The organism is Cellulosimicrobium sp. BMG9.22 (genome assembly GCF_059159975.1).
In genome coordinates, this window is sequence record NZ_JBZGBY010000009.1 from 57,342 (window position 1) to 115,012 (window position 57,671).

General features: G+C 72.1%; 49 protein-coding genes, 1 tRNA gene and 1 pseudogene (2 of these 51 cut by a window edge). 23 read left to right on the forward strand and 28 right to left on the reverse strand.

From position 1 onward, the window contains the following. The 4 genes from uxaC to AC4H2H_RS08730 all read left to right on the forward strand — a co-directional run. Nucleotides 1-430: the 3' portion of a glucuronate isomerase gene (uxaC, locus tag AC4H2H_RS08715; RefSeq protein ID WP_494370408.1), read on the forward strand. It extends 1,103 nt beyond the left edge of the window; only the last 430 of its 1,533 coding nucleotides appear in the window; its start codon lies off the left edge, out of view; it ends in the stop codon at nt 428-430. 185 nt (nt 431-615) lie between these two features. Further along, nucleotides 616-1,284: an ANTAR domain-containing protein gene (locus tag AC4H2H_RS08720; protein WP_494370409.1), complete on the forward strand. Its 669-nt coding sequence runs from the start codon at nt 616-618 to the stop codon at nt 1,282-1,284. A gap of 105 nt (nt 1,285-1,389) precedes the next feature. After that, nucleotides 1,390-2,100 carry an ANTAR domain-containing protein gene (locus AC4H2H_RS08725; RefSeq protein WP_494370410.1) on the forward strand — a complete coding sequence of 237 codons (711 nt, stop codon included), beginning with the start codon at nt 1,390-1,392 and terminating at the stop codon, nt 2,098-2,100. Further along, on the forward strand, nt 2,097-2,792 hold the full coding sequence (locus AC4H2H_RS08730) for a GAF and ANTAR domain-containing protein (protein ID WP_494370411.1): 696 nt from the start codon (nt 2,097-2,099) through the stop codon (nt 2,790-2,792). Before AC4H2H_RS08725 ends, AC4H2H_RS08730 begins: the two co-directional genes overlap by 4 nt. Nucleotides 2,793-2,862: 70 nt before the next feature. On the opposite strand, the gene AC4H2H_RS08735 is transcribed toward AC4H2H_RS08730, so the two are convergent. Together AC4H2H_RS08735 and AC4H2H_RS08740 are read right to left on the reverse strand one after the other, a co-directional pair. After that, complete coding sequence (locus tag AC4H2H_RS08735; RefSeq protein WP_494370412.1) at nt 2,863-3,588, reverse strand: MafI2 family immunity protein; 726 nt, start codon at nt 3,586-3,588, stop codon at nt 2,863-2,865. A 267-nt stretch (nt 3,589-3,855) separates the two neighbouring features. Next, on the reverse strand, nt 3,856-4,506 hold the full coding sequence (locus AC4H2H_RS08740) for an NUDIX hydrolase (RefSeq protein WP_494370413.1): 651 nt from the start codon (nt 4,504-4,506) through the stop codon (nt 3,856-3,858). Nucleotides 4,507-4,546: 40 nt separating this feature from the next. Between AC4H2H_RS08740 and AC4H2H_RS08745 the strand changes: the two genes are divergently transcribed. Next, nucleotides 4,547-5,218 carry a uridine kinase family protein gene (locus tag AC4H2H_RS08745; protein ID WP_494370414.1) on the forward strand — a complete coding sequence of 224 codons (672 nt, stop codon included), beginning with the start codon at nt 4,547-4,549 and terminating at the stop codon, nt 5,216-5,218. Between the two features lie 17 nt (nt 5,219-5,235). Here AC4H2H_RS08745 and AC4H2H_RS08750 read toward each other — a convergent pair whose 3' ends face one another. The 3 genes from AC4H2H_RS08750 to AC4H2H_RS08760 all read right to left on the reverse strand — a co-directional run bounded on the left by AC4H2H_RS08750 (nt 5,236) and on the right by AC4H2H_RS08760 (nt 9,682). Next, complete coding sequence (locus AC4H2H_RS08750) at nt 5,236-5,820, reverse strand: hypothetical protein (protein ID WP_494370415.1); 585 nt, start codon at nt 5,818-5,820, stop codon at nt 5,236-5,238. Between the two features lie 141 nt (nt 5,821-5,961). Continuing rightward, nucleotides 5,962-6,780 (reverse strand): putative protein N(5)-glutamine methyltransferase, encoded by an 819-nt coding sequence (locus AC4H2H_RS08755; RefSeq protein ID WP_494370416.1) that lies wholly within the window; start codon nt 6,778-6,780, stop codon nt 5,962-5,964. Between the two features lie 334 nt (nt 6,781-7,114). Further along, the gene (locus tag AC4H2H_RS08760) at nt 7,115-9,682 is read right to left on the reverse strand and encodes an ATP-dependent Clp protease ATP-binding subunit (RefSeq protein ID WP_494370417.1); all 2,568 of its coding nucleotides are present in this window, start codon (nt 9,680-9,682) and stop codon (nt 7,115-7,117) included. Between the two features lie 259 nt (nt 9,683-9,941). Between AC4H2H_RS08760 and AC4H2H_RS08765 the strand changes: the two genes are divergently transcribed. The 3 genes from AC4H2H_RS08765 to AC4H2H_RS08775 all read left to right on the forward strand — a co-directional run bounded on the left by AC4H2H_RS08765 (nt 9,942) and on the right by AC4H2H_RS08775 (nt 13,579). After that, nucleotides 9,942-10,631 carry a hypothetical protein gene (locus tag AC4H2H_RS08765; protein ID WP_494370418.1) on the forward strand — a complete coding sequence of 230 codons (690 nt, stop codon included), beginning with the start codon at nt 9,942-9,944 and terminating at the stop codon, nt 10,629-10,631. A 104-nt stretch (nt 10,632-10,735) separates the two neighbouring features. Next, nucleotides 10,736-11,755, forward strand: coding sequence for a universal stress protein (locus AC4H2H_RS08770; RefSeq protein WP_494370419.1), 1,020 nt, complete (start codon nt 10,736-10,738; stop codon nt 11,753-11,755). Nucleotides 11,756-11,812: 57 nt separating this feature from the next. Further along, a complete protein-coding gene (locus tag AC4H2H_RS08775; RefSeq protein ID WP_494370420.1) occupies nt 11,813-13,579 on the forward strand; it encodes an ABC transporter ATP-binding protein in 1,767 nt (588 codons plus the stop codon). 27 nt (nt 13,580-13,606) lie between these two features. Here AC4H2H_RS08775 and AC4H2H_RS08780 read toward each other — a convergent pair whose 3' ends face one another. From AC4H2H_RS08780 to AC4H2H_RS08815, 8 genes are all read right to left on the reverse strand, one after another. Beyond that, nucleotides 13,607-13,864, reverse strand: a complete 258-nt coding sequence (locus AC4H2H_RS08780; protein WP_494370421.1) for a type II toxin-antitoxin system RelE family toxin — start codon at nt 13,862-13,864, stop codon at nt 13,607-13,609. Continuing rightward, nucleotides 13,861-14,124 carry a type II toxin-antitoxin system Phd/YefM family antitoxin gene (locus AC4H2H_RS08785; protein ID WP_494370422.1) on the reverse strand — a complete coding sequence of 88 codons (264 nt, stop codon included), beginning with the start codon at nt 14,122-14,124 and terminating at the stop codon, nt 13,861-13,863. The genes AC4H2H_RS08780 and AC4H2H_RS08785 overlap by 4 nt, the downstream gene beginning before the upstream one ends. Nucleotides 14,125-14,313: 189 nt before the next feature. Continuing rightward, nucleotides 14,314-15,381 (reverse strand): hypothetical protein, encoded by a 1,068-nt coding sequence (locus AC4H2H_RS08790; RefSeq protein WP_494370423.1) that lies wholly within the window; start codon nt 15,379-15,381, stop codon nt 14,314-14,316. Next, nucleotides 15,378-16,016: an ABC transporter ATP-binding protein gene (locus tag AC4H2H_RS08795; protein ID WP_494370424.1), complete on the reverse strand. Its 639-nt coding sequence runs from the start codon at nt 16,014-16,016 to the stop codon at nt 15,378-15,380. Before AC4H2H_RS08795 ends, AC4H2H_RS08790 begins: the two co-directional genes overlap by 4 nt. Continuing rightward, nucleotides 16,007-17,137: a peptidoglycan-binding domain-containing protein gene (locus AC4H2H_RS08800; RefSeq protein WP_494370425.1), complete on the reverse strand. Its 1,131-nt coding sequence runs from the start codon at nt 17,135-17,137 to the stop codon at nt 16,007-16,009. The genes AC4H2H_RS08795 and AC4H2H_RS08800 overlap by 10 nt, the downstream gene beginning before the upstream one ends. Nucleotides 17,138-17,156: 19 nt before the next feature. Further along, entirely contained in the window at nt 17,157-17,588 is a 432-nt protein-coding gene (locus AC4H2H_RS08805; RefSeq protein ID WP_494370426.1) for a hypothetical protein, read from the reverse strand. Between the two features lie 131 nt (nt 17,589-17,719). Next, nucleotides 17,720-17,995, reverse strand: a complete 276-nt coding sequence (locus tag AC4H2H_RS08810) for a hypothetical protein (protein ID WP_494370427.1) — start codon at nt 17,993-17,995, stop codon at nt 17,720-17,722. 308 nt (nt 17,996-18,303) lie between these two features. Continuing rightward, nucleotides 18,304-20,322, reverse strand: a complete 2,019-nt coding sequence (locus AC4H2H_RS08815) for an ABC1 kinase family protein (RefSeq protein WP_494370428.1) — start codon at nt 20,320-20,322, stop codon at nt 18,304-18,306. A gap of 151 nt (nt 20,323-20,473) precedes the next feature. On the opposite strand from AC4H2H_RS08815, the gene AC4H2H_RS08820 reads away from it, so the two are divergent. Beyond that, complete coding sequence (locus tag AC4H2H_RS08820; RefSeq protein ID WP_494370429.1) at nt 20,474-20,806, forward strand: cupin domain-containing protein; 333 nt, start codon at nt 20,474-20,476, stop codon at nt 20,804-20,806. A 127-nt stretch (nt 20,807-20,933) separates the two neighbouring features. Here AC4H2H_RS08820 and AC4H2H_RS08825 read toward each other — a convergent pair whose 3' ends face one another. Beyond that, complete coding sequence (locus tag AC4H2H_RS08825) at nt 20,934-21,464, reverse strand: hypothetical protein (protein ID WP_494370430.1); 531 nt, start codon at nt 21,462-21,464, stop codon at nt 20,934-20,936. Between the two features lie 132 nt (nt 21,465-21,596). Here AC4H2H_RS08825 and AC4H2H_RS08830 point away from each other — a divergent pair. The 3 genes and pseudogenes from AC4H2H_RS08830 to AC4H2H_RS08840 form a co-directional block, all read left to right on the forward strand. Then, a pseudogene (locus AC4H2H_RS08830) lies at nt 21,597-21,707 on the forward strand (LacI family DNA-binding transcriptional regulator); the annotation flags it as partial. A gap of 431 nt (nt 21,708-22,138) precedes the next feature. Beyond that, nucleotides 22,139-24,412: a heavy metal translocating P-type ATPase gene (locus tag AC4H2H_RS08835; protein ID WP_494370431.1), complete on the forward strand. Its 2,274-nt coding sequence runs from the start codon at nt 22,139-22,141 to the stop codon at nt 24,410-24,412. A gap of 113 nt (nt 24,413-24,525) precedes the next feature. Then, nucleotides 24,526-25,125 (forward strand): alpha/beta hydrolase family protein, encoded by a 600-nt coding sequence (locus AC4H2H_RS08840; protein ID WP_494370432.1) that lies wholly within the window; start codon nt 24,526-24,528, stop codon nt 25,123-25,125. Between the two features lie 29 nt (nt 25,126-25,154). Here AC4H2H_RS08840 and AC4H2H_RS08845 read toward each other — a convergent pair whose 3' ends face one another. After that, nucleotides 25,155-25,691 (reverse strand): 23S rRNA (adenine(2058)-N(6))-methyltransferase Erm(C), encoded by a 537-nt coding sequence (locus tag AC4H2H_RS08845; protein ID WP_494370468.1) that lies wholly within the window; start codon nt 25,689-25,691, stop codon nt 25,155-25,157. A 173-nt stretch (nt 25,692-25,864) separates the two neighbouring features. Here AC4H2H_RS08845 and AC4H2H_RS08850 point away from each other — a divergent pair, with 173 nt between their 5' ends. Continuing rightward, nucleotides 25,865-26,644, forward strand: coding sequence for a hypothetical protein (locus tag AC4H2H_RS08850; protein ID WP_494370433.1), 780 nt, complete (start codon nt 25,865-25,867; stop codon nt 26,642-26,644). 23 nt (nt 26,645-26,667) lie between these two features. Here the strand turns inward: AC4H2H_RS08850 and AC4H2H_RS08855 are convergent, their stop codons facing one another. Together AC4H2H_RS08855 and AC4H2H_RS08860 are read right to left on the reverse strand one after the other, a co-directional pair. Next, the gene (locus AC4H2H_RS08855; RefSeq protein WP_494370434.1) at nt 26,668-27,894 is read right to left on the reverse strand and encodes a Fic family protein; all 1,227 of its coding nucleotides are present in this window, start codon (nt 27,892-27,894) and stop codon (nt 26,668-26,670) included. A gap of 475 nt (nt 27,895-28,369) precedes the next feature. Then, nucleotides 28,370-29,911: an integrase core domain-containing protein gene (locus tag AC4H2H_RS08860; protein WP_494370435.1), complete on the reverse strand. Its 1,542-nt coding sequence runs from the start codon at nt 29,909-29,911 to the stop codon at nt 28,370-28,372. Between the two features lie 632 nt (nt 29,912-30,543). Between AC4H2H_RS08860 and AC4H2H_RS08865 the strand changes: the two genes are divergently transcribed. Then, nucleotides 30,544-37,074, forward strand: coding sequence for a DUF7507 domain-containing protein (locus AC4H2H_RS08865; protein WP_494370436.1), 6,531 nt, complete (start codon nt 30,544-30,546; stop codon nt 37,072-37,074). 158 nt (nt 37,075-37,232) lie between these two features. Beyond that, complete coding sequence (locus AC4H2H_RS08870) at nt 37,233-41,699, forward strand: DUF7507 domain-containing protein (RefSeq protein WP_494370437.1); 4,467 nt, start codon at nt 37,233-37,235, stop codon at nt 41,697-41,699. Nucleotides 41,700-41,787: 88 nt separating this feature from the next. On the opposite strand, the gene AC4H2H_RS08875 is transcribed toward AC4H2H_RS08870, so the two are convergent. The 8 genes from AC4H2H_RS08875 to AC4H2H_RS08910 form a co-directional block, all read right to left on the reverse strand. Then, nucleotides 41,788-42,747 carry an HAD family hydrolase gene (locus AC4H2H_RS08875; protein ID WP_494370438.1) on the reverse strand — a complete coding sequence of 320 codons (960 nt, stop codon included), beginning with the start codon at nt 42,745-42,747 and terminating at the stop codon, nt 41,788-41,790. Continuing rightward, nucleotides 42,744-44,033 (reverse strand): DUF1254 domain-containing protein, encoded by a 1,290-nt coding sequence (locus tag AC4H2H_RS08880; protein ID WP_494370439.1) that lies wholly within the window; start codon nt 44,031-44,033, stop codon nt 42,744-42,746. Before AC4H2H_RS08880 ends, AC4H2H_RS08875 begins: the two co-directional genes overlap by 4 nt. 94 nt (nt 44,034-44,127) lie before the next feature. Beyond that, complete coding sequence (locus AC4H2H_RS08885) at nt 44,128-45,513, reverse strand: DUF1254 domain-containing protein (RefSeq protein WP_494370440.1); 1,386 nt, start codon at nt 45,511-45,513, stop codon at nt 44,128-44,130. 216 nt (nt 45,514-45,729) lie between these two features. After that, the gene (locus AC4H2H_RS08890; RefSeq protein ID WP_494370441.1) at nt 45,730-46,611 is read right to left on the reverse strand and encodes a DUF11 domain-containing protein; all 882 of its coding nucleotides are present in this window, start codon (nt 46,609-46,611) and stop codon (nt 45,730-45,732) included. 290 nt (nt 46,612-46,901) lie between these two features. Further along, complete coding sequence (locus tag AC4H2H_RS08895) at nt 46,902-47,132, reverse strand: helix-turn-helix transcriptional regulator (protein WP_494370442.1); 231 nt, start codon at nt 47,130-47,132, stop codon at nt 46,902-46,904. A 157-nt stretch (nt 47,133-47,289) separates the two neighbouring features. Then, nucleotides 47,290-47,365: transfer RNA gene (locus AC4H2H_RS08900), tRNA-Thr, on the reverse strand. Between the two features lie 113 nt (nt 47,366-47,478). Beyond that, nucleotides 47,479-49,017, reverse strand: a complete 1,539-nt coding sequence (locus AC4H2H_RS08905; RefSeq protein WP_494370443.1) for an alpha/beta hydrolase — start codon at nt 49,015-49,017, stop codon at nt 47,479-47,481. Nucleotides 49,018-49,128: 111 nt separating this feature from the next. Next, on the reverse strand, nt 49,129-49,752 hold the full coding sequence (locus tag AC4H2H_RS08910) for a hypothetical protein (RefSeq protein WP_494370444.1): 624 nt from the start codon (nt 49,750-49,752) through the stop codon (nt 49,129-49,131). 216 nt (nt 49,753-49,968) lie between these two features. On the opposite strand from AC4H2H_RS08910, the gene AC4H2H_RS08915 reads away from it, so the two are divergent. Both AC4H2H_RS08915 and AC4H2H_RS08920 read left to right on the forward strand, forming a co-directional pair. After that, nucleotides 49,969-50,343, forward strand: a complete 375-nt coding sequence (locus AC4H2H_RS08915; protein WP_494370445.1) for an SHOCT domain-containing protein — start codon at nt 49,969-49,971, stop codon at nt 50,341-50,343. A gap of 66 nt (nt 50,344-50,409) precedes the next feature. Beyond that, nucleotides 50,410-51,399, forward strand: coding sequence for a TIGR03557 family F420-dependent LLM class oxidoreductase (locus tag AC4H2H_RS08920; protein ID WP_494370446.1), 990 nt, complete (start codon nt 50,410-50,412; stop codon nt 51,397-51,399). A 22-nt stretch (nt 51,400-51,421) separates the two neighbouring features. Here the strand turns inward: AC4H2H_RS08920 and AC4H2H_RS08925 are convergent, their stop codons facing one another. After that, a complete protein-coding gene (locus tag AC4H2H_RS08925; RefSeq protein WP_494370447.1) occupies nt 51,422-52,558 on the reverse strand; it encodes a DNA polymerase III subunit delta' in 1,137 nt (378 codons plus the stop codon). Continuing rightward, the gene (gene tmk, locus AC4H2H_RS08930) at nt 52,555-53,358 is read right to left on the reverse strand and encodes a dTMP kinase (protein ID WP_494370448.1); all 804 of its coding nucleotides are present in this window, start codon (nt 53,356-53,358) and stop codon (nt 52,555-52,557) included. The genes AC4H2H_RS08925 and tmk overlap by 4 nt, the downstream gene beginning before the upstream one ends. Between tmk and AC4H2H_RS08935 the strand changes: the two genes are divergently transcribed. Together AC4H2H_RS08935 and AC4H2H_RS08940 are read left to right on the forward strand one after the other, a co-directional pair. Continuing rightward, nucleotides 53,357-54,055, forward strand: coding sequence for an HAD-IA family hydrolase (locus AC4H2H_RS08935; RefSeq protein ID WP_494370449.1), 699 nt, complete (start codon nt 53,357-53,359; stop codon nt 54,053-54,055). The genes tmk and AC4H2H_RS08935 overlap by 2 nt on opposite strands. A gap of 103 nt (nt 54,056-54,158) precedes the next feature. Continuing rightward, complete coding sequence (locus AC4H2H_RS08940; RefSeq protein WP_494370450.1) at nt 54,159-54,392, forward strand: hypothetical protein; 234 nt, start codon at nt 54,159-54,161, stop codon at nt 54,390-54,392. Between the two features lie 12 nt (nt 54,393-54,404). Here AC4H2H_RS08940 and AC4H2H_RS08945 read toward each other — a convergent pair whose 3' ends face one another. Further along, nucleotides 54,405-54,926: a MarR family winged helix-turn-helix transcriptional regulator gene (locus tag AC4H2H_RS08945; RefSeq protein WP_494370451.1), complete on the reverse strand. Its 522-nt coding sequence runs from the start codon at nt 54,924-54,926 to the stop codon at nt 54,405-54,407. 424 nt (nt 54,927-55,350) lie between these two features. On the opposite strand from AC4H2H_RS08945, the gene AC4H2H_RS08950 reads away from it, so the two are divergent. The 4 genes from AC4H2H_RS08950 to AC4H2H_RS08965 all read left to right on the forward strand — a co-directional run. Continuing rightward, nucleotides 55,351-55,638 (forward strand): hypothetical protein, encoded by a 288-nt coding sequence (locus tag AC4H2H_RS08950; protein WP_494370452.1) that lies wholly within the window; start codon nt 55,351-55,353, stop codon nt 55,636-55,638. A 134-nt stretch (nt 55,639-55,772) separates the two neighbouring features. Then, nucleotides 55,773-56,399 (forward strand): hypothetical protein, encoded by a 627-nt coding sequence (locus AC4H2H_RS08955; RefSeq protein ID WP_494370453.1) that lies wholly within the window; start codon nt 55,773-55,775, stop codon nt 56,397-56,399. A gap of 22 nt (nt 56,400-56,421) precedes the next feature. Next, on the forward strand, nt 56,422-56,808 hold the full coding sequence (locus AC4H2H_RS08960; protein ID WP_494370454.1) for a hypothetical protein: 387 nt from the start codon (nt 56,422-56,424) through the stop codon (nt 56,806-56,808). Nucleotides 56,809-56,810: 2 nt separating this feature from the next. Beyond that, on the forward strand, nt 56,811-57,671 hold the 5' portion of the coding sequence (locus AC4H2H_RS08965; RefSeq protein ID WP_494370455.1) for a peptidoglycan-binding domain-containing protein. Its footprint extends 168 nt past the window's final position; 861 of the gene's 1,029 nt are visible here — the first part of the coding sequence; its start codon is at nt 56,811-56,813; the stop codon falls past the right edge of the window.

The following is a 57,671-nucleotide window of genomic DNA, read 5'->3' on the forward strand; positions in this document are numbered from 1 at the left end:
CCCCGAGCAGACCGAGTACGTCCGTTCCCTGCGACCGGTGCTCGAGGCGTTCGGCCACCACCCGGGCTTCAGGATGATCGCGTTCACCGTCGACGAGACGTCGTTCTCGCGCGAGCTCGCGCCCCTCGCCGGCGTCTACCCGGCGCTGCGCCTCGGCGCGCCGTGGTGGTTCCTCGACACGCCCGACGGGATGCGCCGCTTCCGCGAGGCCGCGACCGACACCGCGGGCTTCTACAACACGAGCGGGTTCGTCGACGACACGCGCGCGTTCTGCTCGATCCCCGCGCGCCACGACCTCGCGCGCCGCATCGACGCGGGCCACCTCGCCCGCCTCGTCGCGGAGCACCGCCTCGACCTCGACGAGGCTCTCGAGACCGCCGTCGACCTGGCCTACCACCTGCCGAAGGCCTCCTACCCCGCCGCCCGCTGAGCACGAGGCATCTGCAGCCTGAGTCCGCGCCGCAGCACGCATCCTCGCCGTGATGGCCGACCTCGCTCCAGGCGTAGGGTGAAGGTTCGGGGCGATCACGTGGTTCCGGCAGCGAGTGGCCCGGTGGATCAGCCGCCGTGGCAGGCTCACGACTGGCGGTCCGCCGTCGGACGGGACGCGGACCGATGGCTCTCTCGAGCTACCTTCAGGAGTACGCCGAACGTGCCGCGGGGGTGCTGGGCGAGGACGTCGAGGCGTCGATCACGGTGCGCGAGCACGGGCTGACACTGCGCGCCGGGAGCAGCGACGCCGGCTCCGCGCGGTGCGACCAGGCCGAGGCGCGCGCGGACGCCGGGCCCTGTATCGACGCGATGATCTCGCAGGGACTCCTCAACGTAGCCGTGGTCGCGCAGGAGACCCGTTGGTCGAGCTGGCGCGAGCAGACGACGCACGAGGGCTTCGTCAAGGCTCTCGCCGTGCCCGCCCAGGTCGCCCCCGGCGTCGCGGTCGCGCTGAACCTCTACTCCCGCGCGCCGGGCCGGTGGCCGGAGGACCTGCCCGGGACGGCCGACGCCTATGCGCGCCTGATCGCCGCGGGGGTGCGGCTGCACCTGCAGTTCGCGGAGGTCGACGACGCCGCGGCGGGCCTGTACCGGTCGATGTCGGACGCCGTCGCTGTCGAGCAGGCCGTGGGCGCGATCATGGAGACGAACGGCTGCACGTCGGACGATGCCCGGGGGGTGCTGCGGTCGACGGCGGAGCGGCGGGGCGTCGACGAGCGGGTCGTGGCGGAGTCGATCCTGCGCACCCTGGTCTGGGGCGGGCGCGGGGACATCGTCGACCGTGGCCACTGAGCCGTGTCGTCCGAGGCGGGTCGCGTCGGGTCGGGCCGGACCGCCGAGCGAGTGCACGCGCTGGTGGAAGAATGTCACCAGGAGCCGATCGGACGGAGAAGCGTGGTGGACGCGTCACACCTGCTCAGGCTGCTCGCGCGCGCCCTGGCGGAGGTCGACGCCGAGCTGCCGATGCCGTCACGGATGTGCCGGGCGGCCGTGGAGGTCCTCGGCGCGCAGAGCGGGGCGGTCGTCGTCTCGGCGACACCGGACGAACGGCTGACCGTCAGCACCTCGGACGGCATGTCCGGGCACATCGAGGACCTGGAGCAGATGCTCGGCGAGGGGCCGGGGCGGCTCGCGCTGGACGAGGACCGGATCGTCGTCGCCGAGCTGGACGGGGGAAGTCCGATGGATGCCGCGTTCCCCCTGTTCTCCTCCCTCGTCAGCGAGCTCAGCGGTCCGGCGACGTTCTACGCCGCCCCGATGCGGGTCGGCGGCCGCACCGTCGGCGTGCTCACCCTCTACGTGAGTGACGGACCTCTGGACCGCGACCTCGCCGACCTGCAGTTTCTGGCGGACGCCGTCGGCGTGGCGGTGGTGGGGGACGTCGACTCGCTCGACTGGTCCATCCGGGCGCAGGTCCACCAGGCGGCGGGGATGGTGACCGCGCAGCTGCGGATCCCGCCCGCGGACGCGCTCGCCGTCCTCCGGGCGCACGCGTTCGCCACGTCGAGCACCCTCGACGCCGTGGCGAACGACGTCATCGCCCGCCGACTCACCTTCACCCAGGACGGCCTCGACGCGGTCGAGTCCGAGAGAACCGAGGAGCCATGACGCCGCACTCCCCTTCCGACGCTCTCGCCGCCGCGGCCGCCTCGCTCCTGGACGAGCACGACCTCGCCGGCCTGCTCCTCCAGCTCGTGCAGGATGCCGCGACCTTCACCGGCTGCGACGCGGGCGGGCTGCTCGTGCAGGCCGAGGGCGGCCTGGAGGTCCTCACCGCGACGTCCCACGCGGCGACCCACCTCGAGCTCTACCAGTCCCTGCGTGCGGAGGGCCCCTGCCTCGACGTGCTGGACACCCGGGCACCGGTCCACGCCGCCGGTGCCGACGAGCTGGCGAAGCGCTGGCCCACCGTCGGACCGGCCGTCGTCGAGGCCGGCTTCCAGGCCGTCCACGCGATCCCGATGTTCTGGCGGGGCGACGTCGTCGGCGGGCTGAACCTCTTCGCGCGGTCACCGCTGACCCTGGACGGCTCCGGGCAGCGCATCGCACGGGCGTTCGCGGACATGGCCACGCTCTCGATCGCCCAGCCCGAGTCCCCGAGCAAGGACGACGTCCTGCGCGGCATGTCGCACGCTCTGGGCGGGAGGGTCGTCGTCGAGCAGGCCAAGGGCGCGCTCGCTCAGGAGCTCGGCATCGACATGGCCGCCGCCTACGACGAGCTGCTCGACCGCTCGAAGCGGCACAGCAGGTCCCTGACCGCGACGGCGCGCGACGTCCTGTGGCAGGCGCAGCGCCCGTAGGCCGGCAGAGCGTTCCTCGAGAGCTACCGGGACGTGGCTCCGAGGAGGTCCGTGAGAGTGAGGCGAAACGTCATCGAGGTTCTCCCGTCACGAAGACCGGACCATAGGCCTCGTCGCTCCACGAGAAGTACGGGAGCCGGTCGGCGACCCTCGCGTGCAGCTCGTCACCCGCGTAGGGCCGGAGCGCGATCCACTGTTCGGGGTACCCGAGGAGCCGCTCCACGAGCCGGATGTCGATGGCGTCGCGCACGTTGGGGAGCTCGGTGCGCAGGGCCTCCTCCAACGCTTCAGCCACCTCACGCAGCCCTCGGGCACGAGAGTCCTCGTCACGTTCGTCGAGCGCCGAGTCCAGGGCCAAGCCGAGAACCTCCGAGACGTATCCGTAGGGGCCGATCTCGTCGACCAGGTCGTCCACCGGCTCGAAGACCGCCCGCCGCCGCGCCTCGAGCTCCACGACCAACCCCTGTCCCTGCGCGAGGGTGCGCACCAGGACGTCACGGAGGGCGTGCGCCTCGCTCGGGCCCCCGTCGTCCGTTGGACCGTCGAGCTTGCTCAGCAGCTGTACCAGCTGGACGACCTGGAGAATGCTCGTCGGTCTCGCGACCGGCTCCGTGACCGCCGACGTCTCGGTGAGGGCGACGTTCTGGTGGCCCTCGTCCGACGGTTCGCCCTCGAACAGGAAGCGCGCCACGATCCTGGGATGATCGGCGCGCACCGCGACATCCCGCAAGTTCGGCGTCACGACGTCCCACAGCGCACGCTGGAGAGACAGCAGGACGCTCGTTCGGAACTCCATCGACTCGGACCTCCGTTGCGCCGCACGCCAAGAACAGGTTCGCCGGCCATGAGAGCGCGGGCCCGCCGCAGCGTCCCCCTCGAGGCCAGATCGACCCGAGAGTCCCAGATCGACCTTCAGGAAGTCGATCTCGTGACGCTCGGGTCGATCTCGGGGGTGTCGGGCGTGGTCTTCCCGCAGCACGACGACGTCGGTCGGCTCGAGGCGCAGCGTCTCGCCGCGCTCGAGGTCGGGGCGCGCCGTCGGCTCCCCCGACCCGGTGGCGGGTCACCGACGGCGGTGGCGCACCTCCGCGAGCACGGTCGCCAGCCGTGCGGGGAAGTCCGACGGCGTGCCCGGCGGCAGGTCGTCGACGCCGAACCACGCGACGTCCTCGCTCTCGGCGCTGACGGTGGTCCGCGCGTCCGGGTCGGCGAACGCGACGAAGCCGACGTCCCAGTGCGTGCGACACGAGCCGAACGCCGCGGCGAGGTCGTGCCGGTGCACGTCGACCGGCGGCGCGGGCGGGACGTCCGGCTCGACGCGCGGGTCAGGGTCCGGGTCGAACGGACGCAGATCGACGAGCCCGCTCTCCTCGCGTGCCTCACGGTACGCGGCCCCGGCAAGGGTCGTGTCGCCCGGCTCCGTGTGACCGCCCACCTGGACCCAGAACTGGCCCTTGCGGTGGAAGCACAGCAGCACGCGGGCCAGGTCCCGGCTCAGCACGAAGCAGCTCGCCGTGAGGTGCTGCGGTCCGCCGTCGCGCCGCACGACGTCAGGCCGCGCACCCGCCGCGCCGGTCGTGCCCACGGTGCCGTCGCGCACGAACGCCACGTACTCCGCGGCGAGCGCCGCCTGAGCGGGGTCCGCAGGGTGGAAGGCTTCGAGACGGCGGAGCGCGTCGTGGGCGAGCGGGGCGGCGGGGTCGGGCGAGGTCACCCGCGCAGGCTACGTCAGTGCGCTGCGACAATGGGTTCCCGTGACCTCCAGTCCTCCCGACCCGATCGACCACGGCGCCGAGCCGGCACTCTTCGACCTGCCGCCCGGATCGCGCGGGGTACCGACCCGCGTCGTGCTGCTGACCGGCGCGTCCGGCTCGGGCAAGACGTCGCTCACGCGCCGGCTCGGGCTGCCGGTCGTGGCGTTGGACGACTTCTACCGCGACCACGACCATCCCGGCCTGCCGCAGCGGTACGGGATCGTCGACTGGGACGACCCCCGGTCGTGGGACGCGGACGGTGCCGTCGCGGCGCTCGTGCAGCTCGCCCGCACGGGGCACGCCGACGTCCCCGTGTACGACATCCCGACGTCGCGCCGCACGGGGACCACGCACCTCGACGTGACGGGCTCGCGGATCGTCCTCGCGGAGGGCATCTTCGCCGCGGAGATCGTCGCGGCGTGCCGCGCTGAGGACGTCCTGGCCGACGCGGTCTGCCTGCGCCGGCCCCGCCTCGTCTCCTTCTGGTTCCGCCTGCTGCGCGACCTCGCGGAGATGCGCAAGCCGCCGCTCACGCTCGTGCGCCGCGGCTGGGCGCTGCTGCGTGCGGAGCCTGCACTGGTGCGGCACTGGGTCTCGCTCGGGTGCCGCGTCCTCTCCCCCGTCCAGGCCGAGAAGGAGATCCGCGCGCTCCTGCGGCCGTCGGCCCGCTAGATCGGTGGCGCTGGCCGTCAGCCCTGGGGTGCGGCGATCTCGACCGTCGCGACGGACGGTCCGCCGCACTCGGGCCCGAAGTCGCCCGTCGTGGTCTCCCACTCCGGGTCCCGCTCCTCCTTGAGGACGAGGTCGCCCGTGGCACGCTCCACGACGCGCACCCGGATGGTCTCCACCGGACCGTTCAGGGCGCTCCCCGTCCACTCCCCAGGCGTCGGACCGGGCGTCGGCTCGGGAGTCGGCTCAGGGGTCTGCTCAGGAGACGGCTCCGCCGTGGGCTCACCCGGGCTGCCCGGGCCCGGGTCGACGTCGAGCTCCGGCCCCGGGAGCGTCGACGGGACCGGCTCGGGAACCACGGTGATCGTGCCGTCACGCGCGAGCCCGCACACGTCGGACTCGACACAGTCCACGGCGACGCCGTACGCCTCCCGGTCCGGCCAGGAGTCGGCGAGCCGGACCTCCAGGTGCGCGGAGTACCCGATCGCCGGGCACGCGACGATCGGGCCCTCACCCGGCAGCTCGCCGCACGCCACGAGCACCGCGACGAGCCCGCACGACCCGAGGAAGCCGCCCAGCCGCCGTCGTTCCTGTGTGCCGCTCACCCTCGGACCCTCCCGCGTGCTCGTGGAACCGCTCTTCCGGTACGTGTCGTGGCCACGGGGCTTCTTGCGCAGAAGCCCGCGGGGGGCGGCCGCCGCGACGGCTCGACGCCGTCGTCCACGGCAGGACCTGTCGAGGCCAGGCTACGAAGCGGTCCCGACGACGATCGTCGCGCCGATCTCCTCGTCCCGGACGACGCGTGCCGTGAGTCCCGCGCGCTCGAGGATCGCGACGGCGCCGGGCGCCTGCCGCTCGCCCGACTCGGTGAGCAGGTGGCCACCCGGCGAGAGCCACCTCGCTGCTTCGGCCGCGACGCGGCGCAGGACGTCGAGACCGTCGTCGCCGCCGTCGAGCGCGACGCGCGCCTCGTGGTCGCGCGCCTCGGGCGGAAGCATCCCGATCTCGCCGGTCGGCACGTAGGGCACGTTCGCGAGCAGCAGGTCGACCCGACCGCGCAGGCCCGACGGCAACGGGTCGAACAGGTCACCCGCGTACGCGACACCGCCCACGGACTCGACGTTGCGCGCGGAGCACGCGACGGCGGCGGTGTCCACGTCGGTCACGTGGAGCTCCACCGCAGCCGCCAGGTCCGTCGCGACCGCGAGCCCGAGCGCGCCGGAACCGCAGCACAGGTCGACGACCACGACGCGTGAGACCCCGGTCGACTCGACGGACGTCCCAGCGGCACCGCGCCGCGCGAGCGCGACCGCTTCGTCGACGAGCAGCGCGGTGCGCTGCCGCGGCACGAAGACTCCCTGGTCGACGGCGACGCGCAGGCCGTGGAAGTCGGCGTGGCCCAGGACGTGCTCGAGCGGTTCGCCCGCGACGCGGCGCGTCACCAGCACCTCGAGCGCGTCCGCGTCCTCGGCACGCTCGGCCAGCAGTGCGGCCTCGTCCTCGGCGAACACGCAGCCGGCAGCGCGGAGTCGGGTCACCAGGTAGTCGAGCGCGCGCTGTTCCACGCTCGGACCGTACCCTGACCGATCGCGAGGACCTACCCCGTTCCGGCGCGCCCACCTCCCGCACCCGGGGCGACCAGACCGCCGTCGGGCAGGGCAACCACGGTTCTGGCTCGGCAAATGAACGCTCCACCGCTCTCACCTGGGGAGACGCGCCAAGTCCTGGCGTGCGCTCTCCGCCCCACCACGGCGGGGCCACCGGCACCCGGGAAGCTACCTCGCGCAAACCACGGTTCTCCCTCGGCGGGAACGACGACGGGCCCCGACCCTCCTGGAGGAGGATCGGGGCCCGGGTGTCAGGCCGTGCCGGTCTGGCCGGCTGCCGGGTCGTCGCGGACTACTCCGCGCCGGCCTGCAGCTCGCCCGTCGGGGGCAGGTCGCGGACCGAGACGCCGGTCGGGGCGTCGAGGGCGGCGGCCGCACCCACGCTCACCGGGCCGCGGTCGTGGTCGCCCTTGGAGACACCCTGGAAGGTGAACTCACCGAGCAGGCCCTCGCCCTCGGCGTCGACCAGGACGATCTCGCCGGCCTTGATCTCGCCGAACAGGATCTTCTCCGAGAGCACGTCCTCGATGTCGCGCTGGATCGCGCGGCGCAGCGGGCGAGCGCCGAGGACCGGGTCGTAGCCCTTCTCGGCGAGCAGGCGCTTCGCTGCCGGGGTGAGCTCGATGCCCATGTCCTTGTCCCGCATGCGGGTGTCGAGACGGGCGATCATGAGGTCGACGATCTGGATGATCTCGTCCTGCGAGAGCTGCGGGAAGACCACCACGTCGTCGACGCGGTTGAGGAACTCAGGCCGGAAGTGCTGCTTGAGCTCGTCGTTGACCTTCGCCTTCATGCGCTCGTACGACGTCACCAGGTCGCCGCCGGCGTTGAAGCCGGTCTGGAGGCCCTTGGCGATGTCCCGCGTGCCGAGGTTGGTGGTCATGATGATGACGGTGTTCTTGAAGTCCACGACGCGGCCCTGCGAGTCGGTCAGGCGACCGTCCTCGAGGATCTGCAGGAGCGAGTTGAAGATGTCCGCGTGGGCCTTCTCCACCTCGTCGAACAGGACGACCGAGAACGGCTTGCGCCGCACCTTCTCCGTGAGCTGGCCACCCTCGTCGTACCCGACGTAGCCGGGGGGCGAGCCGAACAGCCGCGAGACGGTGTGCTTCTCGGAGAACTCCGACATGTCGAGCTGGATGAGCGCGTCCTCGTCCCCGAAGAGGAACTCGGCGAGCGCCTTGGCCAGCTCGGTCTTCCCGACGCCGGTCGGGCCGGCGAAGATGAACGACCCACCCGGACGCTTGGGGTCCTTGAGGCCCGCACGCGTACGGCGGATGGCCTGCGACAGCGCCTTGATCGCGGCCTCCTGGCCGACGACGCGCTTGTGCAGCTCGTCCTCCATGTGCAGCAGGCGGCTGGACTCCTCCTCGGTGAGCTTGAACACCGGGATGCCCGTGGCCATGGCGAGGACCTCGGCGATCAGCTCCTCGTCGACCTCTGCGACCGTGTCGAGGTCGCCGGACTTCCAGGCCTTCTCCTTGTCGGCGCGCTTGGCCGTGAGCTGCTTCTCGGTGTCGCGCAGCCCGGCGGCCTTCTCGAAGTCCTGCGCGTCGATCGCGGACTCCTTCTCGCGGCGTGCCTCGGCGATCTCCTCGTCGAGCTCCTTGAGCTCCGGCGGGGCCGTCATGCGGCGGATGCGCAGACGCGCGCCCGCCTCGTCGATGAGGTCGATCGCCTTGTCGGGCAGGAACCGGTCGTTGATGTACCGGTCGGCGAGCGTGGCCGCGGAGACGAGCGCGGAGTCCGTGATGGACACGCGGTGGTGCGCCTCGTAGCGGTCGCGCAGGCCCTTGAGGATCTCGATCGCGTGCGCCAGGGACGGCTCGGCGACCTGGATCGGCTGGAAGCGGCGCTCCAGGGCCGGGTCCTTCTCGACGTGCTTGCGGTACTCGTCGAGCGTCGTCGCGCCGATGGTCTGGAGCTCGCCGCGGGCGAGCATCGGCTTGAGGATGCTCGCCGCGTCGATCGCGCCCTCGGCGGCACCCGCACCGACGAGGGTGTGGATCTCGTCGATGAACAGGATGATGTCGCCGCGCGTGCGGATCTCCTTGAGCACCTTCTTCAGGCGCTCCTCGAAGTCACCGCGGTAGCGGGAGCCGGCCACGAGCGCGCCCAGGTCGAGCGTGTAGAGCTGCTTGTCCTTGAGCGTCTCGGGCACGTCGCCGCGCACGATGTCCTGGGCGAGGCCCTCGACGACCGCCGTCTTGCCGACGCCCGGCTCGCCGATCAGCACCGGGTTGTTCTTGGTGCGGCGGCTCAGCACCTGCATGACGCGCTCGATCTCGAGGTTGCGCCCGATCACGGGGTCGAGCTTGCCCTCGCGCGCGGCCTGCGTGAGGTTGCGGCCGAACTGGTCGAGCACGGCCGAGCCGGACGGCTGGCCCTCGGTGGGGCCACCGGCGGCGACGGGCTCCTTGCCCTGGTAGCCGGACAGGAGCTGGATGACCTGCTGGCGCACCTTGTTGAGGTCGGCGCCCATCTTGGTGAGCACCTGGGCGGCGACGCCCTCGCCCTCGCGGATGAGGCCGAGCAGGATGTGCTCGGTGCCGATGTAGTTGTGGCCGAGCTGCAGCGCCTCGCGCAGCGACAGCTCGAGCACCTTCTTGGCGCGCGGCGTGAACGGGATGTGCCCGCTCGGGGCCTGCTGGCCCTCGCCGATGATCTCGGTCACCTGGGTGCGGACGCCGTCGAGGGAGATCCCGAGGGACTCCAGCGCCTTGGCCGCGACACCCTCGCCCTCGTGGATGAGGCCGAGGAGGATGTGCTCGGTGCCGATGTAGTTGTGGTTGAGCATCCGTGCCTCTTCTTGGGCAAGGACGACGACCCGACGGGCTCGGTCTGTGAATCTCTCGAACATGTGCTGCTCCTCACGAGCGGCGTACACCTGCGCACCGTCGGATCGACGGGTACAGCCTGACCGCATTGACTCTATGCGCTCCCAACGAGGCACACCCCCTCCGTATGCCGTTGTTCGCCAGGGGCGTGAAAGAGGTGTCGGACCGTGACCTGCGAGGATCACCCGGGCCGACACGCACCGCGGCCGTTGACCCCGGCCCGCGCCGCGGGCAGGCTCGGGATACGGCCCCGCACGGACGGCCAGAAGGGTGGGGAGAGCGATGCAGAACCCGGACCAGCAGCCCGAGGACCCCGCCGCGTCCGCCGAGGTGCCGCCCGAGGCTGCCGAGCCCGGCGGCGGACCGCACGACCGGACGCACGACGCGCGGTCGATGGGCACCCCCGTGACCTGGGAGCAGGTCGTCGACCGTTTCCGCGGGAACGTCGGCGAGGTCGACGACCCGCTGACCTGGGGCCTGGACCTCGACGAGGAGACCCTCACGGGAGCGGGCCGCGGCGCCCACGACCCCGCGGAGGAGCGGTTCCTGCGCTCGTACGCGTCCTTCGACGGCGAGACGCTCGACGTCGAGACCCTGCGCGTCCTCGCCGCGCACGACGAGGAGGCGGCGGACATCGTCCGCACCGCGCTGAGCGGCGCCCTGGCCGCGCCCCTGCACTCGGACACCCCGGGCGACGACGACTTCCTCGACTCCTACCAGGAGTACCGCGCCGCGATGCGCGCGATCGTCGAGGAGGTCGACGACGCACCGCTCGAGCGCGCGACGTTCGTGGTCGACGGCGAGCCACGACCGTGCCTGCACGTCGCCGTCCGCGACCGGTCCGCGGTCTACGTCCCCGTGGGCGGCCGGGCTCTCGTGGTCTCCGGCCCGTCGGACCTGCTCGGGCGGGTCGACGTCGTGACCCGCCCGCTGCGCAACATCCTCCACGAGCAGGAGTTCCCGCGGTTCTGACGCGGGACCCCGGTCTGCGCACCTCGGGACGCTCGTCCCAGGCGCCGCAGCCCTCGCGGCTCTAGGGTCGGAGCAGGTGGCCCGACCGAGCGGGAGGTGGCGGGATGCGTGGCGTGGTCGTCGGGGTGGACGGCTCGGAGGAGTCGGCAGGCGCGCTCGACTGGGCGCTGCGCGAGGCTGCGGACCGCGGCGTGCCGCTCGTCGCGGCCCTCGCCTGGGAGCCAGGGCGCCAGGACGCGCACGACGGCGGCCCGGAGGCGGCCGTCGAGCGCAAGCGCGCGCTGGTCGAGGAATGGGTGGACGCGGCCCGCGGCCGCACGGGGCTGGGCACCGACGCCGTCGGCGTGACGGCCCGGGTGGAGCCCGGCGCCCCCGCGACCGCTCTGCTCGCGCTGGCCGAGCCCGGGGCGGTTCACGTCGCAGCGCACGAGGAGGAGCGCGGGGAGCAGCACGAGGACGAGCACGGGGCGGAGCCTCGCGGCGGCGGGAGCGCGGGTCCCGTCGCCGCCGGTGCCGACGACGGCGCCGACCTGCTCGTCGTCGGGCGCTGCGGCCGCGGACGACTGGGCCGCATGGTCCTCGGGTCGGTGCCGACCGCCGTCGTGCAGCACGCGACGATCCCCGTGACCGTGGTGCGCGGCACGCCCGACGTGCGGCACGACCACGGGCGGCCCGTCGTGGTCGGGGTCGACGGGTCGTCGACGTCGGTGCATGCGTTGCGGCACGGCGCGGATGTCGCCCGACGGACGGGCGCGACGCTCGAGGCGCTGTTCTGCTGGCAGATCGTCTCGCTCGCGCCGCTGCCCGACTCGTGGGGCTGGGCGCCGCCGATCGACGACTACGAGAAGTTCGCGGCCCAGAAGCTCGACGCCGCGCTCGAGGCGGCCGGGGTCGACCTGCCGGGCGACCGCGTCGTGCGCAGCGTGCGCCACGTGGCCGCCGCGAAGGGCCTGATCGAGGCGTCGTCGCACGCGGAGCGGCTCGTGCTCGGCAACCGCGGGGTCGGCGGGTTCGAGCGGCTGCTGCTCGGCTCCGTGAGCAGGCATGCGATCGAGTACGCGCACTGCCCGGTGACCGTGGTGCGCCCGCCGGACGCCACGCACCCCTCGGGCACGAGCGACTGAGGGTCCGACCCTCGAAACGATTCGACGCGGCCCCTGGCCCGGGTGGACGATAGCCCCGTGCAGATCGAGGACACCTACGACGGCGTTCGCCCCGTCCGGACCATCACCCGCCTCTTCGCGCCGCAGCGCGGCCGGCTCGTCGCGGCCGCGCTCGCGTTCGCGGTCAAGCACTCGCCCATCTGGGTCGTGCCCGCGCTCACGGCGACGGTGATCGACGTCGTCGTGGAGCACCGGCCCCTGCGCGAGCTGTGGATCACGGGCGCGGTCATGCTCGCCGTCGTCGCGCAGAACCTGCCCCTCCACACGTTGTACGTGCGCTGGCTGTCCACCGCCGTGCGCACGGTCGAGACCGGGCTGCGCATGGCGCTCTCGCGCCGGCTGCAGGAGCTGTCGATCGGCTACCACCGGCGCGTGAGCGCGGGCGTGCTCCAGGCCAAGATCGTGCGCGACGTGGAGAACGTCGTCGAGGCGTCCCGCACGACGTTCGACTCCGGCATGGCCGCGGTCACGACCCTGGCCGGCGCGATCGTCATCACGGCGGTCCGCGTCCCCGAGTTCCTCGTGATCTTCGCGCTCACCGTGCCCGCTGCGGCGTGGCTCGTCGTCGCGATGCGCCGCCGCATGACGAGCCGCAACGCGGCGTTCCGCGCGGAGGTCGAGAACATGTCGGCGCGCGTCGCGGAGATGACGCATCTCATCCCCGTCACGCGCGCGCACGCGCTCGAGGAGCGCGAGCTCGACCGCATGGGCTCGGTGCTGCACCGGGTCCGCGAGGCGGGGATCCGGCTCGACGTCGTCAACGGCCGGTTCGGCGCGCTGTCCTGGATCGTGTTCCAGCTCCTGTCCGTGGCCGGGCTCGTCGGCGCGGCGTGGGTCGCGTGGACGCAGACGTTCGCGGTGACGGCGGGCGACGTCGTCATGCTGTCGAGCTACTTCGTCACCCTCACCGCGGCGGTGACCGGGCTCCTCAGCCTCGCCCCGATCATCACGAAGGGCCTGGAGTCCGTGCGGTCCATGGGCGAGGTGCTCGGCGACCCCGACGTCGAGCGCAACGCGGGCAAGCGCGTCCTCGACCACGTCGAGGGCCGCGTCGCGTTCGAGGACGTCACGTTCGCGTACGACGACGTCCCCGCTCCGGGCGAGGAGCCCACCCTCGCGGTCGACCACCTCTCCCTGGCGGCGCAGCCCGGCGAGACCGTGGCCCTCGTCGGGGCGTCGGGGTCCGGCAAGTCGACCGTGCTCAACATGGTCATCGGCTTCCTCGCGCCGACGTCAGGGCGGGTCCTCGTCGACGGCGTCGACACCGCGACCGTCGACCTGCGCTCCTACCGCCGGTTCCTCGCCGTCGTGCCGCAGGAGTCGATCCTCTTCGAGGGCTCTGTGCGCGACAACGTCACGTACGGGAGCCCCGAGCTCACCGACGCGGCCGTCGAGCAGGCGCTGCGCGACGCGAACGCGTGGGACTTCGTCACCGAGATGGGCGGCCTCGACGCCGTCATCGGCCAGCGCGGCGGGCGACTCTCGGGAGGGCAGCGCCAGCGCCTCGCCATCGCCCGCGCGCTCGTGCGCGACCCGCGCGTGCTCGTCCTCGACGAGGCGACGTCGGCACTCGACACGACGTCCGAACGGCTCGTCCAGGAGGCGCTCGGGCGGCTCATGCGCGGCCGGACGACGTTCGTCGTCGCGCACCGGCTCTCGACCGTGCGCGGCGCGGACCGCATCGTCGTCATGGACCACGGCCGCGTCGTCGAGGTCGGCACGCACGACGAGCTCGTCGCGGCCGGCGGCGCCTACGCGACGATGCACGCGACGCCGGTTGCCTGAGCGCACGTAGCACCTGCGGCCCTCGGCTCAGCGGTAGATCTCGCGGCGGTGACCGACGGCGACGACGAGGACGAGCAGGACGCCGTCGTGGACCTCGTAGACGATGCGGAAGTCCCCCGTGCGCACCCGCCACAGGTCGCCCTCACCGACGAGCTTCTTCGCCCCGGCCGGACGCGGGGTCTCTGCGAGGAGCTCGACCGCGGCCTGGACACGCCGGCGAGCCTGCGGGTCGAGCTTGCGCAACTGACGTACGGCTGCGGGCGCGACCTCGATGCGGTAGCTCACGCGAGCCCGAGGTCGACCTTGACCTGGTCCCACGGGACCGCGCCGCCGGCCTCGTTCAGCTCCGCGCGTGCGGTCTGCGCCGCGCGCAGATCAGCGAGATCCTCCGCCGCCTCGAGCAGCCGCTCCAGGTCGTCGGCGTCGATCACGGCGGCTACGCGCCGACCCCGACGTGTCAGGAATACCGGGTCGTGACCGACACGGGCCTCGTCGACCACGTCCGCCAAGCGCGCCCGCGCCTCTGTCACCGTCAGCTCGCTCATGCAACGATCGTAGCGGGAAGCGCGCCTTTGTACGTCCCCGCGGGAAATACCAGAAACGACCTACATCAAGCCGTTTCGCCCTGAGACCTGTTCGGGCTTGCTCGTCACCCCACATGCGCGACGTCGCACCGCTGCTCGAGTGCTCGGCGCCGATCTCCGAGGCCATGCGCGCGGCTGGTCCTCGCAGGCTCACGTCCGGAGCGTGTCGACGATCGCTCCGGAGACTGCGGCGAGCTGGACCGCGGGAGCCAGTGCGACGAGTGCGACGGTCGTGAGCGCGACGGGCTGCAGCACGAACCATGCGTCCCCGCCGGCCCACTCCACGACGTCGAGCACGTGCACGGTGAGGACGCCGACCGACGTCGCGCACGCAACGGGCAGCAGGACCGTGAACGCGTTCTGGACGAACAGCATGAGCGTGACGTCGCCCCAGCGCGCCCCGGCCGCGCGATAGATGCCTGTCTCTGTCCGAGTGCCCAGGGCGACGAGGAAGATCACGACGAGCGCCGCGCCGGTGACGACCGCCCACGACCAGCTGCCCCACCCCCCGACGAGGGCTGCGGCCGGATCGGCGGTCAGCGCGTCCGCCCGCGCATAGGGCACTACCTGCGGCCGGACGTCAGGGAAAGCGGCGGCGACGAGTGCACCCGCCGACGGGGCCGCTCCGGGCACCATCCGCAGCCAGCACTCCGAGGCCGGCTCGAGGGGCGGGACGACACGTACCATGCTCGCCTGAACCGTGCGTTGTGCGACGACGTCCGGGACGGCGTGCTCGACCCGGTGGCGAGTCCCCGCGACCTCGACGACCGCGCCGACGTCGAGACCCGTTGTCGCGGCGAGGTCCGACCCGACGAAGAATCCCCCCGCCGCAGATGCTGTCGGCCACCACACACGCAGCGCTCCCCAGGTGAGATCGGTGACAGGCACAGGCACGTCAGACGGGAGCCAGCGCGCGTCGAGCGCGGTGTTCTCGCCGTAGCCCGCGCCCGAGCTCACGACGACAGGGGCGTCGTCGAGCCGCTCGCACGCCAACGGGTCTACGGTCTCGTCCTCGGCGACGGTGACCACGAAGACGTTGATCCCTGCTGCCTCCTGGCTCTCTGCCGTCCGCTGGGCCGCCCTCAGGTCGAGCACCCCCGTGACGAGCACCGCAGCCACGAGCAGACCGACGACGAGACCGAGGACACCGTGGGCGACACCCAGGCGACGCCATCCCTCCTCGACCAGCTCGCCGGTCCGCCATCCGTCTCCCCTCACGATGCCTCCCCCCACGGAACCAGGCGACCGTCGACCAAGAGCAGGCAGACGTCCGCAGCGGCGGCGACGCGCCGGTCGTGCGTCGTCACGACCAGCGCGGAGTCCGGGAAGCCGCGCATCAGGACGTCGACCACGTGGTCGGTCGTGGCGCGGTCGAGATTGGCCGTCGGCTCGTCCGCGAGGACGACGAGCGGCTCGGCCAGTGCGGCACGAGCGAGCGCCACTCGTTGAGACTCGCCCCCCGAGAGCGCTCGCTGCTTCCGATCGGCGAGGTGTCCGACGCCGAACTGGCTCAGCACGTCGCGCGCGTGCCGCTCCGCGTCCCCGCGCGCCATCCCGCGCGCGAGGGCCGTGATCGCAACGTTCTCCACCGCAGTGCGCCGCCCGAGGAGGTGCATCGACTGGAAGACCCAGGAGACCCGGGGACGTTCGCCGACATCGTCGCCGCGGATCTCAACCCTGCCCGCGGCCGGCGTCAGCAGCCCGCCGAGCAGTCCCAGCAACGTGCTCTTGCCCGTGCCGGAGGGCGCCATGATCGCCACGCTCGCACCTCGTCGGACACTGAGGTCGAGACCGTCGAGCAGGACCGGGCCGCTCCCGTAGGCGAATCGCAGGCCCGTCGCCGTCAGGGACACTCGGTCGCCTCTCCTGCTGGGGGAGCGTCGACGAGCACCCGGCGTCCCTCGAGCCGGATCGTGCTCGGGCCGTCGTCGACCTCGACCGCACCGGACGCTGTCGTCCCCAGGATCGTGACGCGCTCGACCGCGACGTCCCCGGAGGACGTCTCCACCCACAAGCACGCAAGACCGTCCGTGGGCGCGGGAACGAGGGCCGCCGGCGGTACCACGAGCGCGGACACCGGCTCCGCCAACCGAAGCCGTCCCTCGATCCGCTGTGCTCCGCCGGCTCCGGAGCGCATCCCCTCCTCGACGTCCGTCGACTCCGGCGCCGCAGCGTTGGCGCTCGAGGCGGTGGCCCGAGCGGGGTCGACCATGACCATCCTCTCCAGCATGTCCGGGTCGCGTGTCGACCAGGTAGCGCCGTCGAAGTCCACGGGGACCGCCGTTCCCGCGACGACCAGCTCATACGAACCCGGTTCCGGCACGGGCGACGTCGTGACCGTGAAGGAGGCCACTCGACCGGCGCTGCGGAGCAGAGGCTCACCCACGGCCGGGACCGGCGCGCCGCTGCGCACGTCGACTGCGGCGACCCTCACGGGCTCGGGAAGCCACACGAACCACGTCGGCTCGACAGTCCCCGTCACCGCGCGGCCCACGGACCGCTGCCATCTCGAGACCGCGTCGCGTGTTTCGCGGTCGAAGACGCCGTCCCCCGTCCCCGCCAGGAATCCTCGCCGGACGAGGTAGTCCTGCAGCGTACGGACGTCGTCGCCGCGCGAGCCGAGCGCGAGCGATCGGTACAGCGGTGCCGACGCGACGAGCGCATGGACCGCCGCACCGTCGATCCGGAGCACGACGTCCCCGTCCTCGAGCTGCACGCCGCTCGTCACCTCGACGGACGTCACCAGCCCCGTCCCACCCGCGGAGAGCACGGACCGAGGCGCAAGAACAAGGACGTCCGCCGTCGCGACGCGGCCCCGATCCGACGCGTGGGACTCGACGGTCACGAACGACGGGGGCGCTGCGGGCCGCACGCTCGCGGGGACGGGTCTGCCGACGACCGCTGTGACCACCGCTGCGCCGGCACAGGCGAGCGTGACGAGCCCGACGATCCCGACCGCGAGCCCGCTCCTCATCGCGCGACCGTCAGCGCGGTCATCGCTCCCCGATCCCCTCGGGAAAGACCAGCCGGTGCTCCTCGAGACACCACAGTCCCTCCGCTCCGCCGTCGTCGGTCTGCTCCATGATCGCGGCCACGATGTTCTCCTCCGAGCTCGCCCGCGTCACCCCGGTCACCCCGATCTCAGCAAGGCACGAGATCAGCGCGTCGAACTCGGCATCGCGCTCCGCTCCTGTAGGTGCCATCTCCTGCACGTACGCGGCATAGACACCACCGACGTGCTCGTCGAAGCAGAGATCGAACACCGACTCCGCGGCCGCCGAACCCTGCTCCGACTCCGGCACGTCAAGACCGAAGGTCAGCGTGATCCCGTCCCCCCCTGCCTGCAGGTCCGTCGTCTGATAACCCTGTTGCTGGACGCAGCGCGCAGTCGCTTCCACGGCGCTCCGGTACTCGGCGCCGGTCACCGTTCCGTCCGCCAGTATCCTCTGCGGGCCTGAGTCCCCACCTTGCGCGTCGTCAGGAGTGCTGCCGCAACCCGCGCCGACAAGGACGAGCAGGCTCGCCAGCGCGGCGAGCCTGCTCCCGACACGATTGCTCAGCACGTGATAGAACGCGTCGAGCCGTAGAACTGGTGGGAGTTCGCGGCGGTGTCCCGCCCGTATCCGTGACCGCGCCAGACGTCGGTCCCGTGGCCGTTGCAGCTCGCGCTCGCGGTCACCGAGAGCGAGAGCGTTCCACCGCTCGACTGCTGGGACTTCGGGTAGGACGTGTAGACGACACCGACCTTCTCCTGAACGTATCCCTCGACGAGCGCCGCGACGGGGCCGTTGAAGTTGTTGCAGGTCACGCGCGAGACGGAGTAGGTACGCACCGAGTCAGACGTGGGAGTACCCACGGTCAACGTGCAGTTCGGGCTCAGGGCAGCCTGAGCAGGCGTTGCGAGGGCCAGGCTGGCGATCGCCAGACAGATCGCCAGACCCGCACCGAGACTTCTTGACCGTAGCGACATTGCTCCACCTCAAGATCTTGCCCCCCCCCTATGGGGTGCATCGCCGGAAAAGTAGCAGTCACGACATAGGGTTGCAAGAGTTCTCTCTACTTGTCAGTGCGGTTCTTGCGCTGGAGTCGCAACTCACCCAGCCGATCAGGCCCACGACGTCTCACCCCGACCCCTTCGCCTCACATCCGCGAGATTTGATCGCCGAATGCGAAGACGAGGACCCGAACGGCCAGCACCGTGCCGACGAAGCCGAGCGCTGCGCCGAGGACGGCGAAGAGGCGCAGGCCCTCGGCGAGCACGGGGCCGCTGTCGGCCGATACCAGCACGACGGCCGCGACGACCGCGGCGGCCGCGATGACCGTGGAGACGACTTGCTGCACCAGGCCCGCGACGAACGCGCGGTCCTCCGGGTGCGCGAACGACCGGACGTTGACGGTGAGCCGGCCGGCCTCGACGTCGCTCGTGATCTTCGCGAGGCGTCGCGGCAGCCGTTCGAGCTCGGGGGCGAGGCCGAGGAAGAGGCTCGTCGCGCGGTGGCGCAGGTTCTCCGTGGTCACGACGCGCCGCACGAGCGGCTGCGCGGTCTCACGCGCCGAGGCAACGAGGTCGAACGTCGGGTCGAGCAGGCGCAGCGTGCCCTCGAGCGACGTGAAGGTCCGGAACGCCGCAGCGACCTGCGGCGGGACGGCGAGGCCGGCGTCGGTGACGAGCCGGAACAGCGCCGTGAACATCGCGCCGCTCGCTCCCGCGCCCCGGAACCGGACGATCACCTGCCCGACGGCGCGCTCCAGCCTGCGCACCTCGAGGTCCCGCGGGGCGTCGAGCAGCTCCAGGAGGGCGTCCGTCGCCGCTACCGCGTCGTCGGCGTCGACGGCGAGCAGCACCGCCGCGAGCGCCAGCCGCTCGGGCTCGCCGAGCCGGCCGACCGACCCCATGTCGAGCAGGCCGAGGTGGCCGCCGTCGGTCACGAGGACGTTGCCCGGGTGCAGGTCGGCGTGGAACGTCCCCGCCACGAGCACCTGCTCGAGCGTCGCGGCGAGGAGCCCGGACGCGAGGGCCGACCGCGTCGCCGCGTCGAGCCCCGCAAGGAGGTCGGCGGCCCGACCGACCGGGACGCCGTCGAGCCGCTCCATGACGAGCAGCGTCGGCCGGGAGAGCTCGGGGTAGACCTCGGGCACGAGGACCCCGGAGCTCCCGGTGCCCGCGAGCGCCGCGCGCAGCGCGACCGTGTTCTCCAGCTCGACCGAGTAGTCGAGCTCCTCGCGCAGCGACGCGGCGAAGCCGTCGGCGAGGTCGACGACCCCGAGCGAGCGGCCCCACGCCGTGTCGCGCTCGATGCGGCGTGCGAGGCGACCGAGGATCGCCAGGTCGGTCTCCACCTGGGTCCGCGCCCCGGGCCGCTGGACCTTGACGACGACGTCGCGCCCGTCGAGCAGGCGCGCCGCGTGGACCTGGCCCACCGACGCCGACGCGAGCGGCTCCGCGGAGAACTCGACGAACGCCTCGTCGATCGGGCGCCCGAGCGCCTCGGTCACGGCGGCCTCGACCTGCAGCCAAGGCGCCGGGGGGACGTCGCTCTGGAGCGTCGAGAGCGTGTCGGCGAACGTCCCGGGCAGCAGGTCGCGGCGCGTGGACAGCACCTGGCCGAACTTCACGAACGTCACGCCCGCGTCGCTCAGTGCGTCGCGCAGCGCCGCGGCCTGGCGGCGCTGGTCGGTACGCGAGAGCCGCGACCCGTCGGGCTGGCGCGCCCCGCGCGAGAGCGCGCCGCCGAGCCCGTGCCGGACGCCGATCGCGAGGATCTGCGCGTAGCGCCGCGTCTCCCGGCGCCCCTGGCGCATCCCTCGGAACGCGCGCCACGGTCCCGGGACGGTGCCCGTCGGCACGAGCAGCTCGAGCACGAGCAGGACGCACAGCCCCAGCACGAACGACCACGCGAACGCGAGGGCGACCGCCACGAGCGCGACGCCGGGGCTCACGGTGAGCGTGCCGTCGGCGCGCGACCAGCCGGCGTCGCGCAGGCCGCTCGTCAGCGCCCACGAGGCGAACGAGAGCATGACCAACGACACGACCCCCGACCGGATCCAGCCGACGGGTGCACCCATGACGCGCCGCGCCGTCGCGGCCAGGAGCGCCAGCATCACGACGGTGAAGACGAACGCGACGAGACCGCCGAGAAGACCGGAGACGACCTGCATAGCCCTCACTCTTCCCGACGTGCGGCGGTCCGCCGCACCGGCACGCCGTGCCGCCCGCAGGCGGCGCGCCCCCCGATGCCCGGGCGACGCGCAGGCGACGGCGCCCCGACGGCGCGGCATGATGGGAGTCCCCCACCAGGTCGGAGCCACGATGACGAACGTCGACCTTCTCACCGACGCGCACCTCACCAGCGCCCGCAACGCACAGAACGGCCGCAGCGCCGAGGTCGTGCTGCACGACGGCCCGCTGCGTCAGACGATCCTCGCGCTGCGCGCGGGCGTCGAGCTGGGCGAGCACAACTCCCCGCCCGCGGCCTCCATCCAGGTGCTCCGCGGGCGCGTGCGCGTCACAGCCCTGGGCGAGGGCGACGTCGAGCTCGGCGCGGGTGAGCTGCGCGTGCTGACGCACGAGCGGCACGCCGTGAGCGCGCTCGAGGACTCCGCGTTCCTGCTCACGACGGTGACGAGCATCCCGAACGCCTGAGCAGCGGCGGTGCACGGCCCCGCTGCCCGCCGAACCCCGGATCTCGGGTCACCGCGGTCCGGTCGTGCCCGGCGACCCCGGGTTCGACGCCGGTGGCGGGCCGCGTCGGCGTCCGGGCGCTCGACGGTCAGCGGCGCACGGCCCACGCCGCGAGCGCCAGCGCGACGACGTCCTCGGCGACCGCGCCCGGCCAGTCGGGGCGCTTGTCGACGGCGAGTCCCCGCCAGGCCGCGCCGCCCCACGTCCCGGCGGCCGAGCCGGCGATGCCCGCCAGCGCAGCAGTGACCACCGCGGGTCGGGCCGCGCCGCGTCGTCGGGCCAGGAGCACGCCGCCGACGGCGCCGCTCGCCAGGCGGAACACCGGGCCGGGCGGGGCGAGGCGACTGGGCGTCGCAGGCAGCTTGTCGCCGACGATCTCGCCGACGACCGCGGCGACGGCGACGACCCGTCCGACGCGGACGGAGCCCGCCCGCTGTGGACCGGTGCCCGCCTGCTCCGGGCCGGTGCCCTCGGCGCGACCCCCGAGCACCGGGGCCGCCACGCCGAGCGTGCTGCGCGAGCCGGCCGCAGCCCCGAGCGCCAGGGCCCGGACGACGAGCGACGACGGGCTGGTCGACCCCGGACGGGGACGGGTCGCCGCGTGGGTGCTTCCGGACATGCGGACCTCCTCAGGGCCAGACGGGCGACGGCCACGGAGGACGACGCCGCGATCCGACCGTAGCCGTGCGCGGCGAGGCCCACACGTCCTGCGGGGCCGGTCCCGCTAGCCTGGGCCCGGCCCGGACCCACCCTGAGCGAGGTCGCCCGCGCGGCCGGCGTCTCGCTCGCGACCGCCTCGCGCGCCATCAACGGGAGCGCGACCCGCACGGTGCGCCCCGACCTGCGGGAGGAGGTCCTCGCTGCAACCGACGAGCCCGCCGCCGCAGCGCTCGACGACAACCGGCGCGCGATCGAGGAGGCGGCGACCGTGGGCACGCGCGACCTCGTGCTCGTGGTCGGCGGGCTCCCCGCGAACAACACTCCCGGGCAGGGACCGCGGCCCGGAGCCGGCCCGGCAGACCGCGACATCGTCACCGCGCGCGGACGTGTGGCCGACCGCCTCGGGCCACCGTTCGGCCCCTCGACGGTCGGGGTCATGGTCGACACCTACCACGTGTGGCGGGACCCGGACCTGCGCGCGACGTCGTCGCGACCGTCGCCGACCGCTACGCCCGGCACGTGCTCCCCCACCTGTAGCACCCCTCGAGGCCCCTCCCGCCTCCCCACATCCGGACCCTTGACGCCCGGCACGAGCAGGTGCATGATCGGAAGCAAGCGATACCCCTATGGGGTATGCAACGGAGAGACGGAGGCACGGTGGACGACCACGCGCAGCACCCGAGCGGCCACGAGCACGGCCACGGCCCTGAGCAGCACCACGGCGCGGCGACGACGCACGCGGAGGCCGCGACCGCCGTCGGGCACGAGCACGACCAGCACGCCGGTCGCGACCACGGCGGGCACGGCGACCATGTGGCCCAGTTCCGGCGGCTGTTCTGGCTCATGCTGGTGCTCGCGGTCCCGACGGTCGCGCTCAGCCCGATGTTCGCGATGCTCCTCGGGTACGACCTTCCCGACGCCGCGTGGGTGCCGTGGGTCTCGCCTGTCCTCGGGTCGGTGATCTTCCTGTGGGGCGGTCGCCCGTTCCTCACCGGGGCGGTGAGCGAGCTGCGCGACCGCAAGCCCGGAATGATGACGCTCATCTCGCTCGCGATCTCGGTCGCCTTCGTGTCCTCGCTCGGCGCGAGCCTCGGTCTCCTCGCGCACGACCTCGACGTGTGGTGGGAGCTGGCGCTCCTCGTCGTGATCATGCTGCTGGGTCACTGGCTCGAGATGCGCTCGCTCGCCCAGACCGCGTCCGCGCTCGACTCCCTCGCCGCGCTCCTGCCCGACGAGGCCGAGCGGGTGGCCGAGGACGGGTCCGTCACGACCGTCTCCCCCACCGAGCTGGGCGTCGGAGACCTCGTGATCGTGCGCCCGGGCGGGCGTGTGCCCGCCGACGGCGAGGTCGCCGACGGGTCCGCCGACGTCGACGAATCCATGATCACGGGCGAGTCACGGCCAGTCCGCCGCGGTGTCGGCGACCCGGTGGTCGCCGGGACCGTCGCGACCGACGACGCGCTGCGCGTGCGCATCACGGCCGTCGGCGAGGACACGGCGCTCGCCGGGATCCGGCGGCTCGTCGCGGACGCGCAGTCGTCGTCCACGAAGACCCAGCGCCTCGCGGACCGTGCCGCGGGCTGGCTGTTCTGGTACGCCCTCGGTGCCGCGGCGATCACGATCGCCCTGTGGCTCGTGTTCGGGACACCCGAGCAGGCGCTCGTCCGAGCGATCACCGTCCTCGTCATCGCCTGCCCCCACGCGCTGGGCCTCGCGATCCCGCTCGTCGTCTCGATCTCGACCGAGCGCGCCGCGAAGGCCGGTGTGCTCGTCAAGGACCGCCTGGCGCTCGAGCGCATGCGCACGGTGGACACCGTGCTCTTCGACAAGACCGGGACGCTGACGAAGGGCGAGCCCGTCGTCGCGCACCTCGCGACCTCCGGCTCGTCCTCCGAGGCCGAGCTGCTCGCGCTCGCAGCGGCCGCCGAGGCGGACAGCCAGCACCCGCTGGCCAAGGCGGTCGTGGCGCGAGCCGCCGACGACGGCGTCGAGGTCCCGCGCGCCACGGACTTCCGGTCGCTCACGGCGGTCGGCGTCGAGGCGACGGTTCCCGGCCCGGGCGGCGAGCGCCGCGTCGCGGTCGGCGGCCCCGCGCTGCTCCGCGACCACGGTCTCGAGCCCCTGCCCGACGCCGCGGCCTGGGAGCGCGACGGCGCGACGGTCCTCCACGTCGTCGTCTCGGACCCCCGCCCCACTGCCGAGGGAGAACCGTGGTCCGCCGAGATAGAAACCTGGTCTGCCGAAGTAGTACGCCAGTCCGGCGAGGGAGTACGCCAGTCCGGCGAGGGAGCATCGCAGCCCGGTCGGGTCGTCGGGGCGTTCGCCCTCGCGGACGAGATCCGTCCCGAGTCGCGCGAGGCCGTCGACGCGCTGCACCGGCGCGGCATCCAGGTCGTCATGATCACGGGCGACGCCGAGCCGGTGGCCCGGGCGGTCGGGCGCGAGCTCGGCATCGACCAGGTCTTCGCGGGCGTGCGCCCGGAGGACAAGGACGCCAAGGTCGCCGGGCTGCAGCAGGACGGCCGCGTCGTCGCGATGGTCGGAGACGGCGTCAACGACGCCCCCGCGCTCGCGCAGGCGGACGTCGGCATCGCGATCGGCGCCGGCACGGACGTCGCGATCGCGTCGGCCGGGGTCATCCTCGCGAGCTCGGACCCGCGCGCCGTGCTGTCGATCGTCGAGCTGTCGCACGCGTCGTACCGCAAGATGCAGCAGAACCTGTGGTGGGCCGCGGGGTACAACATCGCGGCGGTCCCGCTCGCGGCGGGCGTGCTCGCCCCGGTCGGGTTCGTCCTGCCGATGGCCGTGGGGGCGGTCCTCATGTCGGTCTCGACCGTCGTCGTCGCGCTCAACGCGCAGCTCCTGCGCCGCACCGACCTCGACCCGGCACACCTCGCCGCTCGCTGACCACTCCCCGCCTCTCACGCCGAACACGACATGAGTGTCGTTCTGAGCTCCATGACGACACTCATGGCGTGCTCGACCGCGAGGAACCTCGTGCTCGCTGCGAGACTTGGCGGGTGACCACGCCGACCCCCGCCGACCGGCCCGTCGCAGGCGTCCTGCTCACGCCTGGGGCTGGGGCGAGCCAAGACCACCGCACGCTCGTCGCGCTCGAGGACGCGCTCGCCGCGCTCGACCCGCCCGTGCCGGTGCGCCGTGTCGACTTCCCCTACCGGACCGCGGGCAAACGGATGCCGGACCGACCGCCGGTCGCGATCGCGCACGTGCGAGCCGAGACCGAGGCGTTCGCCGCCGAGCTCGGCACGACGACCGACCGGATCGTGCTCGGCGGGCGCTCGTACGGCGGACGCATGTGCTCGATGGCCGTCGCCGAGGGGCTCCCCGCCGCTGGCCTCGCGCTCGTGAGCTACCCCCTGCACCCGCCCGGCAAGCCCGAACGCCTGCGCACCGAGCACTTCCCGCAGCTCGACCTCCCGGTCCTGTTCGTCTCCGGGCGGACCGACCCGTTCGCGACGCCCGATGAGCTCACCGAGCACACCGCCGCGATTCCCGGCCCGGTCACGCGCGTCGAGCTGCCCGGCGCGCACGACCTCAAGGGGCAGGACGCCGCGGTGTGCGACGCCGTCGCCGCGTGGCTCGCGACGGTCGCCGCCTGACGATCGCCGCCTGACCTCGACGAGTCCGCTCACCGCCGACGCACGCGCAGCACCGCCGCGTCGACGCGTGGTGGGGGCAGGAACGCCGCGCGCGGCACCGGGCGTCCGACGTCGACGGCCCAGCGCCGCGCCGCGCGCCCCGCGACGCCCGCTCCCGCGACGATCCGCCGCGCCGCCTGCCGCTGCACGACGACGTCCGCCGCCACGAGCGCGGACCCGCGGGCGAGCAGGCGCGCGAGGAGGGCGGACGTGAGCCCGAAGGGCGGGTTCGCGACCACGCGGAACGGCCGCCGCGGGAGGCGGAGCGCGGCGAGGTCGACCTCGAGGACCGTCACGTCGGCGTCGGCGAACCGCTCGCGCAGCGCGCGAGCACGCCCGGCGTGCAGCTCGACCGCGAGGACCCGGGCCCCCGCCGCGACGAGGTGGCGCGTGAGGGCGCCGTCACCCGCGCCGAGGTCGAGCACGAGCTGCCCGGGACGCACCCCGGCGTCGTCGACCACGCGCGCGGCGTGGGTGTCAGTGAGCGGTTGCCATCCCCACTCGCGCCGCGAGCGCGGCCCTTGCACGGACCCGGCCACGACGCACCATCACCATGAACATGTCCGGCACGCTACGACGAGTCCGCCGGCGCCGTCGACCGAATTGTCCGGCGCCCGGCAGGGCTTTCCGCGTGCGCGCCCCGACTGCGTACGATGTGCCGCGGACGACGACCCGTCGCCCCGACGACCCGGAGGTATGGATGCGCGCAGCGGCCGGAATGCTCGCCGTCGGGTCCCTGGGGGTCCTGGCCGCCGCGATCGTCGCGACGCCCGCCGTGGCCGCGGAGGGCGACAGGGGCGGCGATCTCACCGTGACGTCCGACAGCGTCTCGTTCGACGCGAGCCGGCTGGCCGGCGACGGCGGCTGGCTCGCGTACGTCGTGACCCAGCCCGACGGCTCGCACGCGCGCAGCCTGGGCGACGGGTACTCGCGCGACGACGCGGCCGACGGCGTCCTGGAGTTCGACGTCCCCACCCGCGGCCCGTACGCCGACGGGTACTGCATCACGTGGGCCATGATCACGGGGATCCACGACCAGTTCGCAGGCTGGGACGGCGACGGGGCCGTCTGCACGACGACGGCGGCCGCCCCGAGCCCGACGACCCCTCCGGCCCCGGCCCCGGCCCCGACGAGCCCGCCCGCGACGACCGACGCGGCGCCCGCGGCCGACGTCGCGGCGCCGGCCGCGGAGCAACCCGCCCAGTCGGTGGTGGTCGAGCCGCCCGCCGAGGAGCCCGCACCGTCGCCAAAGCCGACCGTGGAACCGATCACCGAGGCCCCCGTCGAGCCCACCCCGACCACCGAGCCCCCCACGGCGAGCCCGGAGCCCTCGCGCACGCCGCTCGTCTCCGCCGCCGAGCGCATGGCCCCGCCACCGCCCGCCGCCCCCGGGTTCCCGACCCTCGTCGTCGTCGGCGTGGGCGGCCTCGTCGCGGCCGCCGCGGGCGGAGCGATCCTGCTCGTCCGGCGCGTGGGGTAGGTAGAGAGCGTCCCGACGCAGGGTCAGCCGTGCTCGCCTGATCCGAGTCCTGCAGCGCTGCCGTAGGTGATGCGGCGTCTGCCGGCGCGCTCGGCGAAGTCGTCGAGCGCGGCGAGGATCTCCATGGCCGACCACCTGATGCCCTTGCGGTGGATCCTCGTCTCGTTGACGACGCCCGCCTGTGCGAGCGGGTCCATGTGCCGGCGGACGTTCGTCGGCCCGATGCCGAGCTCGCGGTCGAGCACCTGGGCGTTGATGACGGGCTGGCGGGTGAGCAGGTCCGCGACGTCGTAGGTCCGTGCGCCGCGACGCACGTGGAGCCGTTCGTCCCAGTTGGCGCGAATCGCGCGGACGTCCTGAACGAGCCGACGTCCGTTGTCGACGGCGCGGGTGCTGGCACGGACGAACTGGTCGACGATCGCCTCGGGGTTGCCCTGACGGTAGGCGCCGAGTGCGCTGTAGTAGTTCTCCACGTCGGCGAGGAGCCCTGCCGACAACGGCATCGTGACGTTCCGGGTGAGACCGGAGCTGTGCATCATCGCCTGCACGAGGGCGCGGCCGGTACGGCCGTTGCCATCGGTGAACGGGTGGATCGTCTCGAACTGGGCGTGCGCGATCGCCACGTGCGTCAGTGGGGCGATGCCAACCCGCTGGATGAACTCGACGAGGTCGTCGATGGCCGCGGGTACGCGCTCGTGGTGGGGAGGGATGAAGTCGGCCCCCGCCGGCGAGTGGTCAGAACCGCCGATCCAGACCTGCTCGGTGCGCCAGCGGCCAGCCTCCTCGGGGTCGTCGTGCTCCAGGAGGGCGTGGTGCATGCGCAGGATGGTGTCCGCGTCGGGCGTGTCGGACAGGGCGACCGCGGCGCGCATCGCGTCGGTGTTGGCGACGATGGTCGGCGCGTTGGACCCGTACTTTGCGGCCCCGAGCTCTGCCATGCCGATCTGGCGAGAGGATGCGGTCAGTCGTTCGATCTTGGACGAGGCGGCCGACTCGCTGCGCAGCAGGACGGTGGAGAACGGAGCGAGCTCGCCGCCCATCTCGGTGTCGAAGCGTGCGATCTCGCGTGAGGCCTCGTCGGCAGCTGCGGCGAGTGTTGCGGGCAGATCCACGAACAGGCCGGCGATCACCGGGACGACGGACGCGTCGTAGGTCCGCGCAGGGGCGCGACTGGTCTGGCCTCTTCTGGCGTATCGCCAGTCGAGCCGTTCATACGTCAGCGCAGGCCACGCCATCTGATAACTTGCCACCACACAAAGTTATCACTTAGCGGCTATCTGATGACAAGATCGCCTCGTCGTTCTCAGATCGGGGTGAGCCGACACCGGGCCCGCTCCCCGGGCGGTGCACCCCGTCCGGGCACGATGCGGGCAATGGCAAAGGCCCCTGACTGCGTTACCGCGGTCAAGGGCCTCTGGTGGAGCCGCCTGTCGGAATCGAACCGACGACCTATTCTCATCGGCTCGAAACGCGCGACCTTCACAAATACCCAGGAATGGCGAAACGACGCCGACTTGACTTCCACCGTGCTCCTATGCTTGCCAGTGCCCCCGGCGATCAACGGACAACTCGAACACCTACGCGGCTCCGCCCTCGGCTTCCGGAACCTGACCCACTACATCGCCCGCTCGCTCCTCGAGGCCGGCGGCTTCAGAGCACACCTATGTGATGTCTCAGGTCATCGTGGACGAACGTGTCTCAGGACATCGTTGACGTTGGCATGTCTCAGGACTTCGTGGACTGTTGAGTCTCGGTCGGGCCGTGCCAGCCGCGGCGCTGGGTCGGCTTGTCATAGTTCGCGATCGTCGTCCCGGACTGGTCGGTGATGGTCACGGTCGCGGCGTCCCAGGTGATCGTGACCTGTTCGCCGTGGCGCTTGTAACCGGCGTAGAACTTGCTGGCGAGGACTCCGACGTAGCCGCCCTTGGAGACGGTGCGCCGGGCTGTGCCGGTGATGCCGGCCGAGGGGTTCTGGCCGGTGGTCTTCATCGGCGTGCCCCGACGTGCGCTGCGTGGCCCGTAGTACATCCCGGTGGTCGCGGGGCGCGGGTAGTCGATGATGTGCTCGCCACCTGCGGTGAAGATCTCCACGGTGGTCTCGTTCCAGATGACGTGCACCTGCTGCCCGGCGCGGCTGGTCGCGACGTAGAACAGGCAGCTGAGCGCCTTGATCTGCCCGTTCTGCTTGACCTTGAGCGTCGCGTTTCCCTCGGCCTGGTGTAGGGCGAGCGGAGCCCTGCTGCGGGTCGGTGGCTCGCTCGGATGCGTCGGGGCGTTCGTCGCGGGTGCGGCCACCGAGGGCGGGATCGACGGCATGCGCGGCTCGGCCACCGGCTCGGGCGCGAGCGGGGTGGCGGCCCACGCCTCGGCCGGGGTTCGCCCGTCGAGCGCCTGGTGGGCGCGCTCGTGGTTGTAGTACTGGTCGAACTCGTCGACCAGGGCCTGCAGCGCGGCGATCGTCTTCGCCGGTGGTCTGGCGTTGAGCCATTTCTGCAGCGTCTGGTGGAACCGTTCGTTCTTGCCCTGCGTGGTGGGCCGGTCCGGCTTGCCCGTGATCGGCTTGACCCCGAGGCCGGTCAGGTAGTCGACGAGCTTGCCGGTGAACCCGCGGCGGGTGGGGTTGAACGCCAGCCCGTTGTCCGACAGCAGCCGCTGTGGCACGCCCCAGCGTCGGATCGCCGTCGAGACGACCTGCACGGCCGCCTTGGCCGTCTCGCCGTCCGCGACCAACGTCGCCACGGCCATGCGTGAGTGGTCGTCGATGACCTGATGGATCGCGACCGGTGTGCCGTCCGCGAGGGACCACGTGAACGCGTCGATCTGCCAGCAGCAGTTCGGCGCCGGGTAGACGAACCTGCGGTTCGCCGCCCGCGGCCGCTTGCGCGGCTCGGGCCTCGAGACCCCCGCGGCGGCGAACGCCCGGGCCAGGGTCGCGCGCGACGGCGGAATCAGCCCCTGACGGAGCATCCTCGCGCGCACGGACAACGGCCCGGCATCCAGGCCCTGCTCGACCAGCCAGACCCGAACCGCCAGCGCGTGCTCGATCACGCTCTCGTCGGTGCGCGACGGGCTACGCCGCGGGCGGCGCGAACGGGGTTCCGTCGCGCCGACCGGCCCGAGCTCGCGAGCCTGGTCCCGGATCTTGTAGAACACCGCCCTGCTGATCTCGTGCCGCTCGCAGAAGCGCGTCACCGCGCCCCGCTCAGCGTCCTCAGGCCAGTTCGCGATCGCCCACCGCACGTCCGCGGGCACGTGGTTGAAGTCCATGCCCGAAGCGAACCCGGCCCGACCCGTCCACGATGTCCCGAGACCGACTGTCCACGATGTCCTGAGACAGAACCGTCAACGAAGTCCTGAGACTTCACATTCAGAGCACACCTACACCCTCAGATCGGATGAGCCACTAATTCGTCGGTCGGCGAGGTCAACGAAGAAGCGCTACGCGCATGCGCGAAATGTCAGGCGGCCACGTCGAGGCCACCCGCATCGAGCCGTGCTGGACCTTGAGACCGCCGGTTCAGCGGTGATCGATATCCTCAGTCGGGTCGGCACGAATTACCCCCGGAGGACGACCTCGCGCGGTCCGTCGCCGGAGAATCACCGGGGCGCTTCAGTACACTATTCACGGCAGTACTTCCCAGGATCTGGGTGCACACCGGGACCAGTTCGAGCTCAAGGCAACAGTTTTCCTGTGCTGTGCGGCGTGGACGAGCCGGCACGGCTCCAGCGTCCCTGGCTGTCACGACGGCAAGTACGCCTTGCCGACCTCGAGCAGCAATAGCACACTGCGAGGTAACCGGCCTGCGGGGTGAGTCAGGGTCGGTCGGGTTCAGCGCCGCACCGGCGACCACTGGGTCGTCCTCGACTTGGCGCCTGACGCGGTACCCAAGGTGGTTGGGATGGTTCAGCAGCGAGCCGTCACGTCGGGAGCGGGTGCCGCGCTGCGCGCGACGGTCGCAGCGGTGCTGTTGGCGCTGCTGAGCGCGACGGCGCTCGCGCCGCTGCCTGCGGGGGCGGAGGACGTCGCCGGGCCGGATGTCGCGGCCGCGGCCGCGGCCGCCGCGGAACCTGTCGAGGCGGTGCCCTCTGAGGTGTCTGTGCCTGAGCCGCCCGCCCCGGAGGTGGAGCCGGTCGAACCAGCAGCACCCGAACCGCCGGCTCCAGAGCAAGACCCAGCGACGCCGTCGACGCCCGAGCCGGCACCCGCGTCCGAGCCGGAACCTGCCCCGGAACCTGCTGAGGAACCAGCGCCCGAACCGCAGCCCGAGCCTGCCCCGGAGCAGGGCGAGGAACCGGCACCCGAGCCCGCCGGTACGGACGAGGCACCGGCCGACCAGGCGGCAGAGCCCGGTGACCTTCCCGTGCAGCCGTTCGACGTGGTGCCCAGCTCGGTCGTGGACGTGACGATCAACGTCGCGGGCCCCACCGCCGCGGTCGCCGGTGAGGCGTTCACCTACACGGTCACGGTGGGGAACAACGCGCTGCCCGACGCGGACGGGGCCGCGTTCACGGTCGCGATGCCGCTCGGGGCGACCGGGGTCCAGGCCACGTGCGTCGGTGCGGGCGGTGCGGGGTGCCCGGCCGCGCTGTCGGTCAGCAACACCCAGGTCGGCGGGACGGTCGGGCTGCTGCCGCACCAGGGGCTGGTGACGGTGACCATCACCGGCAACTACGCCGCACCGCCAGCGACGCTGCGCTCGTCGGTGACAGCGACGGGGACCGTGACCCAGCCGGCGACCACGACGGACTCCGACCCGTCGTCGAACACGAGCACGGTGAGCACGACGGTGGACAACACCGCGAACATCACGGTCGCCATCGCCCAGTCCTCGACCACCCTGAGTCAGGGCAACCCGAACACCTACACGGTCACGTACACGAACAACGGCCCCGCGCCCGCCAACGGTGGAAAACTGATCGCCAGCCTCCAGTGGAACCCCCCGAGCGTCTACAGCAGCGCGAACATCTCGGTGACGACGTGCACCTCCACCGGTGGTGCGACGTGCATCGCGCCCTCGACCAAGGTCCTGTACTCGACGGGCAACACCTACAACACCCCGGTCTCCGCCTTCCCGGTGGGATCCACGGTGACGGTCACCTTCACCGCCGATCCGCAGATGGACCCCAACGCCTTGTGTGGACGTTCCGGATCTAACTTCATCGCGTTCGCCGGGTTCGCGCCGCCGCCGGGTCTGCTGCCACCGACCAACTCGTCCGGGTCGGTGACCGCTAGCGCACCGGGCACACCCCCGTGCCCCACCACCGACCTCGGGATCACCAAGACCCAGGACAAGAACACGATCGCTCCGGGCTCCCCGACGACGTACACGCTGACGGCGACGAACTACGGGCCGATCGACGCGGACGGCGCCACCCTTCGCGACTCATGGTCGACCTCGGACGAGACGTTCACCACGGCGAACATCAGCGCCGTGACCTGCACCGCCAGTGGCGGGGCGGTGTGCCCCACGATCACCAACACCTCGATTCCCAGGCATACCGCCGTCGACTGGCTGATTCCCACGTTCCCGGTCGGTGGCAGCGTGGAGGTCACCTTCGTCTTCGACGTCGTGCCGTCGGGACGCGCGTGCGTGCAGACTCCGCGCACAAACCTGAGCAACACCGGCAGCATCCTCACTCCCGCGGGGATCGCCGACTCCGGCGCCGCCGGAAGGGAACTCAACAGCCAGACCGCCCCGAGTACGTACACGCCCCTGCCGCAGTGCCCGCCGACGGACGTCGCCACGACGGTGACAACGAACTCGGCCTCCATCTACCCCGGTGAGCCGCTCACGGTCACGGTCACGGTGGAGAACCGGGGCACGGCGGCAGCAGACGACGGCTCCCTCGTGTTCACCCAGAACAGGGGCGGCATCATCAACGTGACGAACTACACGCTGGTCGGCTGTACGGCGTCGGGAGGGGCCGTGTGCCCGCCCGTCCCCGGCGCCACTGAAAAAGCTTACGTCTCGACCTTTATCCGGCCCTTCGGTCCCACCGGCTCGTGGGGGCCGTTGCCAGCGGGAGCGAGCTTGGCGTTGGACTACCGCATCAACATCGTCAGCACCGTCACGGATGGTTGCGGCACCAACACCGCCCCGGCGCTGACCTACAACGCGGAGATCTACCCTCCCGCCACGGTCCTGGACTCGGTCAGCGCGAACAACCGGGCGAGCGCAACGGTGACCTCTCCGTGCGCCGACGTGTCGGTCAACAAGTCGGTCGCCCCGGCCTCGGTGCAGCGTGGAGAGCCGGTGACGTTCACCGCCCGGGTCACCAACGCCACCACCACCTCCCCGGCCACGAACGTCGCGTTCTCCGACCCGTTGCCGGTCGGGTTCATCTACGGCTCGGCGACGTGCACCCCCAGCTCGGCGGCCTCGACGTGCGGGCCGGTGGCCTACGACCCGGCGACCAGGACGGTGTCCTCGACCATCCCGACCCTCGGGATCAGTCCCGGCTTCGTGACGTTCACGATCACCGGGACGGCGAGCCCCGTCCCGGGCACGTTCCAGAACGTCGCCACCGCCGTGTCGACGCCGGGGGCGCCGGGCCGCTTCTGGGACCCGAACCTCACGTCGAACACCAGCTCGGTGTCGCTGACGGTGTTCAACACCGCCTCCCAGGTGCCCGTGACCAAGAACCTGGTCGGTCTGCCGACCGGTGGCGCACCGGCGGACCTGACGTTCACCGGGACCATCACGTGCGACTTCCAGGCGCCCGTGACGTGGTCGGCGACCGTCCCCGCCGGCGGTGCCAGCGCCACCGCCGCGCCCGTGGCGGTCTACGACGGGCAGCTCTGCTCGGTGGCGGAGGACCCGCCGCCGGACCTGCCGGACGGGTTCAACTGGGTCGGGTCGGGGGTCGTGTCCCCGGCGAGCCTGATCGTGGACGGCCCCACGGCCCAGTACCCGGTCACGGTGACGAACCGGCTGACGCCCAACGCCGTGCTGTCGCTCGCCAAGACGGTCGACAAGGCCCAGGCGATGGTCGGTGACGTCGTGACGTTCTCCTACCAGGTGACCAACGGCGGCACCGACCCGGTGAGCGACCCCGTGGTGACCGAGACCGGGTTCACCGGCACCGGGCCGTTCACCGGCCCGGTCTGTCCTGCTGGTGAGCTCGCGCCCGGGGCCAGCGTGAACTGCCCCGCCTCGCCGTACACGATCACGGCGGCCGACGTCGCCGCGGGCCTGGTCACGAACTCCGCCTATGCGACCGCGACCCCGCTGGCCGGGCCCGAGCCACGCACGGAGCCGACGGCGGTGAGCGTGCGGACCGTCGAACCGGCCTCCCTCACGCTGACGAAGACCGTCAACCCGACGTCGCTGGACACCCGCGCAGAGGCCGTGTTCGAGTTCCTCATCACCAACACCGGCGGAGTGCCGCTGACCGGCATCACGATCACCGAGACCGCGTTCACCGGGACCGGACCCATCCCCCAGGTCGTGTGCCCCGCAGCCGGTGAGACCCTCGTACCGGGCGAGTCGACCGAGTGCTTCGCCCCCTACACCCCCACCCAGGAGGACTTCGACGCCGGCCGGGTGAAGAACGTGGCCGTCGCGACGGCGACCGCGCCGGACGGGTTCGACGACCCCGTCTCGCCCGAGGCCATCACGGAGCTGACGCTCGTGCCGGACACCACCGCGACCCTGGACAAGTCGGTCTCCCCGACCGGGCCCGGCGCGGTGCGCGAGGGCCAGGAGCTGACGTTCTCGTTCGTCGTCACGAACGAGGGCACCGTCACGATGCGCGGGTTCAGCATCACCGAGACGGACTTCACGGGCTCAGGTGAGCTGTCGGCCGTGCAGTGCCCGAACGAGGCCGTCGCCCCGACCGAGCAGGTCGTGTGCACCGCGACCTACACGGTCACCGCCGCGGACGTCGAAGCCGGGTCGTTGACCAACACGGCCGTCGCGCACGGCGTCGGGCCGGACGGCGCAGAGATCACCACCGAGCCCGACACCGTCGACGTCACGGTCGAGCCGGACCCGGCGCTCAGCCTGACCAAGACGGTCGACGCGGACGCGACCGCAGCCGGGCAGGTGCTCACCTACACCTTCGAGGTCGTCAACACCGGCAACGTCACCCTGACGAGCCTGACGGTCCTCGACGACCCGTTCACCGGCACGGGCGGCGCTCCGGCGGTCACCTGCGACGCCGGCATCATCGCCCCCGCGCAGACCGTGACCTGCACGGCCGAGTACACCGTCACCGACGCCGACATGCGCACCACCGAGATCACCAACACCGCCGTCGCCCGCGGCACCACCCCCGCCGGCACCGAGATCTCCTCCAACCCCTCCGACGCCGTCGCGGACGTCGACACCGTGGACCCGCCCGCGCTGACCATGACCAAGACCGCGGACGTCACCGAGATCACCGCCGCCGGCCAGGTCGTCACCTACACGTTCACCATCGTCAACACCGGCGGCACCACCCTGACGAACGTGCTCGTCAACGAAGGCCCCTTCACCGGGGTCGGCGGCCCACCGGGGGTGCTGTGCCCCGACGCCCAGGCCGCGTCGCTCGCCGTCGGCGCCACCCTGATCTGCACCAGCCAGTACACCGTCACCCAGGCCGACATCGACTCCGGTGACCTGGTGAACACCGCCACCGCCACCGCCTCGCCCCCGCCCGGCGACACCCCACCGGCCCCGGCGATCGACTCCATCGTCATCCCGGCGACGTTCGCGCCCGAGCTGACGATCGTCAAGGAGGCCGACACCGAGACGTACGCCCTCGGCGACGAGCTGACCTACACCTTCACCATCACGAACACCGGCAACGTCACCCTCGACGACATCGCCGCCGTCGAGGCCGGGTTCACCGGCACCGAACCGGTGGCCGTCACGTGCCCCGACACCGAGCCGCTGGTACCCGGGGACTTCACGACGTGCACGGGCACGTTCACCGTCACCCAGGCCGAGGTCGACGCCGGGGAGATCGTCAACGCCGCGCTCGCCGTGGGCGTCCCGCCGTTCGGCGGACCGACCCAGTCCCTGCTCGACGACGTCACCAGCACCGCCGACCAGGCCCCCGGGATCGAGCTCGTCAAGACGGCCGAACCCGCCACGGTCACGGCCGCCGGACAGCAGGTCGTCTACACCTTCACGATCACCAACACCGGCAACGTGACGCTCACCGCACCGGCCGTCGTGGAAGGCGACTTCACCGGCACCGGACCCGCACCGACCCCCGTCTGCCCGCCCGGCCCCATCGCACCGGCCGAGCAGGTCGAGTGCACCGCGACCTACACGCTCACCCAGGCCGACATCGACACCGGGACCGTCGAGAACACCGCGACCGCCACTGCGACCGACCCCGACGGGGAGACCGGCACCTCGAACCCGAGCACCGCCACCGTCACCGCGCAGGCCGTCGCCGGGCTGACCCTGCTCAAGACCGTCACCCCGGTCGACGACACCACGGTCGCCGGCGACGAGGTCACCTGGTCCTTCCAGGTCACCAACACCGGCGCCCTCACCCTGACCGACGTCGCCGTCGTCGAGCAGGCCTTCACCGGCACCGGACCCCAGCCCGAGCCGACCTGCCCGAGCACGACGCTGGCGCCCGCGCAGGCCATCACCTGCACCGCGCCGTACACGCTGACGCAGGCCGACCTGGACGCCGAGGAGGTCACCAACACCGCGACCGCGACCGGCACCCCACAGACCGGTGACCCCGTCGAGTCCGACCCGTCCACCGCCGTCCTGACCCGCACCCCGACCCCGGCCGTCGCACTGCTCAAGACCGCGGACCCGACCGTCGCCGAGGTCGCCGGCACGGTGGTGACCTACACCTACGCGGTGACCAACACCGGCAACGTGTCGCTGTCCGCCCTGGACATCACCGAGACCGAGTTCACCGGCACCGGCACCGCGCCCGCACCCACCTGCCCCGCCGTGATGCTCCAGCCCGGCGAGTCCGCGGACTGCACCGCGACCTACACGGTCACCGGCAGCGACCTGCCCATGACCGAGGTCGTCAACACCGCCGTCGCGTCCGGCACCTCCGGGCTGCCCGCACCGGCGACCACGCTCGCGTTCGCGCCGTCGGGCCCGACGACGCAGACGCTCACCGCCCAGCCGTCACCGTTCGCCGCGGTGCCGCTGCTGGCCGTCGCCGCCCAGGTACAGACCGTCACCTCCGAGGCCTCCACCGCCGTCGTCACGATGCCCGGCGCCCAGCCCGGACCCGCACCCGCACCCGACCCCGACCCCGACCCCGACCCCGACCCGACCGCCACACCGGGACCCGTCGATCCGGGCGGACCCGACCGCGACACCTGGGGCGGGCCAGCCGACGTCGCGACGACCGGCACCGACGTGGGGCCGCTGCTGTGGCTCGTGGTGGTGCTCGCCCTGGCCGGTGTGCTCGCCGTGGTGGTCTCACGACGGCCGACCGTGCGCCCCAGGCGCTTCGACTGACGATGAGGTGGCCGCTTGCCGTGAACCGGCGGACCGCTAGCCTGATCGTTGAACGCTGCGATCCGAGAACCGGCCGACGTGCCGGCCTCGACGCGACCGGGGCGCGTTCTGCCGCCGGCCAGTACACCCGCCGGATTGCGAGCGACGAGGTCGAGCAGATGGCCGTTCTCCCCAGCCCACGCAAGTTCGTCTCGGCCGTGCTCGCCCTCGCGTTGGCGTTGGCGGGTCTGGTGGTCGCTGCCGTCCCCGTGACCGCCGCGCCGACAGGACAGGGCTGCAACTACTCGACCCTCGCGACCGACGAGGATCTACCGCTGTGCTGGCTGGACATGAGCGCGTACGACGAGTCGCTGGCGGGCAGTGCTGCGGGCCAGGAGATGGTCATGTCCTTCCGCAACAGCGGCTACACCCTGAGCTACACGCTGACGAGAACTGGTCGCCCGTTCGCGCCGTCGCCGCTGCCGGTCGTCACCGACACCTTCCTCGGCGGCCCCTCGTCCATTGCCCGCAGTGTTGCCGGACTGCCGGGTCTGTACCAGGTGGGTGAAGCCGTCGACCAGGCGGCCACGAGCACCATCACCATGTCGAACATCGTCATGCGCGACGCCAACGGATCCCCGGTGACCCGGTACTCCCTCGTCGCGGCCGACGCGGAGACCACCACGACCGGCGAGAGCAACACGTGGACGTCGGACAAGCCGATGCGTACGCAGATGCTGCCGCGCAACGCATGCTCGGACTTCCAGGGCGTAGGCACCACGACGGTCACGTGCTCGGGCAGCGACGCGGACGTTCGCTACGGCGCCCCGGGACTTGCCGCGGACAGCCCGTCCTTCATGCAGGTGTCGATCCAGAACGGCGAGACGGGTCGCCAAGGCGTGGCGTTCGGGGTGGTGGTGGCGAAGGTCCGCATCAACAAGTACGTCCAGGACCGGGTCGACCCGGCGGACGACTTCGCGATCACGATCGCTACCAAGGGCGGGCTGGTGCTCGGGTCGGCGACCACCGGTCCAACTGCACGGGCAACGACCGTGGTGGAGTTCATCGGCGCGACTCCTACCGACGCGTTCGTCGACGCGTCCGAGACGACCATCTCGGGCGACTCAGGCGGCTACTCGGCGTGGTTTATATGCCACAAGCGGAGCTCTCCGGAACCGCCACCACCACCCACGGGACCCCCGGGGGCCATGAAGCAGAACGTGTCCACCAATCTCCTACGGGTGAGCACGTGCGACTTCTACAACGCGCCTCGCCCCATCAATCTGACGCTCACCAAGGCCGACCAGCCGACAGACCTGGACGGCGACGGCCTGATCGGCCCCGGGGACACCATCTCGTACACGTTCACGGCCACGAACACCGGGACCCAGCCCCTGACCGACGTGACCGTGCTCGACCCGCTGCTGGCCGACCAGGTCACCTGCCCACCGGCGACCCTCGAACCGCAGGACCTCGTGACGTGCACCTCGGACGTCCCGCACGTCATCGCCGTCGAGGACATCGTCCCCGGACCGCTGACCGGCAAGGTCGTCAACACCGCCTACGCGACCGCCAACGTGCCCGACACCGGGGGTGTCGAGGTGTCGAACACCGCCAGCACCTCGACGTCGGCAGAGGTGGCTCAGCCGGAGCTGTCGTTGGCCAAGACCGTGTCACCACTGACCGCCTCCGCGGCGGGGGACGTGGTCACGTACACCTACGAGGTGTCCAACACCGGCAACGTCGACGTCACCGAACTGGGCATCGAGGAGGCAGAGTTCAGCGGCACGGGCACGTTGCCCGCCGCCGAGTGCGACCGCAGCGTCGTGTCGCCGCAGAGTGTCGCGACGTGCACCACCACCTACGAGCTCACCCAGGCCGACGTCGATGCGGGCGCCGTGACGAACGAGGCGACGGCGACCGGGTCGAGCTCGGCCGGCCCGGTGCAGTCGCCGCCGTCGGGCGCGGAACTCACGGTGGACCGTCAGCCGGGGATCGACCTGGTCAAGTCGGTCGCCCCGAACGACCCCGCCTCGTTCACCGTCGGGCAGCAGCTGACCTACTCGTTCGTCGTGACGAACACGGGGAACACCACGCTGTCCGACGTCGCGGTCGCCGAGACCTCGTTCTCCGGCGCGGGCCCGCTGTCGGCCATCAACTGCACGCCGGGTGTTGCCAGCCTCGCGCCAGCGGACCAGGTCGTGTGCACCGCCACCTACACGGTGGCGCAGGCCGACGTCGACGAAGGGACGCTCACCAACGAGGCTCTGGCGACCGGCACCCCGCCGGCCGGAGCGGACGTCTCGGCGCCGTCGGGCACCAGTGTGGCCGGTGAGCCTGACCCCGCGCTGATCGTCACGAAGACCGCCGACCCGCAGGCGGTGAGCGCGGCAGGGCAGGTCATCGAGTACACCGCCAAGGTCACCAACACCGGCAACGTCTCGCTGTCCGGGTCCGCGCAGGAGGCCGCCTTCACCGGCACGGGCACACCCCCCGTGCTCACCTGCCCCGCGCCGGCGCCGTCGCTGGTGCCCGGTGAGTCGGTGGAGTGCACCGGCTCCTACACCGTGACCGAGGCGGACATGGCCGCCGCGACGATCGAGAACACCGCGACCGCGACGGGCGTGACCACCGGTGGAGTACCGGCGCCGCCCGCGGATCCGTCCACCGCGACGGTGCAGGTCGACCCGGTCGAGTCCCTGACCCTGGTCAAGACCGCATCCCCGGACCAGGTCAGCGCAGCAGGTCAGAGCGTGACCTACTCGTTCGCGGTGACGAACACCGGCACCGTTCCGGTCACGGCAGTGTCCGTGGCGGAAGCCGACTTCACCGGCACGGGCACACCGCCGGTCATCGCGTGCCCGGGCGCGGCAGCATCCTTGGCTCCATCGGAGACCGTGACGTGCACCGCCACCTACGTCGTGACGCAGGCGGACATCGACGCCGGCCAGGTCACGAACACGGCGGTCGCCTCGGGCCAGACGACCTCCGCCGGTCTGATCTCCTCCGACCCGGACACCGCCGTCGTCACAGCTGTCGAGAACCCGAACCTGACCATGACCAAGACCGCGTCCGGGCCGTTCGTCAGTGTCGCGGGGAGCGTCGTCGACTTCGAGTTCATGGTGACGAACACCGGCAACCGCACCCTGACCGATGTGGGCATCGTCGAGGACGTGTTCACCGGCGCCCCGGCCGCTCTCGTGCCGACCTGCCCGCCGCAGGCCGCCTCGATGGCGCCGGGAGACACCGTCACCTGCACCGCGTCGTACCCGATCACCCAGGCCGACGTGAACTCCGGCGGCCTCTGGAACCGGGCCTTCGCCCGTGGCACCAGCCCCACCGGCGCACCGACGGACTCGGCGCCGTCGACCAAGATCGTCCAGCTCGCCTCCTCCCCCGCGCTCACCTTGATCAAGTCGGCCGAGCCGACCGCGGTGGCCGCCGCGGGTGAACAGATCACCTACTCGTTCGAGGTCACGAACACTGGGAACGTCACGGTCTCGGACGTCGCCGTCGTGGAGGACTCGTTCACCGGCACGGGGACGGCCCCCGTGGTGACCTGCCCGCCCGAGGCCGCATCACTGGCCCCGGCGGCAAGAGTCACGTGCACCGCGACGTACGTCGCGACACAGGCCGACATCGACGCGGGAGGCGTGCAGAACACCGCAACCGCGCAAGGCAGCCCACCGGAGGACCGCACCCCCTTGGGTACCTCGCCGCTGGGCGAGCCGTTCGAGGCTGTGGCCGCGCTGGCGGCGGCCCCGGTGCTCAGCGAACCGGCCGAGGCGGTCGTGACGGCCATCGTCGCGCCCGAGCTGTCCGTGGTGAAGAGCGCCGACGCGGCGACCTACACCGCGGGCCAGCCGATCACCTTCGACTTCCAGGTCACCAACACCGGGAACGCCACCATGACCGACATCGGCATCGACGAGGTCACGTTCACCGGAACCGGCACCACCCCAGCTCCGGTCTGCCCGGCCGGAGAGCTGGCCCCCGGCGCATCACTGACGTGCACCGCGAGCTACACCGCGACCGGCGCCGATGTCGGGGCAACGCACGTGGACAACGTGGCCGCCGCGACCGGGACCGCCGCGGGGGTCACCGGTGAGCCGGTGGAGTCCGAGGTGTCCTCGGTGGTGCTCGCAGCCGAACAGGCGACCAGCGGCGCCGCGCTGAGCCTGACCAAGACGGTCGACCCGGACCGCGTCAGCGCCCTCACCGAAGGCACGGTGCTGACCTACCGGTTCGTGGTCGCCAACACCGGCAGCGTCCCGGTCACCGGTGTGGGTGTCAGCGAGACGTCGTTCAGCGGCTCTGGGCCCACACCGGTCGTCCAGTGCCCGGCAGGGTCCAGCGAGCTCGCACCCGGGACCAGCGTCGTGTGCACCGCGACCTACGTGGTGACCGAGCAGGACGCCGACGAACGGACGCTGACCAACACCGCGGTCGTGAGCGGCGTCGGACCCGACGGAGCGGACGTCACGTCCGACCCGTCGACCGCCGCGCTGTCTGCGACGGGCGCCGCTGCGACAGACCTCTCCGCCACCGGCTACGACCCGCGAGGGCTGCTCGGACTGGCGCTGATCCTGACTGCTCTCGGTGCGGCCGCGATCTGGACCCGAACGCGGCGACCGCAGCTCGCCTGACCTTCACCGGCCACAGCGGCCACCGCCGCCCCGCACCGAGCAAGGCCCGGCCATCACGCATCGATCGTGTGGCCCATGAGGTCCAGGCTCAGCCCTGGTCGGGAAACACCTGCGCCCAGTCGTCCTGGACGCTCACGACGGTGAAGGGTGTGTCGGCGGCTTGGGCAAGGGCCTGCTGTGCGCCTGTGTCGTAGGGCTGGTCCCCGCGCCCGGTGTCGTCGTCGTGATGGATGAGGAGGGCGAGCGATCTGGGACTGCCGGTGGTGTACGTCAGCATGGGGATGTCTCCGTCCGCGTTGCCGGCCGCGAGGACGGGTCGCCGTCCCAGGCGGGACCAGATGCGCGCGGGCTTCTGCGGCCCGTCGTCGAGGAAGTCCAGCGCCTCGGTGTATCGCAGGTCGTTCGTCTCGGTGTCGTAGGTCAACCCGACGGCGGAGCCGATGACGCGCTCGGGCGGGATCCCGTAGAACTCGACGCTGTTGGACCGCATGAAGTCGCGGTCGCCACCGGAGACGATGTAGCAGGTGAAGTCGTGCTCCTCGAGGTGACGGAGCAGCTCGATCATGGGTTGGAAGACCGTGAGCCGGTAGGGCCGGTCCAGGGTGGGGTGCTGGGCGGTGCGGTAGAACTGGGTGGCCGCGTGGTGGTACTCCTGGACGCTCACGGCGGATGTGGTGGCGAGAAGGGCAGCGACGATGGCTCGGACGTCGGTGTCGTCGCCGTGCTGGTGCCGCTCGAGTGCGCTCGCGAACCAGCCCATGTCTCTTGAGGATGCGGCCTGGTACGGCTGGTGCCCCAGCAGCGTCGGGTCCGCTGCGGCGGCGGCGCGCCATCGTTCGACGACGAAGTGCAGCTGGGTGGGTGCGGGCTTCTCGGGCCACAGCGTCCCGTCGTTGTCGAAGACGGCGACGCGCTCGGCTGCTGGCAGCGCGTCACGACCGTTGCACACGTCGTCGACGAAGGTCAGGATGGCCGTGCGCGTCGGACCGTCGGTCCATGACGGCAGCGGTCGTGGGGCGGCGGTGGCGCCGCTCTCGGGGTCGCTCATGTGTCGGTCGGTTCGGCGTCTTCGAGCGTCCACTGCTTGTGCATCACCTCGGGTTTGACGCCGTAGAAGCGGAACATCAGCTCGAAGCCGCTCGAGCCTGCGGGGCTGATCGAGTTAGCTGTCGGCCCGTCGCTCTGGTCGCGGCCGAGGTAGACGACGACGGATCCGTCGTCGTCGACCTCCAGGCCGGGGGTCTGGGACGAGACGGAGTACTTCGTGGCGTCGCGGACGAAGGTGTGGTCCTCGGCGTCGTACATCGTGACGGACCAGAACTGGGAGACGGGTACCCCGGCCGGCACGCGGAGCCGGTACGTCCGCGCCGAGTCGAAGAGGTCGCCGTTCGCGTCCCTCAGGCATACGAGGTAGAACTGGCCGACGCCGATCCTTTTGAGCCCGATGAACGCCATCTGATAGATCACGGCGCGGTCGGTGTACGGGTAGACCTGGTCGTCGGCGTAGTTGGTGCTCTGCGCCGCGGCGAAGTCGCTCCCGGCCGGGAAGAACCACTGCCGGCCTTCGACGAACGGTGGCTTGTGCTCGTAGAGCTCACGCAGCCAGTCGTGGGCATCTTGGACAGCGTCCTCCAGGACTGCCACGTGCTGGGCATCCGGGTCGAAGGGCTCGCCCCGGCGGATGCCGATCCCCGCCAGCATCTCCGCGAAGGCACGGTCCCGCGGCAACCACGGCTCGTCCTGGACGACCTGGTGCAGCGCCTGCCAGAACCGGACGTCGTACGGGATCCGCGTGTCGACGACCTCGCCCTGCAGGTCACGACGGGAGGTCTCCGGCGGGTCGTCCGCCTCGGCCAGCGGGTAGACCTTGATCTGCCGGCAGTACTCGAGCCCGGCGTCCAGGGCCTCCTGGGTGCCTTCGGGAAGCACCGAGCGCAGCAGCGCGTAGACACGCCGGGTGTCGGACCTCAGGACGACGTAGCCCTCGGGGACCACGCCGTCGTAGCCCGGCGGCAGGATCAGATACCTCGCGCCGGCACCCGCGTCCGCCCCGAACTTCCCGACGTCCTCGAGCGGGACCTGCCAGATGTTGCACACGTTCCCGTTGAGGGCGTTGTCGCCGCTGCTGGGCGGGATGTCCAGGACGAGGGGTCCGTCGCGGCCCGGGTCCAGGAACGCCATGTAGTAGATCAGGTCGGGGTTGGGGGTGAGCGTCTGGTTGTCCGAGTCGAGCAGTCCCGACCAGTAGACGAACTCGATATCGCCCGCCGGCGCCAGCCGGGCCCGCATCAGCTCGTAGTTCACCGCCGCCATGCCCCAGACAGCGCACTCCACCGCCCTCCGGCGGACGCCTCGGTCGACCGACCCGGTACCTGCATGCTGCACGACAGCTCCTCCCACGGGCGACCGGTGCCGCCCACGCGCTCGGTCAGGACTCGATGGGCTCCACGTCACCCGGACGCCACGCGCCGTCGAACGCCGACTCCTGCGGCCCGTACACCCGGAAGTACGCGAACCATCCGCGCCCCGGCACGGTCTGCACCCACGCGGTCTCGTCGGCGGGCGGCTGCGGGCCGAAGACCAGCTCGACCTCGTCGCCGTCGAGCCGCTGCGCGAGCTCGAACAACGACCGCAGGGCCGCACGGCCCTGCGCCGCGTCGATCTGGCTGCGTGACTTCGCGTCGTACACCGTGAGCGACCAGAACAACGACGCGGGCACCGGGAGCGGTACCCGCAGGCGGTACGTGCGCCCCCCGTCGAGGTAGGCGCCGTCGGCGTCGCGGGCCACGAACCAGTACACCGAACCCGCCCCGGCCTGACGCCGGAACATCGCGGGAGAGGTCGCGATGGCCTGGTAGAACCACGTCTGCCGGGCGTCCACGTCGACGTGTCCCCCGGTCTCGAACGCAGCGTTCTCCGGGCGCAGCGTGACCCACTCCCACTCGCGGTCCTCCCAGACCACCCGGTCCGGCCGGCGGTCGGCGAACGACTGCACGCGCATCTGCGCGTCCGCCTCCCTCGCAGCCGCCGTCAGGATGCCCCTGAGCCTGTCGTCGGGGTCGAACGGCTCACCGGCCCGGATCCCGAGGACCGCAAGCTCGCCGACGTAGGCGCGGTCCTCGGGATGCACAGGCTCGGTCCGCAGGTACTCGTGCAGCACACGCCAGTACTCGAGGGTCCCCTGCACCTCGTTCGGCGTCGTGTCCTGCGGTGTCCCGGTCAGGTCAACCCACGTGGGTTCCCGCCAACCGCCGTCGTCCTCTACCGGGCGCACACGCACCGAGCGCAGCAGCTCCAACGCAGCCGCGACGTCGCCGCCCTGGGGGATGGCGCGCAACCCGACCACCACCCGGCTACCCAGGGCGCGATCGACGTGCGCACCCTCGGGGACCGGACCGTCGTACCCCGGCGGGAGCAGCACGTGCTCTCCCCCGTGGCCCGCATCCGGCCCGGGAATCCCGACATCCGCGATCCAACTCTGGTCGACGTTCATCGCAGCGCCCAGAATCGGCCCGGGCGGAATCTCCACGACCATCGGACCCGCCGACAGGTCGAGGAGCACCGGCGCATAGGGCGTGTCGGAGTTCAGCGTGAGACCGACCTGCCCAGGCCGCGTGTCCATGGTCCCGAACACCTCGTTCGCCACCACGCCGACCTTCTCGTTGCCCGCGAAGATCGCGACGCCCGACACTGCAGGGAAGAAATGCTTGTAGCAGACCACGGCTCGCGCGAAATCGCTGCGGTCGTAGGCCTCCTGCACCGTCCGCTCGTCCGGGAAGCCCTGGTCGAACCGGTAGTCGGTCGTGCGGTCCATCCGTGCCTCCAAGGGCTTCCGGGCATGACGCAGCCGACGCTACGACAGCTCCCACCGGGGCGCGACCGCAATCAACCCACCTTCGTGTGGGGCCGCCGCATCGCGTGCAACCACCGGGGCACGGGCTGCGCGCGGTCGCGGTACGTTGTCAGATGCCGGTCTCCCGGGCACAAGACCGCGACGTCGCGGTCAACGTCGCGCACCCGGGCCCGACGATCACGAGCGCGAAGGCGACCAGCAGGAGCTGGGACGCGTCGAGGCCCGTCTGCGCCATGTCGGGACCTCGGTCGCCGGGAGGCACGGCGCCACCACCGGTCCCGGCGGAGCGCTCGACGCCGACCGCAGCGTCCGCCCTGACCAGCGGCGCGCCGTCGGCCGCCGCGGTCGCGACGTTGACGGGGAAGTCCGGTGCGTCGGCGCCACGCGGGTCCGCACGACCAAGGACGTGCTCTCGCCGGGCGGGAGGGTCGCCACCGCGCAGTCCACCCGTGCCGTGCCGGCCCCCGTGGTCGAGGCGGTGCAGCGCTCGTCGGCGCCGACCAGCTCGAGGCCGGGAGGGAGCGTGTCGGTGACCGCGACGTCCTCCAGCGTCGACGGACCCTGGTTGACGAGAGCGAGGGTCCACGCGACCTCGTCGCCCACGCCCGCCGTGGCGACCGAGGCCGCCTTGGTAAGCCCGAGCACGGAGCTGCGGACGAACCGCACCGAGGCGGAGTCGGCGTTGTTCTCGAGCACGGGGTCCGTCACGGAGCTCTCGGCCCGCACGGTGTTGGTCACCACCGTGCCCTCCGGGATCGACGGGTCGCTCGTCACGGGGATCGTCAGAGTCAGGTACTCGCCCGGGAGGAGCTCGGGGATCTGGCAGGCGTAACTCACGCCCGTCACGGGGCACGCCGGTGCGCCCTTGGCGCCGGCCTGGAGGCCGCCGCCGAGTCCCCCGGCCGGACCCCCGTCGGTGAACTGGAGGTCACGCGCGGCCGACGGACCGGCGTTCGAGACGACGAACGTGTACTCGAGCGTCGACCCTGCGACCGCCTCCACGGCGGAGGCGGTCTTGGTGATCGACACGTCCGCCACCGCGACGACCTGCGTCGTCACGGTCCCGAGGTCCTGCGGCGTCGGGTCCGGCTGGTACCCACGCGAGACACGCGTCCCGCACTGTCTCGAAGGCAGGGCCGGCCGGTTCCTGCTCGTCGGACGGTGCACTGAGCTCTGCGACCTTGGCGACGAGGGCTCTGCGTGCCAGGGTTTCATTGCGGGCGAGCGTCTTTGCGCGGCGGCGAGCACCCGATGCGTCGGCGTAGTAGGCCTCGGCGCGGACTCGGCCGTCCCCGTGGGGGTAGAAGCGGATGCGGCCGAGTTCGCCCGGGCGTAGTGCCTCCCGGGCATCACGCGGCCTTGGCGGCGGTCCGTATCGCCTGGGCCTCGACCCAGGCGTCGAGGTCGGCGATGTCGTACCGCACGGTGCGCCCGATACGGAGACAGGCTGGCCCGTCGTCGGTCGTCCGCCACGTCTCCAAGGTGTGCGGGCGGTAGCCGAGGTAGCGGGCCGCCTCGACGGTCGTCAGGTACCGCGGCGCGATGGCTGGGGCAGGGGTCTGGATGCGTGTCGCCGTCATGCACGCCCTATGCGGGCAGGCAACTTCCAGCATCCTCCTACGTGCTCCGCCGGGCCACATCGCCGGTGAAAGTAGCCCGAAAGTGATGCCTTGGAGGATCGAAGCTGGGGTATGCAAGAAGCCCCCGACTGCGTCTCCGCAGGTCAGGGGCCTCTGGTGGAGCCGCCTGTCGGAATCGAACCGACGACCTATTCATTACGAGTGAATCGCTCTACCGACTGAGCTAAGGCGGCGTGCTGCATCCTGGTCCGCTCCGCGAACCCGGGGGCAACGAGCGCCTACTGTACCCAACGACCGGGGCAGATTCCAAAGCGGCCGCCAGGACCGCCGTCGGGCACCCTCCGGGTCAGCAGCGCAGGCCGTCCTCGGGCACCGTCCCGTCGACGAGGTAGGCGTCCACCGCGTCGCCCACGCACGCGTTGGAGCGGCCGTACGCGGTGTGGCCCTCGCCCTCCCAGGTGAGCAGGACGGCGGAGTCGAGCGTCTCGGCGAGGCCCTCGGCCCACACGTACGGCGTCGCGGGGTCGTTGGTCGTCCCGACGACGACGATCGGCGGCGCGCCCTCGGCGTGCAGGTCGGCCTGCTGCTCGACGACGGGGTACGCCCAGCCCTCGCACGAGAGGCCGCCGAAGGCGAAGAACGAGCCCATGGTCGGCGCCTCCTCCTGGAGACGCTCGAGCTGGGCCTGCATCGCGGCGGGGTCGTCGTCCTGGCGCGCGTCGAGGCAGTTGACGGCCCGGAAGGCCTCGGAGGAGTTGGTCGCGAAGGTCCCGTCCGGGTTGCGGTCGTTGTAGAAGTCCGCGAGGTACAGGAGCAGCGTGCCGGTCCCCTCCTCGAACGCCTCGGTGAGGGCCTGGGTGAGCACCGGCCAGCTCGCGTCGTTGTACAGCGTCACCGCGACGCCGTAGAAGCCGAGGGTCTGGGTGACGCGCCGGTCGGAGTCCGTCGGCAGCGGGTCGTCCTTCGCGGCGTCGAGCAGCTGGCGGATCTGGCGCATCCCGTCGTCCGCGTCGCCGCCCAGCGGGCAGTCCGGGCCGGCCTGGCAGTCCTCGACGTAGGCGCGCAGGGCGCTCTCAAATCCGACGGCCTGCTGCTCGGCGACCTCGTCGGCGTCGAGCGTCGGGTCCAGCGCGCCGTCGAGCACGAGGCGACCCACCTTGTCCGGAAACAGCCCCGCGTACGTGGCTCCGAGGCTCGTGCCGTAGGAGTACCCGAGGTACGCGAGCTTCTCGTCGCCGAGGACGGCCCGCAACATGTCCATGTCGCGGGCGGCACTCTGCGTGTCGACCTGGCCGAGCAGGTCGCCGGTGTTCTGGGCGCACGCGTCTGCCCACGCGCGGCGGTCCCCGGCGAGCGCCTCGAGCCCGGCCTCGTCGGTGCCGTAGTCGCTCGAGAGCGCCTCGTCCTTCGCGGCGTCGTCGAGGCACACCACGGGCGTGGACTGCCCGACGCCGCGCGGGTCGAACCCGACGAGGTCGTAGGCGCCCGTGACGCGCTCCCCCACCGTCGGTGCGAGCGACCCGACGAAGTCGACGCCGGACGCCCCCGGGCCACCCGGGTTCGTGAGCAGGGACCCGATCCGTTCACCGCTGGCCGGCAGGCGCTTGAGCGCGAGCTCGATCTCGCCCGCCCCCGGGTCGCCCCACGAGAGGGGGGCACGCGCCGTCGTGCACTCCCACCCGGCGTCGCAGTCCTCCCACGCGAGGCTCTGCTGGTAGAAGTCCTCGAAACCCTCGGGTCCCGTCTCGCCGGTGCCCTGGGCCGTCGCCGCGACGTCGTCGGCCGGGGTCTGCATCTTGGGGGGCGCAGAGCACGCCCCCACGACGAGGGCGAGCACGAGGGACACGGCGCACGCGAGCGCGCCGCGACGGGAGGAGATCGTCACCCGGACACGGTAGCCGCTCGCCTCCGGCGCTCAGGACGGTCCGGGATCCGGGGACCGTCCTTTCACGCGCTCTTCACCTGGCGGGCTGCGGCGGGCGCGCCGGCGGCGCGGCTACTCCTCGACCCACGCCGCCTCGCCCGTGACGCCGTCGGCGGCAGCGGGAACGACGACGGTCCCCTGGTCCCCGAGGACGACGCTCACCTCGCCGACCCGGTCGGCCTCGTCCGGCACCCCGACAACAGACGTGGCCGGCACGAGGTCCATCGTGCAGACGGCGTCGGCTGGGACCTCGACGAACGTCACGACGACGTCGCTCCCCTCGACCGACGCGTCTGCCTCGGCGAGCACGGGGCACGTGCTCGACCCGTACGTGACGACGTACAGCAGGCCGGGCTCCGCGGTCCACGCGGCACCCGTGCCTCCCTCCATCTGCCCGTCGACGCCCTCGGGGAGCCCCATCCCGTGCGCTCCGGCCTCGAGGGCCATGGTCGCGGCGTCCGGATGCCCTTCCTCGCCGGCGTCGGTCGGCTCCTCCGACGCGTCGTCGCTGGGCTCGGCGGAGTCCTCGGTCGCGGTCGGGTCGTCCCCGCCCCCGTCGGTCTCGGACGCGCACGCCCCGAGCAGCGTCACCGCGAGGGCGAGGGCGAGGATCGGGGCCACGCGGGCCGAGCGTGCTGCGGGACGGCGGGTGGGAACCATGGGGATCTCCTCGATCGGCGACGGCTGCGCGACCATGGTGGACCCTGTGCGGCGCCACCGCGCGACGGGGCTCCTGATCGTGACCAGACGGTGACCGTGGTGGGAACGAGCGGGACGAGACGAACGGCACCTTCGCCCGGTTCACCCGGCTTTCACCGGGCGCGACGGCAGCATCGTCGCTAGGTTCGGCGTGTTGGTGCGCGGCAGCCGGCCGTGCACGTGTACGGGGATCCGTCGAGAAAGGGCGCGACCGTGGACTTCTGGGACTTCTTCTGGCTCCTCGTGTGGAGCTTCTTCTTCATCGCCTACCTGCTCGTCCTGTTCCAGATCGTGGCTGACCTGTTCCGGGACAGGGACCTCTCGGGCTGGTGGAAGGCGGTCTGGATCATCTTCCTCATCTTCCTGCCGGTCCTCACCGCGCTCGTGTACCTCATCGCGCGTGGTCGTGGCATGGCGGAACGGCAGACCGCTGCCGTCGTCCAGGCCAAGCAGGACACCGACTCCTACATCCGCCAGGTCGCCGGTGCCTCTCCGGCCGAGCAGATCACGCACGCCAAGGCGCTGCTCGACTCCGGGGCGATCACGCCCGAGGAGTTCGCGCAGCTCAAGGCGAAGGCGCTCGCCTGACCATCGGAGCATGACCGGCCGGGTGCACCACGTGCGGGTGCGCCCGGCCCGTCCCACGATCGAGGCATGACCCGTTTCGGCTACACCCTCATGACCGAGCAGTCCGGCCCGCGAGCGCTCGTCGAGCACGCGGTCCACGCGGAGCGCGTCGGCTTCGACTTCGAGGTGACGAGCGACCACTACTTCCCGTGGCTCGACGCCCAGGGCCACTCGTCCTACGCGTGGTCCGTGCTGGGCGCGGTCGCGCAGGCGACCGAGCGCGTCGGCCTCATGACCTACGTGACGTGCCCCCTGATCCGCTACCACCCGGCCGTGGTGGCCCAGAAGGCGGCGACCGTCGCGCTCCTCTCCGACGACCGGTTCACCCTCGGTCTGGGTGCCGGGGAGAACCTCAACGAGCACGTCGTGGGCGAGCGCTGGCCGGCCGTCGGCGAGCGGCACGACATGCTCGAGGAGGCCGTGGAGATCATCCGTTCCCTGCTCGACGGCGAGCGGCTCACCTTCGAGGGCGTGCACTACCGGGTCGACTCGGCGAAGGTCTGGGACCTGCCCGACGAGACGGTCGAGATCGGCATCGCCGTCTCCGGGCCGCAGTCGGTCGAGCGGTTCGCGCCGCTCGCCGACCACCTGGTGACCACGGAGCCCGCCGCGGACGTCGTGGAGCGGTGGTCCGCGGCGCGCGAGCGGGCCGACCTCGCCCCGTCGCGGGTCGTCGGGCAGATGCCGATCTGCTGGGACCGGGACGCGGAGACCGCGGTGGCGCGCGCGCACGAGCAGTTCCGCTGGTTCGGCGGCGGCTGGAAGGTCAACGCCGACCTGCCGACCACCGAGGCCTTCGAGGCCGCGAGCCAGTTCGTGCGGCCCGACGACGTCGCGCAGTCCATCCCGTGCGGTCCCGACCTCGACGCGATCGTCGAGGCGGCGTCCGCGTGGTGGGAGGCGGGGTTCACGGACCTGGCCCTCGTCCAGGTGGGCGAGGTCGGCCAGCGGGAGTTCCTCGAGCAGGCGGCGGGACCGCTGCTGGAGAAGCTGCGGGACGCCGCTCCGACGACCTGACCGCCACGCCGCGGCCGGAGGATCAGCCCTGCGGACGCAGCGCGACGACCATCGCCTCGACCGCGAGCAGCGGCGCGACGTTCCCCTCGAGCCGCTCGCGCGTGAGCCCGATCGCGTCCATGCGTCGCACGGTCTGCTCGGGCGTCGAGTCCTCGGCGAGCGTGCGCACCGTCTCGGCGCTCTCCACGTTGACGAGCTCGACCTCCGCCCCGAGCTGGACGACGAGCACGTCGCGGTAGAGCGACAGCAGGTCGACCATCGCGCGGTCGAGCACGTCCCGCTGGTGGCGCGTCGCGCGGCGCTTCTGGTCCGCCTCGAGCTCCCGGAGCTGCGAGCGCAGGCGGGGCGGCAGGGTCTCGCCGTCCGCGACACCGAGCGTGCGCAGCAGCTCGGCCTTCTCCGCGGCGTCGCGCTCCTCGGTCGCGGCCTTCGCCTCCGCCTGCGCGAGCTCCACGAGCTCGCCGGCGGCCAGCACGGCGTCACCCACCCCGCGGACGCGGCGTGCGAGCGCGAGCACCGACATCCGCCGCTCGCGCGCCCGCGCGTCCCGGGCGAGGCGCCGCGCGAGGCCGATGTGGCTCTGCGCCGCGCGGGCCGCGACGAGCGCGACGTGCTCGTCGACGCCGTCGCGCCGGACGAGCAGCGCGGCCACGGCCTCGACCGGCGGCACGCGCAGCACGACGCCGCGGCAGCGCGAGCGGATCGTCACGAGCACGTCCTGCGGGCTCGGCGCGCAGAGGATCCACACCGTGTGCGGGGCGGGCTCCTCGATGGCCTTGAGCAGGACGTTGGTGGTGCGCTCCGCCATGCGGTCCGCGTCCTCGACGACGATGACGCGGCGCCGGCCCTGGGACGGGCTGCGGCTCGCGACGGTCACCAGGTCGCGCACCTCGTCGATCTTGATGGTGACGAGCTCGGTCGCGACGAGCGTGACGTCGGGGTGCGTCCCGGCGAGCACGGTCCGGCACGCCTGGCAGTGCCCGCACCCGCCCTCCTTGCACTGCAGCGCGGCCGCGAACGCGCGCGCCGCGTTCGACCGGCCGGAGCCCGGCGGTCCGGTGATCAGCCATGCGTGCGTCATCGCCGCCGGGTCGGCCACGGCGGCGCTCAGCGTCGCGACGGCCTGCTCCTGCCCGACGACGTCGTCCCAGACGCTCACGCGGTGCCGCCCTCGGGTGCGGGTGGGGTGCCCAGGCCCGCGCGGTACCCGATCGCGCTGTCGGAGTCGTCGAACCCGTCGTCGGGCTGTGCCGCGACCGTGTCCTCCGCCTCCTCGACGACGGGCGTGAGCGCGAGCCGCACCGCGACGTCGACCCGGATCTGCGCCTGGATGTCGTCGACCGGGGCCGAGGCGTCGAGCACGATCCAGCGCTCGGGGTCGGCCGCGGCGCGAGAGAGGAACGCCTCGCGCGTGCGCCGGTGGAACTCCGCGCCCGCGCGCTCGAGGCGGTCGTGCTCGCGACGGATCCGCGCGGCGGCGACCACCGGGTCGAGGTCGAGGAGGATCGTCACGTCCGGCAGGAGGTCCTGGACGGCCCAGCGTGAGATGAGCTCGACCTCGTCCGCGCCGAGCTCGCGGCCACCGGCCTGGTAGGCGACGGACGAGTCGAGGTAGCGGTCCGTGAGGACGATCGCGCCGCGCCCGAGCGCCGGGCGCACGAGGCTCGCGACGTGGTGGGCGCGGTCCGCGGCGTAGATCAGGGCCTCGGTGCGCGCGTCCATGTCCTGCCCGTGCAGGACGGCGGCGCGCAGCTCCTTGCCGAGGTCCGTGCCGCCCGGCTCGCGCGTGAGCACGACCTCGCGGCCCGTGAGCTCACCGAGCCACTGCCCGAGCAGGCGCGCCTGCGTGGACTTGCCGACGCCGTCGCCGCCCTCGAAGGAGATGAAGTACCCGGGTGCGCTCACGGCGACCACCCTATCCGCGGCGTCGGACACGAGCCGGGATAGCCTCAGGACCATGCCCGACCCCGCTCCTCTGCCCTCCCCCGGCGTCGCGTTCGCCGGGCGCACGTTCGACGCCGTGCTGTTCGACATGGACGGCACGCTCATCGACTCGGTCCCCGCCGTGGACCGGAGCTGGAGGCGCTGGGCCGCCGAGAACGGGATCCCGGACCCGGACGAGTTCCAGGTCCAGCACGGGACCCCGGCGCGCACGCTCATCGCCGACCTCCTGCCCGAGGACCGGGTGGAGGCGGCGTACGAGCGCATCCACGAGCTCGAGCTGCAGGACGCCGACGGCGTGACGCTCCTGCCGGGCACCCGCGACGCGCTCGCCGTGCTTCCGCCCGAGCGGCAGGCGATCGTCACGTCGTGCACGCGCCCCCTCGCGGCGGTGCGCATGGCCGCGTCGGGCCTCGAGCCGTCGTCGGTCGTCGTGACGGCCGACGACGTGGTGCGCGGCAAGCCCGAACCCGACCCGTTCCTCCTCGGTGCCGAGCGCCTCGGGGTGGACCCCGCGCGGTGCCTGGTCGTGGAGGACGCCCCGGCGGGGATCGCCGCGGCACGCGCGGCGGGGTGCGCGGTGCTCGCCGTCACCGGGACGCACTCGGCGGCCGAGCTCGCCGCCACCTCGCCCGCACCCGACGCGGTCGCGACGGGACTCGCCGCGGTACGCCTCGCCGTCGGGCCCGACGGCGTGCGCGTCACCGACGCCTGACCGCTCGCCCGGTCAGCAGACGCCCGCGCGCAGCGCGGCGGCGACCACCTTCGACGCCGAATGGTTGGTGCACCAACCATTCCCCGGGACGAGAGGACGCACCGTGGCTCGCAAGGACGACGACCTGCGCACGCTCGGCATGCGCATCACCGAGGGCTTCCTGCCGATCTTCGGCCCGGCTCAGCTCGGGCGGCAGGACGCGGACGGCCGCGGCGTCTCCGCCGCGGAGCGCGACCGCGACCGCGAGCTGCGCACCCGGTTCGAGCGCGTGACGGGCCCGGACGGCCGCAGCTACGTCGTCGAGCACGGGGACCGGGATACACCAGCCGAGTCCTGACGCGGCCCGCCGTCAAGCGCCGTTCGCCTCCTCGACGGCGGAGACCATCCTCGACGCGAGCGCCAGCGCCCGGTCGAGGTCGCCCGGCCCCAGACCTGTCGCCGTCGCGATCGCCGACGGAACCCCCTCGACCGACCCGCGGAGCTCGTGGCCGCGCGCGGTGAGGAGGACCTCGACCACCCGCGCGTCCTCGGTGGACCGCGCACGCCGGAGGTAGCCGGCGCTCTCGAGCCGCTTCAGGAGCGGGGAGAGCGTCGCCGGGTCGAGCCGCAGCCGGTCGGCGAGGTTCGTGACCGTGGCACGCCCCGACTCCCCCGGCCCCTGCCACAGCGCGAGCATCACGAGGTACTGCGGATGCGTCATCCCGAGCGGTTCGAGGTGCGGGCGATGCAGTGCGACCAGCCCCCGAGCCGCGACCGAGAGGACGAAACACAGCTGAGCCTCGAGCTCGAGCGGATCTTTCGTCTCTGCACTCACGAAGCAGGACGATAGCGCACTTCGCCACGCATTTCTTAGTGCACAAACAATTCGCACCCGAGGTATTCTTGATCCACGCGGCGCGGCTCGCAATCACCAGCGAGCTCCTACTTAATTCCCAGGCCACACCCAGGCACGGGCCCTAGCGTCGGGACGACAACGTAGTAGATCGAGGCGCAGGGGGCACTCGTGAATCAGCACGGCATCGGTCGCCATACTCGTGACCCGAGCACACAGAATCCCTATGACCTGCATCGATGCCGGTCTGATGGAGGTTTTTCACGGACCGGGGGTCACGGCGACGCGACCACGTCGCCCTTCTGTCGCAGCCAGCGACCAGCCGATGAATGGCGCGATTCATCTATTGAATTTTCCACGGTCTCAGGCCTTGAGATTGGCATTGCGCCCGCGCACCATCGCCTCTCATGCTTTGTGTGCCGCGCCGCCCTGGCCGGCAGAAATCACCAAGCAAGGGGACATCATGAAGCAGGGAGCAAAGCGTTCCGTCGCGACCGCGGTCGCCGCGACGGCGCTGACCGTCGGCCTCGCGTTCTCGGGGAGCGCCGCCTCGGCGGCCGGGTACTACACGCTGCACGCCGCCTCGAACTACTCCAAGGCGACGACCACCACGAACAACGGCTGGGAGGGACGTTCCTACGCCCAGCACGGCAGCCGCTCGGCACTGTCCGCGTGGTACTCCGCGTCCTCGTACGCGTGGGCGGACTCCGGCACGTCGTCGAGCTACCGCGCCACCGTCTGGTTCCGCTGACACAGCACACCACGGGTGGGGGTGCGTGCACGCACCCCCACCCGTGGTGTGTCCGGACCAGTCCCGACCGTCACTCCTGGAGCTGATTCCCCGTGCCACGACGCACACGCGATCGAGCGACAACCCTCCCGTCCATGCTTCTCGTTGCGGCACTCGTCGCGCTCGGCGCGGGCGCCTGCAGCGCTGCGGCCGAGCCGGACGACGGACCGACCTCGGGCGAGAAGATCGCCGACAGCCTCGTCACGATCTTCGAGCAGGAGCTCGCGGACCCCGAGATCTCCGACTTCGAGCGGGAGGTCTTCGAACGCGCCGTCGAGACAGGTCGCATCGACCCCGCCGACTACGAGGAGGCGTTCCAGCGGTACGAGGCGTGCATGAGCGACCTCGGCTACGAGGACACCTGGGTCATGGGACCCGACGGGATCTACCAGATCACGCCGCCCGAATCGATCACCACCGGCACCCAGGAAGCTCTGGACGAGTACATGGAGCGCGGCGGCGACTGCGCGATGGACACGACCATGCAGATCGAGGCGACCTACGTCCAGCAGCAGAACAACCCGAACCTGCTCGCCGACCCGTTCGCGGTCGCGGTCGAGTGCCTCCAGGGGCTCGGCGCCGTGCCGGCGGACTACTCCCCGGACGACCTCGAACGCGAGCTCGAGAACGACGATCTCGACAAGGCGACCTTCGACGCCTCGGAGCCCGATCAGAACCAGTGCCTGCGCGGTGCCGGCTTCACCATCGCCGTAGGTCCGTAGACCCCTCCCGGAAGGACGACCCATGATGCGCACGACGACTCTTCTCGCCGCCCTGGCGAGCACGACGCTGCTCCTGGCGGCGTGCACCGCGCCGGCCACCGACGACCCGCCGCCGTCCCTCGAGACCTCGACCGAGCCCGACGCCGGGGGTGGCAGCAGCTCGGGGGACGATGCGGAAGACGCCTCTCCTCAGGAGGTCGACCAGGCCACCCAGGACTACCTCGACTGCCTGCTCGACCACGGCGTGGACGCGATCATCGACGGCGAGGGGAACATCGCCCTCGGCGCCGACCAGCAGGGCGGGATCTCCGTCGGGAGCGACTCCACCGCCGGCACCCCCGACGAGGCGCAGGTGGAGTGCCAGGAGGCAGTCCCCGAGTACACCGCCCCGAACGACGACGAGCGGTAGACATGGCCAGGATCCGACGTGCCTCGGCGGTGCTGCTGTGCAGCATCGCGGTCGGCGCCGCGGGAGTGGGCGCCGGGCTCGTCCTCGCACCTCCGCAGGTGCCGGCCGAGCTCGCCGTCGCGACCGACGAGCAGACCGCTCCCGTGTCCGCACAGCAGTTCGCGGACGAGCGGAAGGTCAACGTCTCGCTGCACGTGTCGGAGTCGAATCCCCTGCGCAGCGCCGCGTCCGGCACCGTGACCGAGGCGTTCGCCGCCCCCGGAAAAGAGATCTCGTCCGGGACGACGGTCTTCGACGTCAACAGCGAGCCGGTCGTCGCGCTGCACACGACCGTCCCGCTCTACCGCGACCTGACCCAGGGAGACCGAGGCATCGACGTCCAGGCCCTGCAGAACGAGCTGGCTCGGCTCGGATACCGGGTGGACAGCACGGGCACCTACGGCCGCGCGACGACTGCGGCCGTCAAGGAGCTCCAGAAGCGGGCCGGCATGTCGAGGCCGACCGGGGACCTCGCGCTCGCCCAGGTCATGTGGCTCCCTGCGACGAGCGTCGTGCCCGAGACGTGGACCGCGGCGCTCGGCGCGACGCTCGGCGGCGGCGACGTCGGCACCACCCCGGCCGCGCTCACCGCGGTGAGGATCGCCGAGGTCCCGAACGGATTGGCCCCGGGGCGCCGGACGCTCACCCTCTTCGGGAGCACGACCGTCCTCGACGACTCCGGTGCGGCGACCGACCCCGCGTTCCTCGCAGCGGTGGCCGCCACGCCGGACTACCGGGCGACCCGCGCGTCCGACGCTCCCGACACGGCGACCGCGTCGACCCGGCTCGACGAACCGCTCGCCGCCCTGCGCGTCCCGCCCTCA

Coding starts and splice junctions, on each gene's coding strand:
- AC4H2H_RS08815 (WP_494370428.1), bottom strand. CDS start 20,322: ATGCAGGTCGTCTCCGGTCTTCTCGGCGGTCTCGTCGCGTTCGTCTTC.
- tmk (WP_494370448.1), bottom strand. CDS start 53,358: ATGGTCCTGAGGCTATCCCGGCTCGTGTCCGACGCCGCGGATAGGGTG.
- AC4H2H_RS08765 (WP_494370418.1), top strand. CDS start 9,942: ATGCAGAACCCGGACCAGCAGCCCGAGGACCCCGCCGCGTCCGCCGAG.
- AC4H2H_RS08910 (WP_494370444.1), bottom strand. CDS start 49,752: ATGGTCGCGCAGCCGTCGCCGATCGAGGAGATCCCCATGGTTCCCACC.
- AC4H2H_RS08955 (WP_494370453.1), top strand. CDS start 55,773: ATGCTTCTCGTTGCGGCACTCGTCGCGCTCGGCGCGGGCGCCTGCAGC.
- AC4H2H_RS08760 (WP_494370417.1), bottom strand. CDS start 9,682: ATGTTCGAGAGATTCACAGACCGAGCCCGTCGGGTCGTCGTCCTTGCC.
- AC4H2H_RS08820 (WP_494370429.1), top strand. CDS start 20,474: ATGACGAACGTCGACCTTCTCACCGACGCGCACCTCACCAGCGCCCGC.
- AC4H2H_RS08730 (WP_494370411.1), top strand. CDS start 2,097: ATGACGCCGCACTCCCCTTCCGACGCTCTCGCCGCCGCGGCCGCCTCG.
- AC4H2H_RS08885 (WP_494370440.1), bottom strand. CDS start 45,513: ATGGACCGCACGACCGACTACCGGTTCGACCAGGGCTTCCCGGACGAG.
- AC4H2H_RS08950 (WP_494370452.1), top strand. CDS start 55,351: ATGAAGCAGGGAGCAAAGCGTTCCGTCGCGACCGCGGTCGCCGCGACG.
- AC4H2H_RS08935 (WP_494370449.1), top strand. CDS start 53,357: ATGCCCGACCCCGCTCCTCTGCCCTCCCCCGGCGTCGCGTTCGCCGGG.
- AC4H2H_RS08825 (WP_494370430.1), bottom strand. CDS start 21,464: ATGTCCGGAAGCACCCACGCGGCGACCCGTCCCCGTCCGGGGTCGACC.
- AC4H2H_RS08875 (WP_494370438.1), bottom strand. CDS start 42,747: ATGAGCGACCCCGAGAGCGGCGCCACCGCCGCCCCACGACCGCTGCCG.
- AC4H2H_RS08785 (WP_494370422.1), bottom strand. CDS start 14,124: ATGAGCGAGCTGACGGTGACAGAGGCGCGGGCGCGCTTGGCGGACGTG.
- AC4H2H_RS08800 (WP_494370425.1), bottom strand. CDS start 17,137: ATGAGGAGCGGGCTCGCGGTCGGGATCGTCGGGCTCGTCACGCTCGCC.
- AC4H2H_RS08870 (WP_494370437.1), top strand. CDS start 37,233: ATGGCCGTTCTCCCCAGCCCACGCAAGTTCGTCTCGGCCGTGCTCGCC.
- AC4H2H_RS08895 (WP_494370442.1), bottom strand. CDS start 47,132: ATGACGGCGACACGCATCCAGACCCCTGCCCCAGCCATCGCGCCGCGG.
- AC4H2H_RS08735 (WP_494370412.1), bottom strand. CDS start 3,588: ATGGAGTTCCGAACGAGCGTCCTGCTGTCTCTCCAGCGTGCGCTGTGG.
- AC4H2H_RS08860 (WP_494370435.1), bottom strand. CDS start 29,911: ATGGACTTCAACCACGTGCCCGCGGACGTGCGGTGGGCGATCGCGAAC.
- AC4H2H_RS08920 (WP_494370446.1), top strand. CDS start 50,410: ATGACCCGTTTCGGCTACACCCTCATGACCGAGCAGTCCGGCCCGCGA.
- AC4H2H_RS08960 (WP_494370454.1), top strand. CDS start 56,422: ATGATGCGCACGACGACTCTTCTCGCCGCCCTGGCGAGCACGACGCTG.
- AC4H2H_RS08835 (WP_494370431.1), top strand. CDS start 22,139: ATGCAACGGAGAGACGGAGGCACGGTGGACGACCACGCGCAGCACCCG.
- AC4H2H_RS08770 (WP_494370419.1), top strand. CDS start 10,736: ATGCGTGGCGTGGTCGTCGGGGTGGACGGCTCGGAGGAGTCGGCAGGC.
- AC4H2H_RS08865 (WP_494370436.1), top strand. CDS start 30,544: ATGGTTCAGCAGCGAGCCGTCACGTCGGGAGCGGGTGCCGCGCTGCGC.
- AC4H2H_RS08720 (WP_494370409.1), top strand. CDS start 616: ATGGCTCTCTCGAGCTACCTTCAGGAGTACGCCGAACGTGCCGCGGGG.
- AC4H2H_RS08850 (WP_494370433.1), top strand. CDS start 25,865: ATGCGCGCAGCGGCCGGAATGCTCGCCGTCGGGTCCCTGGGGGTCCTG.